We start from the raw sequence: 54,548 nt of genomic DNA on the forward strand, positions 1-54,548 counted from the left end.
CAGGCGTTGGCCTTCCAGTTCGTCAATCCGAAGGCCTGGCTGATCTCGGTGACGGTGGTGTCCACCTTCCTGCCGCCGGGCGAAGGCTACGCACTGCGCCTGCTGGTGGTCAGCCTGGTGTTCGCCGCCATCGGACTGCCCTGCATGCTGGTCTGGGCCGCCTTCGGCGCCGGCCTGCGGCCCTGGCTGCGCGACCGCGCCGTCGCTCGCGTGGTCAATCGTGCGATGGCGACCCTGGCCGCCCTGACCGTTCTTCTCTTCTGGATGTGATGCCATGACGACACTCTCTCATGATCAACTCCGGGCCCATGCGCTGGCCTGGATCGACGACTGGAACCGGCGCGACGTGCCGGCGGTGCTGGCCGCCTACGCCGACGATGCACTGTTCGTGAGCGCGCTGGCCCAGCCCTATACCGGTGGCACGCGGGTACAAGGCAGGGACGCGCTGCGCCGCTACTGGCTGGCCGCGCTCGCCGACAGGCCGGACCTGCGGTTCGAACTCATCTCGGCCATCTGCGATGTCGAGGCGCAGACCGTCGTCGTCCATTACGTGGCGCAGGCCTGCGGCAAGCGCACGCGCATGTGCGAGATCATGCGCTTCGAGAACGGGCGGCAGGTCCATGGCGAGGCTCTGCACGGCGTCCCCGCCGAGGAGGACACGCCATGACAGCACTGCTGCGCGCCGTCCGGACCGACGACGGCAACCGCTATGACTGGGGTGGGGTCTGCCTGGGCTGGCGACTGCTGGAACTGCAACACATGCAGGTGCGGCAGGAATGGATGCCCGCAGGCGGCGCCGAAGCACCCCACTGGCACGCCAGGGCGCACCAGTTCTTCTACGTGCTCAGTGGCCACCTGCGCCTGAGCACGCCCGACCAGGACGTGCTGCTGGCAGCCCGTCAAGGCGTGCATGTCCCGGCCGGCACTCGCCACATCGCCGCCAATGGTGGCGACGAGGACGTGAATTTTCTGGTGTTCTCCAGCCCCAGCACGCAGGGCGACCGCATCGAATCGACCTCGGCCGCCGAACCGGATCGCCATCGCGACTCGGAGCCTGCGTCATGACCGTTTTCGCCATTGCCCAACTCACCATCCACGACCGGACCGCCTACGACCGCTACCAGGCGCGCTTCATGGAGGTGTTCCGCCACCACCGGGGACGTCTGCTGGCCGCGGACGAGCAGCCTCGCACCATCGAAGGCACCTGGCCGCACCAGAAGCTCGTGCTCATGTCCTTTCCCGACGAAGCCGCCTTCCATGACTGGGCGGAATCGGACGAGTACCAACGCATTGCCCAGGATCGCATGGCCGGCGCGCAGGCCGTGGTGCTGCTGGTCCAGGGTCTCGCTGTGAATGACTGAGCCCATCGACATTCGCGCCGCCGACGGCTATGCACTGGGTGGATTCGCCTGGCGCCGCCCCTGCGATCCACGACGCCCGCATCCGGTCGCGGTCATCAACGCTGCCACCTCGGTGCGCTGCCGGTACTACGGGCGCTTTGCCGACTGGCTCCACAGCCACGGATGGGACGTGGTGACCTACGACTACCGCGGCATCGGCGAATCGCGACACCGTGGGCTGCGTCGGCTGCAGGCCGACTGGATCGACTGGGGGCAGCACGATTTCGAGGGTGTGCTGCAGTACCTCGCCTGGCGATTCCCCGGCCAGCCGATCGACGTGGTCGGCCACTCCGCTGGGGGCTTCGTGATCGGGCTGGCCGCGTCCGCACACCGCGTGCGGCGCATCTTCACCATGGGGGCGCAGTACGCCTACTGGCGCGACTATGCGCCCGCCGCACGCCGCGCCATGTTCCTGCGCTGGCACGTGGCCATGCCGCTGCTGGCGCGGGTGCTTGGCTACGTGCCAGCCAAGCGCCTGGGATGGATGGAGGACACGCCCAAGGGCGTGGCACTGGACTGGGCACGCATGGGTCCCCGCTTCGAGGGCACGGTGCGCCGAGGTCGGGAGACACTGGAAGGCGAGCCCGAAGCCGAAATGCTGGCACGGCGCTTCGGCCAGGTGCGCGCACCGATCCTGGCGCTGGGCATCGAGGACGATCCGTTCGGCACGGTCCCGGCGCTGGACCGCCTGCTGGATTACTACACCGGCAGCGAGCGTCATCACCTGCGCTTGGCTCCCGCGGCCATCGAGCAGGCCGAAATCGGCCATTTCGCCTTCTTCCACGAGCGCTTCCGCGAGGCGCTGTGGCCCCTGGCGCTGGACTGGTTGCGTACCGGCGAGCCACCAACCCGCCCCCTCGGCGTACTGAAGCATCGACCTGCGGACGATCCGCAAGCAGCGGGAGCCACGACATGAACACGAACCTCGCCCCCTCGACAGCATCGGCAAACGAGCGCCGATCGCTCTGGATTCCGATCCTGGCCGGCGGACTGATCATGGGTTTGGCCCTCGGTGTGCGGCACGTGCAAGGCTTGTTTCTGCTGCCGGTGACGATGGATCGCGGTTGGTCGCGCGAAATGTTCGGTTTCGCGATGGCGGTGCAGAACCTGACCTGGGGTCTCGCCCAACCCTTCACCGGGATGATTGCCGACCGCTACGGTTCGGCCAAGGTCATCGCGGGCGGGCTCGTGTTCTATGCGCTGGGGCTTTTCTTCATGGTTCAGGCGCACAGCCACGTGGCCTTTGTTCTGGGCGCTGGCGTGTGCGTCGGCATCGCGCTGTCGGGCACGGCATTCGGTGCGATCTACGGCGCGCTCAGCCGCCTCGTGCAGGCTGAGCGCCGCAGTTGGGCACTGGGGCTGGCCGGCGCCATCGGTGGCCTCGGGCAGTTCGCCATGGTCCCGGTTGCGCAGGCCTTGATCGGCGGTTGGGCCTGGACGGGTGCGCTGCTGATTCTGTCAGTGGTCATGGCGTTGCTGCTGCCGCTGGCGTTCCCGATGCGCGACGCAAGCATCTCGAACGCGGTGGTCGGCACGGAGCTGTCGATGAAGGCGGCGATCGGTGAAGCCTTCCGCCACCGCGGCTTCTGGCTGCTGAACCTGGGCTTCCTGGCCTGTGGCTTCCAACTCGCCTTCATCGCCACGCACCTCCCAGCCTACCTGCTGGACCGGGGCCTGGCCGCTACCGATGCCGTCGCCGCGCTGGCGATCATTGCGCTGACCAATGTGGCCGGCACCTACCTGCTGGGGCTTTGGGGTGGCACGCTGCGCAGGAAGTACCTGCTTGCAGGCCTGTACCTGGCGCGCACGGTGGCGATGGCCCTGTTCGTCCTGCTGCCGCTCAGCACATGGGGCGTTTACCTGTTCGCTGCAGTGATGGGGTTCCTCTGGCTCGGGACGGTTCCGCTGACCAATGGCCTGGTGTCTCAGATCTTCGGCGTGCGCTACATCACCACATTGTTCGGTTTCGTCTTCTTCGGCCACCAGTTGGGATCATTCTTCGGTGTCTGGCTTGGTGGCCGCATGTTCGAGGCAACTGGGTCGTACCTGAGCATCTGGCTGCTGGCGATTGCGCTGGGCCTGCTGGCGACGGTTCTGCACTGGCCGATCGACGACAGGACCATCGTTCGCGCCGATCCACGGTTGGCGACTTCATGAGGCAAGACCGCGAATGGTTCAGGCGCTGGGCACCGCTGGCTGTGCTGCTGGCTGCGGGCGTGCTGGTGTTCCGCGCCTGGCTGTCGATGGAACTGCTGTGGGTGTGGTTGGAGCAGTGGTCCTTCTGCGGGTGAGCGGGACCTGACGAGAACTTCGCACGACCATGAGCGCTGATCGTGTCGCTGACTGGCCAAGGTCAAGTGGCTGGCCGTTGCCTCAACCATGCGACGACATCGTCGGCATTCCGGTCCGGCGGGAACACAGGATAGAACACATGCTCGATCACGCCATCGCGCGCAATCAGGGTCAGTCGCTTGAGCAGTGCCAGGCCTTGCACCTCGAAGACCGGCAGACCGAGCGCGGTTGCGAATGAAAGGCGGTTATCGGACAGCAACGGGAAAGGCAGGTGGAGGCGCGCCACCGCCTCGCATTGGTACGCGGTGTCCTGCGTCGACACGCCGAACAATTGGGCGACGCCCAAGGACTTCAGTTCGGCGAAATGATCCCTGAAGGCACAGGATTGCGGGGTGCAGCCCCGTGCTCCTGGAATCTCGTCCCAGCCTGGAGGCAGTGCGATATCCGGCCGGCCCGTCATCGGGAAGAGATAAAGCACCGTGCGTCCGCGCAGGCGCGAAGGGTCGACACGGCCACCATCCGACGATGCCAGTTCAAGCGTGGGCAGGCGCATGCCCGCGAGGTGGCGGGCGCCGCCATCATCCTCCGGCTGCGGAAGACGCGACCAATCGACCTGCTGCAGGTTATTCATGGCTTCACCACCGCTCGCTACCGGCCAGCCAAAGCACGTAGCTCTTCCAGCCGGCGGGTTCGGCGAAGCGCGCGTAGGCCCGGATGGCATCGGGGTTGTCCTCGGGGACCAGCCAGCGCAGATGGATCCAGGCGCGTGATCGACCGGTATCGGCGATGGCCGCGATGAGCCGCTGAGCGAGTCGTTTTCCGCGCGCGGCGGGCAGGACGTACAGGTCGTCGAGCTGGCCCGACCGCCCTCCGGAGATCGCCTCGGGCAGATCGAAGAACACTGCGAAGGCGACGAGTTCGTCGCCGAGAAAGCCACCCAGCACTTCCGCGATCGGATCGGCGATCAAGGCATTGGCATGAGCCAGTGCATTCGCCCCGGCGCCTTGCCCGTGGCGCATCTCGTCGCCATAGGCGGCCAGCAGGGAGGCAAGCGCAACGGCTTCATGGGCAACGAGCCGTCGAAGCGTCACATCGTCATCCGGCGGTGCTTTCTGGTCTTTCGGATATGCGGTATTCATACGTGTCTATGCTGTCCGCGCTTCTGGGTTCCGAGTTCCGCTTTCCGACTGACATTGCTCGCGCAGCCAGCCGCGCAGGTTGTCCAGCCGTCGATCCTCGGATAGCGCCTCGGGATAGACGAGCCAAAAGCCGACACCCGCGCTCACGGGGTGGTCGAAGACCGAGGCCAGGCGTCCGAGCCGGACGGCACTCTCGGCCAGTTCGCAGACGGCGATCGACACGCCAGCCCCATCGGCGGCCGCCTGCATCGTCAGGCCGCCCGAATCCACGCGGGTCACGACAGCCGGCTCGAACGGCCCGCCGGGCAGGCTGTCCATCCAGCGCTGCCAAGTGAGGCAATGCCGCGAAACGAACAGGTTGGCGCGCGCGACCTGCTTGAGGCGTTCCCGGCGCGAGCCGGTGGCAAAGCCCGGGCGCGCGTACAGATCGATGGTGGCCTCGAACAACAGGTCGGCCTGCAGGCCGGCCCACTGGCCGTCGCCATACCAGATGCCGGCATCGGCCACGCCGGCGGCCAGATCCACGTCGTCCTGCGTGGTGGAGATGTCCAGCGAGAAGCCGCGCCGCTCGAACGGATACAGGCTCAGGCGGGGCGACAGCCAGTTGGTCGCGAAGGTCGGCAGCATGTTCACGCGCAGGGGCCCGTCGCGCCGCTCCTCGCGCAAGCTGCTCACGCCCTCGGCGATCAGGGCGAAACCCTCGTTGAGGCTAGGTGCCAGCCGGCGGCCGGCGCTGGTCAATTCCAGCCGCGTACCGATGCGGCGCAGCAGTTCGACGCCGAGCATGTCCTCCAGCGTGCGCAACTGGTGGCTGACCGCCGAGGGGGTGACCGCCAGTTCCAGGGCCGCGTCCTTGATCGAGAGATGGCGCGCCGCAGCCTCGAAGGCGCGCAAGGCATTCAACGGGACAGGGATGCGCATGGGGGATTCACCCTCCTGGAAGTCATTGGTCGTTCATGGACTCATTAAACCGGAAATCGTCGTCTCCACGCTCGCCGACACGAGGACCAAAACTCAGCATCGTCTGAGATTTGCTCACTCGTGCCGACGGCGAACCGGCCGCACACTTACGCCATCGACAACCTGTACAGCGGTGCGCACCATGCTCAATTCCCTTGACGATCGCGATGGCCTGATCTGGCTCGATGGCGAGCTGCTGCCCTGGCGCGAGGCGCGCCTGCACGTGCTCACGCATGCGCTGCATATGGGCGGGGCCGTCTTCGAGGGCATGCGCGCCTATGGCGGTCATGTCTTCCTCAATGCGCCTCACCTGGAACGCTTCCAGCAGTCCGCCGCGCTGCTGGACTACCACCTGCCGTGGTCGCAAGGCGAACTGACACAGGCCATCGAGGCGGTGCTGTGGGCCAACCAGCTCGACGACGCCTACATCCGCCCGGTGGCCTGGCGCGGCGCGGAGAGTGTTTCCATCGCTTCGCCGCGCGCCCGCATCCACGTGGCGATCGCGGCCTGGGACTGGCCCACGGCGGCGTCCCAGGGCCGCGCCGAGGAAGGCATCCGGCTGCAGCTGGCGAGTTGGCGGCGTCCCCGTCCTGACACCGCACCCACCGCGGCCAAGTGCTCGGGGCTGTACATGATCGGTACCCTTGCGCGCCATGCCGCCGCAGCGGCGGGCTGCGACGACGCACTGCTGCTCGACAGCGAAGGCCGGGTCGCCGAGACCACGGCAACCAACCTGTTGATGGTCCATGACGGGGTGCTGGTGACCCCATTGCCGACCTGCTTCCTCGACGGCATCACCAAGCGGCACGTGATGGGACTGGCGCGCCAGCGCGGGCTGCGGGTCGAGGAGCGGACCGTGACGCTGGACGAACTGCGCGCCGCCTCCGAGGTATTCACCGCCGGCACCTCGGTCGAACTGCAGCCGGTGGTGGCGCTGGTCGAGGATGCGGCGACCACCGAATGGCCCGTGGGGCCGGTGACGCGACAACTGATCCGGGACTTTCGCGCGTCCGTGACCGAGGCGAGCCAGGTCGGCCGGACGCTGCGGGAACGGGAGACCGGCTTGTTGGAACGGCGCCCGTGGCCCGCTCGCGTCGCCTCCGCCTTGCAGGCGCCGTAGCGCGCCATGGACCGGTACGCAGACGGACCCGCGAGAGGACAGGCACGATGCCATGCAGACTGGCTTCATACACGCCCCAGACAGTCGCGCAGTTGCGCGGCAAAGCGCGCCGCGTCCCCGGGTTCGAGCGTCGAGACCGTGACTCGCAGCGCGGGGGCCGCGGGCGCGATCGCGAAGGCATCGCCGGTTCGCACGGCCCAGCCGCAGCGTGCGAGGCTTTGCGCGGTGCGGTGAACGTCACGGTCTTCCGGCAACGGAATCCACACATTGAACCCGTCGCAGGGCTGCCTGGCGGCGATGCCCACGGCGCCGAGTGCATCGATCAGGGCCTTGCGACGCATGGCGTAGGCGGTCTTGGCCGCATGCAGGCGCGCCGTGGCCGCGTCGGATCCGAGCAGGCCGCGCACGGCCGCCTGCAGCAGGTGGCTGACCCAGGTCGTGCCGGGAGCCAGTCGCATGCCGAGCCTTGCGGCGGTCCCCGCATCGGTAGCGATGAAGGCCAGCCGCAGGTCCGGGCCGAAGCCCTTGGACACGGAGCGCACCAGCGCCCGCCGCGTGGTGGCCGCGGGCGCGATAGAGAAGTACGGCGTCTCGGCCAGCAAGGCGAAGTGGTCGTCCTCGATCACCAGCACGTGCGGATGGCGGGCGAGCACGCGGCGCAGTTCGCGGGCGCGCTGCTCGCTCAGGCCGCAGCCGGTGGGGTTTTGCGCCCTTGGTGTGCACAGCACCGCCTGGGCGCCATTGGCCAGCGCCGCTTCCAGCGCCTGCGGGCGCATGCCGTGCGCATCCATGGCCACGGGCACCGCTGCCAGGCCCGTGCTGTGCAGGATGTTGAGGCTGCCGAGGAAGCACGGGTCCTCCACCGCCACCTTGTCGCCGGCGACGAGGTAGGCAGCCAACAGACGCTCGATCGCATCGACCGCACCATGCGCCAGCACCAGACCGTCACCCTCCCGGAGATCCGCTCCGAACCACTGCCGCGCCAGCCGTTCGAGTGCTGGGTCGAGTACAGGCTGGCCATACAGCGCGGGCCGGTAGCCGCTGGCTGCCAGCGCCTGCAATGGATCGGGCAGCCAGGCCGGGTCCGGATTGCCGCTGGCCAGATCCGCCAGCGCCGAGCCGGGCTGCAGGCCCTCCTGCTCACCGAGACGCGCCGCTGGCCGGATCACCGTTCCGTTGCGCCCCAGCGTCTCGGCAATGCCTGCGGCCACCAGCTTCCGGTACGCGGCGGCGACCGTGTTGCGGTTGACGCCCAGTTGATCGGCCATCTCGCGCACGGACGGCAGTGTCTGGCCCGCGGCAAGCTGGCCCGCATGTGCCTCGCGGCGAATGCGCTCAAAGATGTCCGATGCGGTCTTTTCTGCCATTCCCGTTTGTCCCGTGACAATGTATATTTTGTCCTATGACAATGTTAGCAGCACGGAGAACCCCTTGTCCATGAACGCGCAGACGCATCCCTGGCCCACCGCACACAGCGTCGAGGACTTTCGGCGCAATCTGGCGGCGGTGCATCGGCGCATCGCCGATGCCTGCTCCCGCGCGGGACGCGATCCGTCCGATGTGCGCCTGCTGCCGGTCAGCAAGACCGTGCCGGAGGAGCGCATCCGTCTGGCTTACGCCGCCGGCTGCCGCGACCTGGGTGAGAACAAGGTGCAGGAGGCGCAGCGCAAGGCCGAAGCGATGGTGGATCTCGCCGACCTGCGCTGGTCGGTCATCGGCCACCTGCAGACCAACAAGGCCAAGGTCGTGGCACGCTTCGCCAGCGAGTTCCAGGCCCTGGACAGCCTGCGTGTGGCGGAGGCGCTGGACCGTCGCCTGCAAGCCGAAGGGCGCGCACTGGATGTGTTCGTGCAGGTCAACACCTCGGGCGAGGCCAGCAAGTTCGGCTTGCCGCCTTCCGAGGTGGCCGGCTTCGTCCGGGCGCTGCCGGGCTTCTCCACCCTGCGCGTGCGAGGCCTGATGACACTGGCGCTGCTGTCGGCCGATCCGGCGCGGGTCCGTCCCTGCTTCGTGCTGTTGCGCGAACTGCGTGATCGGCTGCGCCAGGAGGCGCCGGCGGGCATCGGCATGGACGAACTGTCGATGGGGATGTCCGGCGACTTCGAGCTGGCCATTGAGGAAGGCGCCACCGTCGTGCGCGTCGGCCAGGCCATCTTTGGCGCTCGCGCGACGCCGGACAGCCATTACTGGCCCGACGACGACCGGGCTGCGACATCGACCGCATCGGAGCAGACCGCATGAAGACCGCCCTGGCCCTGCGCCACATCCATTTCGAAGACCTCGGCACGCTCGAACCGCTGCTGCGCGAGCGTGGATTCGACGTGCGCTACCTCGACCCCGCGACGGACGACCTGGCCGGTGAGGAGGCCGCGGCAAGCGATCTTCTCATTGCACTGGGTGGGCCGATCGGCGCCTTCGACGAGCGGGCCTATCCCTTTCTTGCCGACGAACTGCGTCTGCTCGAACGGCGCTTGGCCAGCGGCCGGCCGCTGCTCGGCATTTGTTTGGGCGCGCAATTGATCGCGCGCCTGCTCGGCGCCGCCGTCGCCCCCATGGGCTTCAAGGAGATCGGCTTCGGCGCGCTGACGCTGACGGATGCGGGCCGCCGCTCGGTGCTGGCACCGCTGGCCGGCGTGCCGGTGCTGCATTGGCACGGCGACCGCTTCGAGCTGCCTGAGGGCAGTGAACTGCTGGCGAGCACCGAAAGCTGCGTGCAGCAGGCCTACGCGGTCGGCAACCGGGTGCTGGGTCTGCAGTTCCACCTGGAAGCCGATGCCAGCCGAATCGAACGCTGGCTGGTCGGCCATTGCTGCGAGCTGGGCCAGGCCGGCGTCGATCCGCGCACGCTGCGCGCGGATGCCGAGCGGCATGGGGCAACGCTGAAGGCTGCGGCCCACCGCACGATCGGCGCGTGGCTGGACCGGCAGCAGGACACGGGGGGGGCGTCCTGAATGACGGTGACCCAACCTGTGCCCATCGATGTCATCAGCATCCAGTCCCAGGTGGTCTACGGGCGGGTCGGCAACAACGCGGCGATTCCCGCGTTGGAAGTCTGCGGGCTGCTTACGACCGCGGTGCCGACCGCGCTGCTCAGCAACACCCCGCACTATCCCTCGGTCCATGGCGGTGCGGTGCCCGACGCGTGGTTCGCTGGCTGGTTGGATGACCTGGAGGCGCGCGGCATCCCCGCGTGCGCTCGCGTTGTGCAGGTCGGCTTCCTCGGCGCGCCGTCGCAGGCACGGATCCTCGCATCCTGGTGGTCGACGATGCGCGAGCGCCACCCGCAACTGCGCCTGCACCTGGATCCGGTCATTGGCGACTACGACCAAGGCGTGTATGCGGCGGCTGGCATGGCCGAGGCCTGGCGCACGCTGCTGATTCCAGAAGCCCACGGCCTCGTCCCCAATCGGTTCGAGCTGGAACAGGTCACCGGCAGAACGCTGCAGGGTCTGGCGGATTGCCGCGAGGCTGCCCGTGCGCTGTTGCGCGGCCCCACCCAATGGGTGGTGGTGACCAGTGTCCAGGATGATCCTGAAAGCGCCGTCGTCCAGACGCTGCTGGAGACGCGAGAGGGGGTATCGCGCCTCTTCGAGCATCCCCACGTGCCCTGCGTGGTGAAAGGGGCCGGCGACTACTTCGCCGCGCGCCTGACCGGCCATTGCCTGCTTGGCATAGAGATGCCTCAGGCCGTCGAGCGCGCCTGCGGCGAAACCGCCGAGCAACTGACCCGCACCCGGCGCCTGGGCTGGGAGGAAATGGCCATCCACGCTATGGCCGGGAGCGTCCGGCCATGAATGCCTACCGCCTCGTGATTTCCCGGCATGGCCGGCTGCTGGGTCAGTTCGACAGCGAAACGCCCTGGGCGGGCGACGCGATCCGCGACCTGCTACAGCGACTTCCCGAATGCGATGGCTATCGCACCGAACTGTTCGTCGCGCGCGAAGAGCGCCGATTGCTCGAAAGCGGTCCTGGCAGCCTGAAGGTCCTCGGCCGCGAGCTCTTGTTCCAACCCTTGCCGATCACGGCGCTGCTGTCTGGCACGGCGCCCGAGGAGCCGCTCGCGTGAATCAAGCTCCCGGCCTCATGTACGCGTAGGTGGCGCGATGGAGCTGCGACACCTGCGCTGTTTCGTGGCAGTGGCCGAGGAACTGCACTTCACGCGTGCGGCGGTGCGGCTCCATATCGAGCAGTCTCCGCTGTCGCGCACCATCCGGGAGCTGGAGTCTGACCTCGGCGCCACGCTGTTCGAGCGCAATCGGCGCGGCACCCAGCTCACCTGGGCGGGCCAGGTCCTGCTGGAAGATGCCCGCCGCGTGTTCGCGGTGCTGGAACAGGCACGAACCAACGTCCGGGCCGCCGCCACGGGCTATCGCGGCATGCTGCGCCTCGCGCTGTCGGACGGTATCGCGCAGACACGCCTCGCGGCACTCCTGGCCCTGTGCCGGGAGGAGGAGCCCGATGTGGAAATCCGCCTGTTCGAGACGCCGCTCGCATCGCAAGTGCGCGGGTTGCGCGACGACACTTTCGATGCCGGGTTTGCGCAGTCTGACGAGGCTGGAGAGGGCATCCTGTGCGAGGCGGTCTGGTCCGATCCCATCCTGGTGGCCATTCCGACGCGCCATCCTTTGCTGGCCTTCAGGCAGGTCCCTCTGGATGAACTGCTGCGCTATCCCCTGATCAAGTGCCACCCGGAAACCTGCGAGGGTGCGTACCGGCAGATCAAACGGCTGCTCCGGACGGCCGCCATCCAGCCCCGGATCGCAGAGCGGGTCGCGACACTGGAATTGATGCTGACGCTGGTGGCCGCGGGCTACGGACTGGGTTTCGCCACGGCGGCGCAGATTTCGGTCTGCCGTCATCCCGAGGTCATTGCGCGGCCCCTGTCGGACCCGTCGGCATGCATGACCACCTACTTGTTGCGGCCGGACAGTGAGCCCTCGGAACCGCTGCAGCACTTCATCGAACGCGCCATGCTCTCGCGCGACGACAGTCCCGCCGTCGATCCGATCTAGCCCTGGGCAACCGCGTTCCTCGCAGCGCAGACCTTCGTCGGGGACGCCGCGCAGGTGCCATGGCAAGCCATGGGCGACCGAGCGGCTGAACGTGCCGCCGCGTCTACAGATGCAGGGTGCCGCTGGCGACGGTCACGGCCTGGCCACCGACGCGCACCGTCAATTCGTCGCCGTTTCGGGTCCATTCGACGTGGATCAGGCCATCGCGTCCCATCTCGATGCCTTGCTCCGCAAGGTAGCCACCCTGGAGAGCCGATGCGTGCCGGTGCCTTGCCAGGAATGCCGCGACACACCCGTTTCCAGACCCGCAGACGGGGTCCTCGGCCACGCCTTCGCCTGGCGCAAACGTGCGCAGGCGCAAGCGTACCGGCGCGTCGGCCTCGTGCTCGGCAAAGACGGTCACGCCGACGGCACCCGATGCGCGGCAGCGTTCGGCGATGCGAGGCAGGTTGGGACGCAGCGACGCCAGGGCGGCGACGCTGCGCAGCTCGGCGATCAGCCACGGGATGCCGGTGGAGACGACTTCTACCGGCATCGCGGCCAGCATGTTCGCATCGCAGCCCAGCAGGGCCGACATTTCCCCAGGACCGATGGCCGTGTTGCGGAACTGCGGGCTGGCCTGGGTCATCCAGTAGATCGGCGAGCCCTCGGTCGGAACGACTTCGACAGGCACGATGCCGATGCCGCAGGCCTGCCGCAGCAGACTTGCATCGACCAGATCGCCACGGTGCGCACGCACCGCGCTCGCAGTGGCGATGGTGGGGTGCCCCGCGAACGGCAGCTCGCTGGAGGGCGTGAAGATGCGCACCCGATAGTCGGTGTCGGGCGATTCCGGGGACAGCACGAAGACCGTCTCGGACAGGTTCATCTCGCGCGCGATCCGCTGCATGGTCCGCGCATCGAGGTCGTCGGCATCGAACACGACGGCAGCCGGGTTGCCCCTGAGCGGCTGGCTCGTGAACACATCGACTTGCAGGAAGGATTTGTTCATCGCTTCTCCAGGTTCGGTCGCACCGCCTGTGCTCGGTTGCGTGCGCGTGGCCGGGAATGAATCACGCGGCCAGGGCCTTGGCGCCGCTCGACGGTCTCCACAAAAGAATCCATGCGGCGAATCCGAGGAAGCCGATGCCCGCCAAGCGCGTGCAGCGCCGGCGCCAGACGGAAGTGCTCAATGCTCCCCGCACCCGGCTTGCAATGGCGGCATAGCCGGTCAAGGTGGCGCCGCTGAGGATCACGAAGATCGCGGTCAGGCCCATGAACTGAGGGATGAGCGCCTGGTCGGCCCGGATGAACTGGGGGAAGAAGGCGGTGAAGAAGAGGATCGACTTCGGATTGGATGTCGCCACCAGGAATCCTTCCTTCGCCAGCGCGAAGGCCTGCACCGGCCCTGCGTCATGGGCACCAGCGTCCGGCGGCCGTGTGTGTCTGCCCTGCACAAGCAGGCGAAGACCGAGGTACGCCAGGTAGGCGGCGCCGGCCAGCCGCAGTGCGGTCATCGCGTGGGCGGATGCAAGCAGGAACAGGCCGACGCCCCACGCGGCCGCCGCGGAAACCACGAGCAACCCCAACATGTTGCCCAGCGTCGACCACAGGCTCGCGACCACGCCCTGGCGAGCGCCATTGCGCATCGCCAGCAGGATGGCCGGGCCGGGCGTAAGGATGGACAGCCAGGCCGCCAGGACGTAGGAAATCAGGAGCGGGATATCGGACATGGCGAACTCGGGGGGCTTCTTCGTCGGTTGTGAAGGAAGTGCACTTCGACGATAGCCAAGGCCATTCGAGCTGACCATTGAGCTTTTCTCGACGCTTGCTGAGACCTTCTCACTCGGCAATTCGACGCATCGGTCTTAAGGTTTCCAGCCAGACAACCTCACCCCGGATATCCGCGCACGCCACCATGAGCCACCTTCAGACCGTTCGCCTCTTGATGCTTCCCGGTATCGGCAATTCCGGGCCGGAGCACTGGCAGACGCGCTGGGCGTCGCGCCAGGAGCATGGCCGGCGATTCCAGCCTGCCGACTGGGACAGGCCGGACCTGGCCGACTGGCTGCAGGCACTCGATGCGGCTATCGACGAGTGCGGTGCGCCCGTCGTCTTGGTCGCACACAGCCTTTCGTGCCTGCTCGTCGCGCACTGGGCATCGCGGCCGGGAATCGGAGAAGACATCCAGCATCGGATCGCCCAGGTCCGGGGCGCCTTCCTGGTTGCCGTCCCTGACCCCGGCGCACCGGCGTTTCCAGGCGAGGCGAGCGAGTTCGGCCCGCCACCGACCGAACCCCTGCCGTTTCCCGCACTGGTGGTCGCCAGCAGCGACGACCCCTATGGCTCGCCGGAGCACGCCCGGCGCATGGCCATGGGTTGGGCAGCGGGATGCTTGGAAGTCGGCGCCCTCGGGCATATCAATGCCGCCAGCGGCGTGGGCGACTGGGACACCGGCTGGCATCTGCTGCAGGCATTCGGAGCGGGGCTGCGCGTCCAGATGCCGGCATCGAATCGACCGGGAGCATGAGCATGCGCGCGTACCGCTACCTGACCGGCATCGACGACGCGGCGTTCTGCCACCGCGTCACCGCGGCCCTGAACAGCGGCTGGGAGCTGTATGGCGCGCCGAGCCTGACCTACGACGCGGCGCGTGGCGCAGTGATCTGCGGCCAGGCCATCGTCAAGACCATCGAATCGACGACGTACAGCGAGTCACTGGACTTGTCTGTGCTCTGACGGAGATCCCCCAATGGATGCATCGACTGCGATCCTGGGCTTCACGCTGACGGCGCTGCTGCTCACCTTGACCCCCGGCCTGGACACGGCGCTGGTACTTCGCACGGCCGCTGTGGAAGGGGGGCGCAAGGCGATGAGGGCGGGCGGCGGCATCGTGACCGGCGTGCTGATCTGGGGGCTGATCGCGGCCCTCGGGCTCGGCGCGGTGCTCGCGGTCTCCCGACTCGCCTACACCCTGCTGCAGATCGCGGGCGCGGCCTATCTGCTCTGGCTCGGCTGGAAGCTGATCTCTGGCGCGCTCAAGAGCCGGCCGACGCTGCCCGCAGACGATCCGCCGCTCGTGCGTGGCGAGCGCTGGTTCCTGCGCGGTCTGCTGACGAATCTGCTCAATCCCAAGGTCGGGGTGTTCTACGTGAGCCTCCTGCCACAGTTCGTTCCCGCCGACCTGCCGGTGGTCGCGTTCAGCGTGCTGTTGGCCGGCATCCACGCCGCGATGGGACTGCTCTGGTTCGCCGCACTGGTGCTGGCCACGCGGCCCCTGGCACGCTGGCTGCGCCGGCCCACGGTGATGCGCTCGCTCGATGCGCTCACCGGCCTGGCACTGATGGGGTTTGGCCTGCGTCTGGCCCTGTCCAGGCCGACGAGCTGAGGTGCGAGCGGCATGGACATCGGAACCTTCCTGCTGCTGGCCGGTGCCGGCATGATCGGCGGCATCTGCAATGCGGTGGCCGGCGGCGGCACATTCTTCACCTTTCCCGCGCTGCTGGCTGCCGGCGTACCACCCGTGGTGGCCAACGCCACCAGCGCGGTGTCGATCTGGCCGGGGCATGCGAGCAGTCTGCTCGGCTATCGCAGCGAACTCGGGCGCCACCGCGCCGCGTTGCGGCGCAGCCTGCCCGTGGTCGGTGCCGGTTCGCTGGTGGGCGCCGCACTGTTGGTGTTCACCGGAGATGCACAGTTCAGCCGTCTGGTGCCGTGGCTGATCCTCGTCGCGACCGTTCTGTTCGCCCTGGGGCCCTGGCTGCGCCAGGCCATCGAGCGGCATGCTCGCGGTCAGGTGCCGCACCTGGTGGCGGCGGGGGCGGAGTTCCTGACCGCACTCTATGGCGGCTACTTCGGCGCCGGCCTGGGCATCATGCTGATGGCGATCCTGACCTTGCTGGGTGTGCGCGATGTCCAGGAGGCCAACGCCGTCAAAAATGCGATGGCTACCGTCGTGACCAGTGCCGCGGTGATGCTCTTCGTCGCCACCGGGTCCATCGCCTGGACGCAAGGCAGTGCGGTCCTGCTGGGCGCGATCGTGGGGGGCTATACCGGCGCGCGGTTGGCGCGCTGGATTCCGCCGCTGGCGCTGCGTTGGACGATCGTGGCGACCGGCCTGGCGCTCTCTGCGTACTTCGGGCTGAAGGCGGGCGCATGATGGATCGCTTGCAGCGGGCGCGCGACGCCCACGCCTGTGCAAATACGGCGCTCCCCGGCATCGCCAATGGCGCGCGATGCTGCTTTCCGCGGTCCGCTGCGTTTGCGGACAACGCGGCGCCGACCCTGCCTCCCGCCTGGATCTGCCAACCCGACTCGGCCGACGGGGTAGCGTGTCGATTTAGTTGGCGAACTTTCTGTGAGGAGTCCATTCGATGAATCCACTCGATGCACTGACTGCGCTCTGGTCGCTGGGCGGGCTGCCGCCGCAGGCGCTGGCCGGGATCGCGCTGACGGGCAGCGACCCGGTGTTCCCCTCGTCCTTCGCCGTCGGCACCGCCGCGCAGACCAGCATTGCCGCGGCTGCGCTCGCCGCCTGCGAACTCGGCCATGAGCGGGGTGCTCCGCGCCAGCGTGTCGCCGTGGACATGGCTCACGCCGCCGCCGAATGCACCGGCTGGTTCACGCTCGACGGCCAGGAGCCCGAGCTGTGGGACCCGTTCGCCGGCCTGTACCGCTGCGCCGATGGCTACGTGCGTGTACACACCAACTTCCCGCACCACCGCGATGGCGCGCTGCGCCTGCTGGGCCTGGACCCCGCAACTGCCACACGCGCCGACGCAGAGCAGGCCCTGCGGGGTTGGAAGGCGCTGGACTTCGAGCAGGCCGCGGCCGACCACGCGCTGGTGGCCACGGCGTTGCGCAGCTTCGCCGAGTGGGATGCCACGCCCCAGGGTCAGGCGGTGGCCTCGCAACCCTTGATGACCATCACCCGAATCGCCGATGCGCCACCGCGCGCACTGCCGCCCCTGGCGGCCGATGAGCGGCCGCTCGCCGGCCTGCGCGTGCTCGACCTCACGCGCATCCTGGCCGGCCCCGTCGGTGGGCGGGCGATGGCGTCGTTCGGCGCGGACGTGATGCTGGTCAACTCACCGAACCTGCCCAACATCGCCGCTATTGCCGAAACCAGCCGCGGCAAGCGCTCGGCGCACATCGACCTGCGCAGCGAGGCCGGGCGCGAAGCGCTGTGGCAGCTCCTGGAAGACGCCCACGTGTTCTCGCAGGGGTACCGGCCCGGCGGCCTGGCCGCGCTCGGCTTCTCGCCCGAGGCCCTGGCCGCGCGCCGGCCCGGCATCGTCGCCGTGTCGCTGACCGCCTACGGCACGCAAGGGCCCTGGGCCGGTCGGCGCGGTTTCGATTCGTTGGTGCAGACGGCGATGGGTTTCAACCACGCCGAGGGCGAGGCGGCGGGCGACGGCAAGCCGCGCGCGCTGCCGATGCAGATCCTCGACCAGGCCAGCGGCTTCCTGATGGCTTTCGGCGCCGCCGCCGCGCTGTGGCGACAGTCGCGCGAAGGGGGAAGCTGGCACGTGCAGGTGTCGCTGGCGCAGACCGGGCACTGGCTGCGCGGGCTGGGGCGCATCGAAGAGGGCCTGCGGGCTGGCAGGCCGGACCTCAGCCCCTGGCTCGCCGACGAAGTCTCCGGCTTCGGCCTGCTGCGCGCCGTGCGCCCCAGCGCGCAACTGGCGCGAACACCGGCCGGCTACGCGCGACCATCGGTGCCGCCGGGAACGGATCGCTCGAACTGGTGAGCGCTTGTCCGCAAGCCGAGACTTGATGCGGCCGGCCCCCTTGAATGAGCGATATCCCAGGTCACCCGGGCGATGCATCGCGTGGCGCACCGATGCCTGCCACGTCAGCCTTGCCCTCCCATCTGCTGTGGACCATTGCCCTGGCGGCGGGCGCATCCGTGGCCAACAGCTACTACAACCAGCCGCTTCTCGGCGAACTGAGCCGGGAGTTCGCGCTCTCTGCGGGGACCGTGACCTGGCTGCCCGTGCTCACCCAGGCGGGCAATGCCCTGGGCGTGCTGTTCCTGGCACCACTGGGTGACCGCCTGGAGCGCAAGTCACTCATCCTGCGAACGCTGGCGGCGCTGGTGCTCTCCTTGGTGCTGGCAGCCGCGTCCTCCGGCTTCGTTCAATTGGCACTGGCGAGCCTCGCCGTGGGCTTGTGCGCCACCGTGGCGCAGCAACTGGTTCCCTTGGCCATCCACCTGGCGCCCTCCCACCGCAAGGGGCAGGTGCTCGGCGTGGTGACGGGCGGCATCCTGATCGGGATCCTGCTGGCCCGTGTGGTGAGCGGCTGGATGACCGAGCTTTGGGGCTGGCGGTCCGTCTTCGGTTTTTCTGCGGCACTGATGCTGGTACTGGGCTTTCGGCTGGCATGGACGCTGCCGGTGGTACCACCGTCCTCCGATCTCGGCTATGGACGATTGCTGCTGTCGATGTGGCATTTGGTGCGCAAGCACGCTTCCTTGCGCCAGGCTGTGGCCGTCCAGTTCCTGCTGTTTGCCAGCATGATCGGCTTCTGGGCAACGTTCGCGCTCTGGCTGGAGCGGCCGCCACTGCAGCTCGGCGCGGTATCCGCCGGCCTGTTCGCGCTGGTCGGCGTGTGCGGCGCGTTGGCTGCACCGGCGGCTGGCCGTTTTGCCGACCGACGCGGACACGGCGCAGTCGTTCGTGCAGGCGCGGTGGGAACCGCAACGGCATTTGCCGTGCTGTACCTGGGACGCTCATCGATCCCCGCACTCGTCCTCGGCATCTTCTTGCTCGACGTGGCCGTGCAGTCGGCTCAGGTGGCGAACCAGACCATGGTCTATGCATTGGATGCGGGTGCGCGCAGCCGGCTGAACACCGTGTTCATGGGCACGATGCTGCTTGGCGGGGCCTTCGGCGCTGCTGCATGCGGGTGGGCCTTCACTGCCCATGGATGGGCCGGGGTCTGCGCCTTTGGCATGCTCAGCACCACCATTGCGTGGGGTCTGTCTCTTCGGCTAAACCAATGATGACAAGTGAATTGACAAACCGTCTGCTGGTCGAAGCAAGCCCTGACATGACGCCGATGCCACCTCAGGTGGTCATATCGGGGTGCTCCGGCGGCGGCAAGTCGACCCTGCTCGGGGAACTGCGGCGGCGTGGTCATGCGACCGTCGCCGAACCCGGGCGGAGGATCATCGCCGAGCAGATTCGACAGGGCGGCAACGCCCTGCCATGGACCGACATGGCGGCCTTTCTGCGCGAGGCGCTGCGCGTCGCCGCCATTGATCTCGAAGGCGCGGCACGGGACGCTGGTCCGGTTTTCTTCGACCGTGGGCTAATCGACGCCGCCGCAGCGCTTCAGCGACTGTTCGGTGTACCTCTGTCGGAAAGCCTGGGCGAATCCCGCCCCTATGGGCGGCTCGTGTTCCTCGCTCCGCCCTGGCCGGACATCTATTGCGCCGACGAGGCGCGGCGGCACGGCTTTCCCGAGGCTGAGGCGGAATACGCCCACCTGGATGCAACCTACTGGGCACTCGGTTACGAAGTCAGGTTGCTTCCGCGCGCCAGTGTGGCCGAACGGGCCGACTTCGTTCTCCAAGCGATTCATCGCTGCTGAAGGCGAGACCGACTTGTGGCGGCCGTATTGGCTGTCGATCCGAACACGTCCTTGTCGCAGGCGCACTCGCAGGCACCGTTTGGGGTGATCACGCGATGACAGGGATGGCGAAAACGGGATGAGGCGGTCTCCGGATTGTTTGTCGTGTCGAAGCCGGATTTCGGTTCGACTGTCACCGGATTGGCTTCCCTCCGGTGTTGTCTCATGGACTCTTGCGCTGTTCCTCATGCCACTCGCACCCGCCCAGCATGGCTTGCTGCGGGCATTGCCATCCTGACGTTGGCCACCCGCGCCGCCGCAGCGGAAGTATGGGTCGTTACCGACTCGCATCATCCGGTCCTTGGCCAGGCTGACCGACACCTCATCTTGGACGCGGCCGCGGTGCTCGAAGCGGAGCTGGCCGACAACCTGCCCACCGATCCTGAGCGCGCCAGCGCCATCGTCCAGCAACGCCTGAAGCTGGGCGGTACAGACCTGCAGCGAAGGATCGGCACCGCCTACCAGGGCGTTGCCGATGCCTGGAGCCTTGGCGTCGCCAAGGTTCCGGCCATCGTGGTGGATCGCCGATACGTGGTCTATGGCGAGAAGGACGTGGCCCGTGCGGTTTCCCGCATCGACCAATACCGGAGGACGCAGCCATGACGAGGCGTCCGTTCGCACCATCCCGGCGCCAGCGGTTGGCCATCGCAGCGCTGTTGCTGAGGTGTTCCGCATCGTCCTTTGCACTGAACACCGCCACCATCGTGGCCTCCACCCTGTCGCCGGATTGCCTGGAGTACCGCGTCACCGGCATCTGCTACTGGCTCTATTGCACCTGGACGGGATGCACCGTGCGCACCTCGGTCAAGGTGCGCCACTACATCCCGGATGCCGTGGTGTCGAGCTACTCGAACACCGGCGAGAACCCTTGGGTCGAGGTGCGGGCGATGAGCCTGCCGAACCCGACCGCGAAGGCCGGCGGCGACGGCACCACCAACGAGGATCACGAGAACAACCTGGCGAAGTTCAAGAACGCCGACGTCATCGGCCATCCCGGTGGCCATGTGTTCAGCCAGTTCGCCAGCGCGTCCGGCTACACCTGCGAGGGCGCAGGCACCGCCTTCATGCCCTATCTACTGAGCACGCTCGACACGCTGGCATGGCGCTACAACATCCCCGAGGCGCTGTATCCGGAAGCACTGATTCCCGGCCGGCGCGAGATCGGCACGCGCACGGCCATGAATCTCTGGGGCAACGTCTATCCGCGTGGCGGCTTCCTGCACCAGGTGGATGACCACAAGGCCGCAGCCGTGGTCGCCCAGCGCGCGGGTGACATCGTGACGCGCCGCAACCAGATCCACGTCTACCAACCGCTGCTCGCCAGTTCGCGCGATGGCTACTGGCCGGCCGGCGCCCTGATGGAAACCGATGCCGCCACGGGCAAGTGGCAGGAGCTGACCCCCACGCTGTCCAGCAGTTGCGCGGTATTCCCCCACGGCAATGCCAAGGTGCAGGCCCGGCAAGGCGACTACGCCTGGGCATTGTGGCGTCCTTATAGCTGCTGCCAGCGCCGCGGCCAGGTGTTCCTCGGCAGCGTCGATTTCCTGTGAGACCCGATGCCATGACGACTTCATTTCCGAGCGCCCGTCGATTTCTGTACGTCGCATTGGCCGTTGTCGCAGCGTTGTGCTACTCCAGCGCCGGGGCGCAGACCAGCGTCAACGAGTACGGCGTCCAGCATCAAGGCAGCGTGATAGGCGACGACGTGCTCTACAGCATTGGGGGCGGCCGCGCGGTGTCCATGAGCGGTGCGGCCAACATGCACTCCATCGGCGTTGGCGTCGGCTGGAACAGCAACCTGATCTGTGGCGACATGAGCATCACCACCACGCTGCAGAACCAGTTGAACGGCATCACCAATGGCTTCCAGGCCATCATGTCCTCGGTGATCCAGAACGCCACCGCTGCCGTGGCGTCGCTGCCCGCCTTGATCATCCAGCGCGCCGATCCAGGGCTGTACAACCTGTTGACCAATGGGGTGCTGCAAGCCAGGCTGGATTTCGATCGCAGCAAGCTGACCTGCCGTGCCATCGCCAATCGCATGGCCGACATGGCGGGTGGGCAGCTCGGCTGGGACCAGCTCGCCGAAGGCATGGCGCTGAAGCAGGCCGTCGCGAGCACCGATGCGGTCTCAGCGATCGACGACGCCGAGGCGAACCGTGGCAACAATGGCGTGCCGTGGGTCGGCGGAGACAACGCTGGCGGCGCGGGCCAACGTCCGGTGCGTGTGGTCGGCGACGTGACCCGCGCCGGCTACAACCTGCTCAATGGCCGTGGCGTCGGCGATGCCAGTTCGATTCCGCAAGCCAGTTGCAGCGGCAACCTGGCATGCCAGACCTGGAGTTCGCCCGATGCCGCCGCAGCCTGGGCCATTCGCGTGCTGGGCGAGCAGGAGCAGCGCACCTGCGATGCATGCACCAAGACCGTCACCACGCCGGGCGTTGGCCTGACCCCGCTGATTCAGGAGGAATACGAGGACAAGCTGCAGGCCCTGCAGGAGCTGGTCGCCGGCAGCCGTCCGACCACGGCGCAGAACCTGCAGGCTGCGAGTAGCGCGTCGCTGCCCATCACCCGTGGCGTGATCGAGGCGCTGCGCGACGAGACGGACCAGGACATCCTGGCTCGGCGCCTGGCCTCGGAGGTTGCGCTGGCCAGCGTGCTGGAGAAGGCGCTGCTGCTGCAACGCACGCTGCTGACCGGGCGCAAGGAGCCCAACGTGGCCGCCAACGAACTGGCCCAGAAGGCCGTCACCCACGAAAGCGACATCCTCGATCGCGAGATTCACAACCTGAAAGCAGAGCTGGAGCTGCGCCGCGAACTGGCCAGCAATTCGCCGATGGCGATCATCCAGCGCCACAGCACCCGCGCCGCCGGTGCGCGTGGCATCTACGAGGGTGACCCGGTGCGCAATCGGGTCGATGAACTGCAGCGGCCGCCGTCTGGCGGAAGCCATCCATGAATACCGTGGGGCGGTGCCTGCGCTGGCTGTCCAGCCGGCGTGCCATTCTGGTGCTGGTGTGGGCGGTGTCGCTGCTGATCGCCGCGACCGCCGTCAATGTGGTCGGCATCCGCATCGCGGGCGGCATCGAGGGCTGGCAGCGCTGGATGGCGGCGCAATCCGGGGCCTTCCTGGCCTGGCGGTTGTTGCTCTACGCCGCCACCGCCTGGGGTTGGCTCTGGATGCGACGTCGCCTGCGCGCGCGGGAACCGGAGCGCGCTGCCGGGCAACGGCTGCTGCGCGCGGAGGTTGCGGCCATCGTCGCCGTGATCGTGCTGGAAGCCAGCCTGCTGATGCAGGCACGGTAGCGCGAGGTTCGCCATGACGCTGTACACCACCGACTACCTGGAGTACTACCTGACGCTGGTGTCCTGGGTGGTCCACAACGGCATCTGGTCGGTGCTGGTCGCCAGCGGCGTGTTCGCCGTCCCGTTCCTGGCGATCGTCATCCAGGAATGGTTGAAGGCCCGCGCGGAAGGCGCGGACGAAGGCAACAAGGGCGTGCTGTCCTCGGCTCGCATCGAGAACCGCGTCTTCGTCGCCATCGTGGTGATCATGTTCGCGGGCATTCCCTTCATCGACGTCGATTTCAACACCATCAAGTACGACCGTTCGCGTTCGACCCAATGCCAAGTAAATGTCCCAGAGCCGACCGATACGGGCTGGTCGCAATCGTTTAGCACGATCAACAACCAGTCGGCCAAGGTGCCGGTGTGGTGGTTCGCCATGCACGCGATCTCGCGCGCGATCACCGGCGCTTCGGTCGCGGCCATTCCTTGCGGCACCGACCTGCGGCAGATCCGCATGGACATCGACGCGACCCGCATCGACGACCCGGTGCTGGCCCAGGAGATCAGCGACTTCACCCGCGACTGCTACGGCCCCGCCCGCGCCAAGCTGTTCATGACCCGGCCCAGCCTGAGCGAGGAGCAGATGCACGACGTCACCTGGATCGGCTCCAGCTACTTCGTCGGCACCGCCGGCTTCTACGACAGCTACCGCTCCAGGACTCCGCGCGATGCCTGGCCGTTCGACGCCACGCGCGACGCCGGCCTGGCCCAGGTGCCCGGCGGGGGCGGCTACCCGACCTGCCGGCAGTGGTGGTCCGACGGCGACCACGGCCTGCGGGCACGACTGCTGGCCCAGGTCGATCCCAGCCTGCTGACGCGACTGGTCGGCTGGGCGGGCTTCCTGAGCCAGTCCGAGGTCAACGACTCGGTGATCCGCGCCGTCGCAAGCCCTCGCCAGCAGAAGCTCAACCAGGGGGCGGTCTACACGGACTACGGTGGCCAGATCGACATGACGCTGCCCAATATCGTCACCCGCGCCGCCAGCGACGTGGGGCTGACCGTCGGATCACTGGGCTATCTCCCGGCGATGGACGTGGTGCGGCAGGCGCTGCCGATGGTGCTGTCCCTGCTCAAGATGGCGCTGGTCATCTGCATCCCGCTGGTGATGCTGACCGGCACCTATGACCTCAAGACCGTGGTCACGGTGAGCGTGGTGCAGTTCGCGCTGTTCTTCACCGAATTCTGGTTTCAGCTCGCCCGCTGGATCGACTCGACGATCCTCGATGCACTCTACGGCTGGGGGTGGGGCTGGAACCGGCCGCACACGAACTTCGATCCGCTGGTGGGCCTCAACAACACCTTCGGAGACATGCTGCTGAACTTCGTGATGGCCACGATGTTTTTGATCTTGCCCACGTTCTGGGTGGCGGCATTGGCCTGGGCTGGTATCCGTGCAGGCAACGTGCTTCAAGGATTGAGTACTGGCACGCGGGATGCCGGACAAGCCGGTGGCAGGGGCGGCGGCTTGATGATCGGTGCGGCCAAGCAGAAATAGCTCCAACCGCCGGTTCAATCGTCTTCGAATCGTGGATCTGGGTCATCGCTGTAGTTGATGGGGTCGTAGGCAAGGCTTTCGCGATGATCCAGCTCTTCGGCCTTGCGTCCGAGGAAATCATCGTCACCTTGCGGCGCTTGCTCCGCCATCCTGGCTGCCACAAAGAGAGCGACCAGCAGCAGCGCCGCCCAGACCGTGACGTACAGCAACACCCCAAGGGTCGCCAGCTTGACCACCCAGATCAGCACCCTTGCACCGCCTGCCGGCAGTCCCTGTGCCATCAGCCACCGATGCGCCCGACGCTCCGCGCGGAGGCAAACGCCCCATACACCGCCCAGCCAGCGGCCGAGTCGCGCTGCGGTGGTCATGCGTGCGGTGTGCTTCATGGTTGGCTACCTCATGGTCGTTCCACGGTCGTTGGGCAAGGCCGTGCCTGTTTCCTTCATGCCTGCCGCGCCGCGAATGCTTCGGCGGTCATGATCAAGCTGGGAAAGTCCTCTCGCATGGCGAGAATATCCGCATCCCCCGTGATCAACGCATCCGCCTTGCCGACATGCGCGAGCACCAGGAACACCTGGTCCTTCTTGTCGCGGCAGACCGGCAGGTCTGGCCATGGCGCAGGCAGTTCCACCACATCGGCGTAGGGCAGAAAGTCCGCCAGCAACTCCTGCTGTTCCGAGGTCGACAGCTTGAACTTGGGATAGGCCAGGACGCGCAGGAGTTCACTGGCCGTCTCCCGGCAGACCAGCGGCTGCAACTGCTGGTGCTGCCAGGCGTGGCGTATCCAGGCCAGGCGTCCGGCACTGAAGATCAGCGCCGACAGCACGATGTTGGTGTCGAGGACGACCCTGCGCATCACTGCCGTGCCCAGGCCACGGCATCCTCAACGTCCTGCTCGGTAATCCCGAGTTGCTCCAGCTTCTCGCGCACAGCCTGTGCCTTCTGGACGCGCACGGGGGTCAGGACGATCCGACCGCCCTCGACGGTGACGTCGAAGTACTCCGCCGCATCCACGCCGGACACGGCCGCCTTGGGCAGCGTGATCTGATTTTTCGATGTGAGCTTGGCAAGCATGGGAGGCCTCCATAAGTTTCAAAGGAAATCTTACTTCCTTACTTCATTCTCGACAAGCATGCCTTCGGGCGCAGGGGTTTCAGGGCCTGCTGCGCTTTCAGCGCCGGTTGAAACGGACTGATCTGGTGAAAACACAGTGCCTGTTCCGCTCGATCCTGGAGCGCACCGGCTCCGCATTGATTGCGGCACACGAAGCCGACTGCCCCTATATCAAAGGGCTTGTCGAAGGCCAAAGGGCTGGGGATGGAGCAAGGGAATGGCCTCAAGGGGAAAGGCCTTACCCGAAAAGGCCAAAAGGCTCCTCCGGCCAGCCCATCACCAGGATGTCGCCATGCTTTCGCTGTTCCAGCGCAAACGGGTGCCGCTGGCCACCGCCGCCGCGCCACCTCCTGCCGAGCCTGCCAAAGGGCTGACGCCACCGCAGTCGGCCGCAGCGCTGCTGGCGGAGCCGCGCCGGCAGCGGCTGCTGGAACACATCTGGCAGCGCACCTCGCTGTCGCGTCGGCAGTTCCGCTCGCTGTACCTCGCGCCGCTGGAGCGCTACGCCGAGCTGGTCCAGCAGTTCCCGGCCTCGGAGGCGTATCACCATGCATGGCCGGGCGGCATGCTGGACCACGGCCTGGAGATCGTGGCCTACGCGCTCAAACTGAGGCAGTCCCACTTGCTTCCGGCCGGCGCCTCGCCCGAGGCCCAGGCCGCGCAAGCCGAGGCCTGGACCGCCGGGACCGCCTACGCCGCGTTGCTGCACGACATTGGCAAGATCGCGGTCGACCTGCACGTCGAGCAGGCCGATGGCCTGGTCTGGCACCCCTGGCACGGGCCGCTGCGGCAGCCGTACCGCTTTCGTTACCGGACGGATCGCGAGTACCGGCTGCATGGCGCCGCCACGGGACTGCTCTACACCCGTGTGCTCGATGCCGGCATCCTCGACTGGCTGAGCGACTACCAGGACCTGTGGTCGGCGCTGCTGTACGTGCTGGCGGGCCAGTACGAGCATGCCGGCACGCTTGGAGAGCTGGTCGTCAAGGCTGACCAGGCATCGGTGGCCCTGGCGCTCGGCGGTGATCCGGCCAGGGCGATGGCGGCGCCGAAGCATGCGTTGCAGCGCAAGCTGCTGGATGGCCTGCGCTACCTGCTGCGCGAGGAATTCAAGCTGAACCAGCCTGGCGGCCCGTCGGATGGATGGCTGACCCCGGAGGCACTCTGGCTCGTCAGCAAGACGGTCAGCGACAAGCTGCGCGCGCACCTCCTATCGCAGGGCATCGAAGGCATTCCATCGAACAACACCGCCGTCTTCACGGTGCTCCAGGACCATGGGATCGTGCAGCCCGCCCCGGATGGGAAGGCGATCTGGCGGGCCACCGTTACGAGCGGCACCGGCTGGTCGCACAGCTTTACCTTCCTGCGCCTGTCGCCGGCCTTGATCTGGGAGTCCGGCGAGCGTCCCCCACCGTTCGCCGGCACGGTCACGACGGAAGAGGCCCTCCCTGGCGATGAGGCAGCGCCGGCCTCCGCCGGCATCCCGGCCACCTCACCGTCCCCTGGGGTGGCGGATTCCCCGGCCGGGATCGCGGACCCGGTCTCCGATCTGCTGTCGATGCTTGATGCGTCCGACGCAGCCACCACCAGTGCATCGTCCGCCAGCGCGGAACCGCCATCATCATCCGCCGCCGCAACTGCGGCAGTGACTCATTTGTCGCCGACCAGTCCTGCCACCATGCCGGCTCCCACCAAGGCCACGCCGTCCGGGGAAGACTTCATTGCCTGGCTCAAGCAAGGCATCGAATCGCGCAAGCTCATCATCAACGATGCGAACGCACTGGTGCATACCGTCGATGGCACGGCGTACCTGGTCAGCCCCGGCGTTTTCCAGCGCTACGTGCAGGAACATCCGGAGATCCAGGTGCTGGCCCGGCAGGACAATCTGCACGACTGGCAATGGGTGCAGAAGCGCTTCGAGAAGCTGGGACTGCACCGCAAACAGGACAGCGGCCTGAACATCTGGACCTGCGAAGTCACCGGGCCGCGCAAGTCGCGGCGGTTGCACGGCTATCTGTTGGCGACGCCTTCGACATTGTTCGCGGAAGTCCCGCCGGACAACCCCTACCTGTCCCTGACGCGGAGCTAGCAGCACGAAAGGCGCCAGCGCGCCTCATGGTGATCGGCGACACAGCGCACGCAGCACGCTTGCCAGCTTATTGACAGCGATCTCCAGTTCATGGGGTGCATGGGCAGCAAATCCCATGAGGAAACCGGCCCCATCCCTGCCCGATGCATGGCGGCGCGATGCATGCAGCGCGGTCAGCCCCAGCAGGTCGATGCCGACCCGCCGTGCCGATTCCACCGCCTCGCGCTCGGGAATGTCGCGGATGAACACGCAAGGCATCTGCATCCCGCCAGCGGGCACCCTGGGCTCCACGAAGTCGGCCAGGTGCTGGCGCACCAGCTGCGCCAGCACATCGCGGCGTTCCGCATAGACGGCCCGCATGGTTCGCACATGGGCTCCGAAATGCCCACCCTCGATGAAGCGAGCCAGGGTGAGCTGCGGGATCGGTGCGCTGTGCCCATCCAGCAGGGTGCGGGCCACGGTCATGGGCGACACCAGAGCCTCCGGCAGCACCATGTAGCCGATGCGCAGGCCGGGGAACAGCGACTTGGTGAAGGTGCCGATGTAGATCGTGCGGCCGTGGGGGTCGAGCCCCTGTACGCATGCGGTGGGCTTGCCTTCGTAGTGGAATTCGCTGTCGTAGTCGTCCTCGATGATCCAAGCCTGGTGCTGGCGGGCCCATTCGATGACGGCCAGGCGCCGGTCCAACGCCAGCGTAGCCCCGGTTGGGAACTGGTGCGAGGGCGTCAGGAACACCGCCCGGGCGGCATTGCAAGGGGTCTGCGCCTTTGCCAGCAGGTGCGCTATCTGCATGCCTTGGTCATCCATCGGCACGGGCACGCAATCCAACCCGGCGGCGTCAAATGCCTTGCGCGCCCCGTGGTACACGGGGTCTTCGATGAAGATGCGCTCGCCAGCATCGAGCAGCACGGTGGCGCACAGGGTCATGGCCTGTTGGGAACTGGTCAGCACCAGCACGCGCTCGGGTGTGGCCTGCGCGCCTCGTTCGAGGTTGACGTAGGCGGCAATGGCGCGTCGCAACGGCTCCATGCCCTGCGGTGGGCTGTGCAGCAGCGCCAGGGTGCCGTACTCCTTCAACACCTGCCGCTGCAAGCGCTCCCAGGTTGGCAGCGGAAAGCTGCGCGTCTCCGGCACGCCGGGCGCGAAGGGGCGCGACATCAGGAAGTCGCGCACGCCGCCGCCCTGGAGCATGGCATCGCCGCGCCGGCTCAGGCGCAGGGGTGCCTTGCGATCCACGCTCGTGCGCCGTGGTCTGCCGCGCCCGGGCAGCCACCGGGCCTGCTCGGACACGAAGCTGCCACTGCCGACCCGCCGCTCAATGAAACCTTCGGCGTGCAACTGGCCATAGGCCGACTCCACCGTGTCGCGGGACACCCCCAGCGACTTCGCCAACGCGCGCGACGCGGGCAGGGGGCGGCCTACATCGAGCGCGCCATCCAGGATCAACTGGCGAATGGCCCGCTGTACCCGTGCATGCAGGGGCAAGGCGCCGTGCGCGGGGTCGCCGAGCCAGGCTTTGACGGATTCAAGTTGGGCATGCTTGAACAATTGGTAGGTACTTCATCTGGAAATTGGTAGGGAACATCATGCCATTACAAGTCTATCGTCTCATGGTCATTTCATCCCCATGCCAGGAGCCCAATTCAGATCATGCCGTCGGATCCTTCAGCTTCGCCCGTTCGTTGGAACGATCTCACCCATCCCGTCGTGGCCGGACTGATTTCGGTCATCGTCAACTATGGCGGCACTTTCATCCTGGTGTTCCAGGCAGCCAAGGTCGCGGGCCTGAGCCCGGAGCTGACGGCCTCGTGGGTGTGGTCGATTTCCATTGGCGTGGGCGTGACAGGCATCATTTTGAGCTGGGTATCCCGCGAACCGATCATCACCGCCTGGTCCACGCCGGCAGCGGCGTTTCTGGTCACAGCACTGGCAACCACACCTTATGCCGAGGCCGTCGGGGCATACCTGATCTCGGCTGCCGCCTTTGTGCTGCTGGGCCTGTCGGGTTGGTTCGAGCGCGTTATCCGTTTGATACCGCCAGGCGTGGCTGCCGGGCTGCTGGCCGGCATCCTGCTGCAATTCGGCACTGGCGCCTTCGGCGGCTTGAGCGTCGATCCGCTGCTGGCGGGACTGCTGATCGCCGCCTATCTGGTGTTCAAGCGCTTTTCCGCGCGCTATGCGGTGGTGGGCATCCTGGTGCTGGGATTGGTATTCCTGCTGGCGCAGGGCCGCGTCGATCTGTCGGGACTGAGCCTGAAACTGGCCGCGCCGGTGTTCACCATGCCCGCGTTCTCGCTCAACGCCTTGTTGAGCGTGGCGTTGCCGCTGTTCCTCATTACCCTGACCGGGCAGTACATGCCGGGCATGCTGGTATTGCGCAATGACGGCTTCAAGACCAGCGCCAACCCCATCGTGACCATCACGGGCCTGGGTTCGCTGCTGATGGCGCCGTTCGGTTCGCACGCCTTCAACATCGCGGCGATCACCGCCGCCATCTGCACGGGCCGGGAGGCACACGAAGACCCGTCCAGGCGTTGGATCGCGGGGATGGCCGCTGGGGTGTTCTACGTTCTGATCGGCGTGTTCGGGGTGACGTTGGCCGCGGTCTTCATGGCCTTCCCGGCGACCTTCATCACCACGCTGGCGGGCCTGGCCCTGCTGGGGACGATCGGCGGCAGCCTAGCCACCGCCATGTCCGATGCCAGGACCCGGGAAGCCTCACTGATCACGTTTCTGGCGGCCGCCGCCAACATCACCCTGCTGGGCATTGGCGGGGCGTTCTGGGGGTTGGTGCTAGGGCTGGCGGCGCATGCTGTGCTCAACGGGCGGGTGCTGCTGCGGGTACGTACATCGGTCATTACGCCTACGCCTGCAAACGAGAGGGTGAAGTGATGACCGAGGCTTTCAACACACGGACTGACGGTTACGTCAACCGTGCCGAATTCGAGGAATCTCCCATGCAGACGACCGCCCCTCACCTGATGCGCGCCTACGCCCGCCAACCTGTCTCTTTCGTGCGCGGTAACGGCGCGCGGCTCTGGGACGATCAGGGTGTGGAGTACCTAGATGCCATTGCCGGTGTCGCGGTTACCAGCCTGGGTCATGCCCACCCGGAAATCGCGGCCGTCATCGCCGAACAGGCCGGGGCGCTGCTGCACACTTCCAACGTGTTCCGCATCGACTGGCAGGAGCAGTTGGGGGAACGCCTGTGTGCGCTGACCGGGATGGAAAGCGCCTTCTTCTGCAACTCGGGTGCGGAAGCCAACGAAACCGCCCTCAAGTTGGCCAGGCTGCATGCCCATCGCAGGCAGGTGGCACGACCGCAGATCCTAGTCATGGGCAACGCCTTCCATGGCCGCACGCTGGCCACGCTCGCCGCCACAGACAACGCGGCCAACCAGCAGGGTTTCGGGCCGTTGCTGCCTGGCTTTCTCCGTGCTCCCTACGGTGATATCAGCGCGGTACGCCAGGCGGCAGAACAATCCCCGGACATCGTGGCGGTGTTGATCGAATCTGTACAGGGCGAGGGTGGCATTCGGGTGGCCAGTGCCGAATACTTGCGCGAACTGCGCGCTTTGTGCGACCAGAGGGACTGGTTGCTGATGCTCGACGAGATCCAGGCCGGCATGGGGCGCACCGGCGCGTGGTTCGGATACGCGCACGCGGGCATCTCACCGGATGTGGTGACCCTGGCGAAAGCGCTGGGCAATGGCTTTCCCATCGGCGCGTGCCTGGCGCGCGGTATTGCGGCAGACCTGTTCTCGCCGGGCCAGCACGGCTCGACCTTCGGCGGCAATCCGCTGGCTTGCCGGGTGGCCTGCACCGTCCTCGACATCATGGCCCGTGACAGGATGCCCGAGCGCGCCATGGTGCTGGGCGCTCGCTTGCTGGTGGGCCTGCGCAAGGCGCTGGCAGGTCACCCGCACGTCCTCGCCATTCGCGGCCTGGGACTGATGGTGGGTATCGAACTGGACCGGCCCTGCAAGGAACTAGTTGGGCGCGCGCTGGCTGAGCAGCGCCTGCTCATCACCGTGACCCGAGACACCGTGATCAGGCTATTGCCACCATTCGTTTGCGACGAGCGTCAGATTGACGACATCGTGGTGCGTGTAGCGCGCCTGCTTTCATCGGACCTGGTTGATTGCGAGGTTTGGTCTGTTCCGGCTCAGCCGATGGACATCACCGTATGACGTCCAACCCCAACCGCTATCCGCCCGACCAGGACGCACACCATGTATGACACTTCTGTTGCCCTCGCCGATTTCGACCCGGAACTTGCCCTGGCAGTCCACCACGAAGCGCGCCGTCAGGAGGATCATGTCGAACTGATCGCCTCCGAGAACTACGCGAGCCCTTTGGTGATGGCCATCCAGAATTCGGTGTTCACCAACAAGTACGCCGAGGGTTACCCAGGCAAGCGCTACTACAGCGGCTGCGAGCATGTGGACGTGGCCGAACGCTTAGCCATCGAGCGGCTCAAGGTGCTATTCGACTGTGATTGGGCCAACGTCCAGCCCCATGCCGGCGCCCAGGCCAACGCAGCCGTGTTTCTGGCGCTGGCCAATCCCGGCGATACCGTGATGGGCATGAACTTGGCTCAGGGTGGCCACCTGACCCACGGTAACCCATCCAACTTCTCCGGCCGCCATTACAAGATCGTGCCTTATGGACTCGACCCCCTAACCGGGCTGATTGACTACGACGAGATGGAGCGCATCGCGATGCAGGCACGGCCGAAACTGCTGATCGGCGGCTTCTCCGCCTATTCGCGGCACAAGGACTGGGCACGCATGCGCGCCATCGCCGACAGGGCGGGTGCCATCTTCTGGGTGGACATGGCCCATGTCGCCGGCCTGGTGGCGGCAGGCGAGTATCCTGACCCGTTGCCCCACGCTCACGTGGTCACCAGCACCACCCATAAGACCCTGCGCGGCCCGCGTGGCGGTATCATTCTCTCGAAAGGGCAGGACGAGGGCCTTTACAGAAAGCTCGACTCCGCCGTATTCCCCGGCGTCCAGGGCGGGCCGCTGATGCATGTTATCGCCGCCAAGGCGGTGGCGTTCAAGGAGGCGCTGCAACCTGCATTCAAGGCCTACCAGCGCCAGGTGGTGGCGAACGCTCGCGCCATGGCCGCCGTGATCCAGCAGCGCGGCCACAAAATCGTTTCGGGCGGTACCGACAATCACCTGATGCTGATCGACCTGTCCGCCAGGCCCTACACCGGTAAGGATGCGGACGCGGCGCTGGCCGATGCCTGGATCACCACCAACAAGAACAGCGTGCCGGGCGACCCGCGTTCGCCGTTTGTGACCTCTGGCGTGCGCATCGGCACGCCCGCCGTGACCACGCGCGGCTTCGGCGTGGCCGAGTGCGAGGAACTGGCCGGCTGGTTGTGCGACGTGCTGGATGCATTGGAAACCGGTGGTGTTGGATTAATTGCCGTGCGGGATCGAGTAAGACAGCAGGTGGCGGATCTGTGCCGTCGCCATCCCGTCTATCGATAGGTAATCACTGACGGCAATGCGGCGCCTGCGTACTACCTCGTTGTAGGTGAGAGACGCAACGCCGACCTAGACAGCGTCTTCCTGTTTTTCGGACAGTTGCGCCTCGGTCGCAGCCATCAGTGCCGCGGCCGAGCAACCCAGCCCCTTCGCGATCCGCAGGATCAACACTAGCGTGGGCATGTGCTCGCCGCGCTCGATCTTGCCCATGTGCGATCGCGCGATACCCGCCTGTTCCGCCAGCACCTCCTGCGCCAGCGCCTTCGCGGACCGTGCCTCGCGCACGGCAACGCCGAAAGCGCGCGCTGGCTCGCTTTCATAGGTTCTTGTTCCCGCAGGTCTCCCGCGTTGCACTGATCGCTTCTGCATCAACAGAAGCGTCACGTTTCACGCGAATTTAAACCACGTTAAACTTATCTCATTGACCGATGGCACGCGGTTTTTTCCAGTGTCGGCGTTGTGCGGGTGACACGATGATCGCTTCCGATCCTTTGAACATTGCCCTGTCGGACTGCCTGGCCTATCCCAGGTTGTCGGTACCGATGGCGGTACACCGTCGGCGCTATCCGGACAACCCGATTCGTCTTCACGAAGAGCGCTTGGAGGATCAGCATCGAGGACTGCTCGCGGGGGCTTTCGAGGCAGGCCTCTGCCAATCGCCCGCAGCCCCTGAAGGCATCGATGTCCGACCCGTCTGGCGCGATGCGCTGGCATTGGCCGTGTCGGCCCATCACCCCTTGCTGGCCTTTGCGTCAGTGTCCCTGGAGCAGGCGGCCGACCACCATTGGATCGCCCTGGATGGGCGCGACTGTGTCGGCTACTGTGGGCAAATCGACTCACTGCTGACGGCAGCCGGCGTCGTCCCCTCGGCCGTCACGACGGCCACATCGTTCGGGTTGATGATGACCTTGGTGGCCGCCGGCTACGGTGTCTGCTTGGCACCCGCCACCCGCATTGAGGGCCATCGTTCCCTTGGCGTTGTCCAGCGTCCCTTGCAAGAGGGCGCGCTGACGCTCACCACGTACTTCCTGAGCCGTCGAGATACGGGCAGCGCCCGCCTGGAGCCGTTCTTCCACGCGCTCCAGGCAAGCGCCTGACCGAACTTCGGCGCGCCCCTGGCTTGATCAGTCTCCGGGCGCCACTTCGGCGGCATCGGCAGCGACGGCTTCGCGCACCAGCCGCTGCACGCTTTGCCGGACCTGCTCAGGGAACTCTGTCGTCACGACTGGCTCGCTCGCCTGCATGCACTGTGCGGCCACCAGCCGCGCGGCAAGGTGCAGGTTCGTTGGGTTGACGGCTTCGATGGCCGGCCGTGTCCCGAGAGCCTCGTACGAGCGCAGGAGTGCGTGGTAGATGTCCCAGGTGTCGACGCCCCGTGGCAGTTGCTTCAGGACAGACTGGACCAGCCTGCGCTTGAGCGGATCGAGCTGCCAGTCTGGCACGCGCTGCCCGCGGTGCCCCATGTGGATCGACAGCAGGTTGCCGGCCTGGATCTCGTAGGTGATCCAGCGGCGCGACTTGCCCGCGAGCTTGGCGTAGTCCGCCACCGAGAGGTTGTGCGGCGCCTCGAAGGTCTCCAGCACCTGCAGGCGTCCGCGCTGCACCTCCGACAGGCGCGGCCGCGCGTACTCGGGCATGCGCACGGCCGACAGCCGCTGTACCGATGCCGGCGCTTCGGGTTGGTTGGACGTCGGCGCGGTCACGATCAGCTGCGGCGCGGTGAGGTCGACCACCGGCGGCTGCACGGCCGCCTGGCCGGCGATGGTCGGCAGGCCCTGGAGCGTGATGGTCAGATGCCGGCTGGCAACCTCGACCTGGTTTTGCTCGAACAGGTCCAGGCGATCAGCCCAGTCCTGCATCATGACGCGGCGTTGCTCGACGTATTCGGCATGGTTGTAGGTCGCGCTGATCTTGTCTGGATCGGCATGCGATAGCTGGGCATCCACCCATTTCTTCGGGTAGCCGAGTTCGTTCAGCGCCGTCGAGATCGTCGCCCGGATGCCATGCCCCGTGAGCTGGTCCTCGTAGCCCATGCGCTTGAGCGCGGCGTTGAGCGTGTTCTCGCTGATCGGGTTCTTCAGGCACCAGTCGCCTGGGATGAGATGGACCTGGGCAGGCTTGCATTGGTCCAACAGGTGGCGAACGATCTCCTGCGCCTGCACCGACAGCGGCACGATGTAGGGCGGGATGTCGATGAGACGCTTGCGCTTCTTCTTGGTCAGCAGCGCGCGCTGCTTGAGCCTGGCCACCGGGATGACCCACAGGCCCCGGTCGAGGTCGAACTGATCGGGCGTGGCGAAGCGAAGCTCGCCGGTGCGCACACCAGTGAGCATCAGCAGCCGGATGCCCAACTGCGTGTTCAGGCGCCCGCGGTACTTGCGCAGTGTCTGCAGCATAACCGGCAGCTCGTGCATGCGCAGGAACGGGTTGTGTTCGACAGGCGGCAACGGCAGCGCGACCACTTCCAGGTCCCTGGACGGGTTATCGCCCATGTTGGGAATCGCCACCGTGGCGTAGGTGAACAACTGGGTGAACCAGGTCCTCAGCTTCTCGGCCACGGACAGCGAGCCGCGCTTCTCCACCTTGCCGATGATGTCCAGCAGGTGCGCGCGGGTGATTTCGTAGATGGTCAGGTGCCGTAGCGAGGGGAACACATCTTTCTTGAAGACGCGCCCGATCTGTTCCAGGCTGGTCTGCCGTCCTTCCTCCAGCGAGAGCCGGCGATGGGCCAGCCATTGCTCGTAGACGGCCATGAAGGTGTGCTCGCCGGCCAGGACGATCGCGTGCCGCTTGCGCTTGCGTTCGCTGTGGGGATTGACGCCCTTGGCGAGCAGCGATCGGGCTTCATCGCGAAGTGCACGGGCGTCCTTCAGGGAAAGCGCCGGATAGTTGCCTAGGGTGATGCGCTCACGCTTGCCAAACCACGAATAGCGGAAGTGCCAAGCCTTGGTGCCGATGGCGGAAACGTAGAGATAGAGGCCGTCGAAGTCGGCCAGTGCGTATGGCTTGCCGGTGGACTTGGCCTGCCGGGCCATGAGGTCTGAAAGCATGATCCCAACTCCATGAAAGCGAGTTGAGTGCCATGTTTCCCATCGGACCTCGGCTCCTCCAGCAACAATGCGGCAGGGGAAGTTCGCGCATTGTTTGGGCCACTTTTTGTACCAGTTTGGGCCGGCCGTCAGTGGATTTCGCTGGACGTCACTGGAACGGCTTTTCTGGAAAAGCCGAACCGTGACAATGACTTGCAACACTCCATGGACGTCCTTGGAACACCATGGAAAGCTGAAGTGGAGCGGGTGAAGGGAATCGAACCCTCGTCATGAGCTTGGGAAGCTCAGGTAATGCCATTATACGACGCCCGCTTGGGGGTGCCTTTTTACCAGAAGGGCGGGGCTTAGTGAAGCCTTGGTCGGCGAGCTGCGCCGGTGGCGGCGCTGGTCTGACGAAATTTGCGCAATAAAAAGCCGGGGCGGAAGGTCTGGGGCCGGCCCCCGGCTGTGTGCGCTGGTTGCATCAGCCCACCATGGCGGCGATGGGCACGCCCTGGCTGCTGGGCAGGTAGGGGTTGGCCAGGACCGGCTGGCGCTGCGGTTGGAGGAAGGTCAGGAGGGCGTCCTGGGTTTCCTGCCAGGCCTTCTTGTGTTCCACGTCGATGAAGTGGCCGGCGTTGCGGATGGTGCGGAATTCGCAATCGCGGATCAGCTGCTGGAACAGCTTCGCTTCGGCCGGGGTGGTGTAGATGTCCAGCTCGCCGTTGAGGAACAGCAGCGGGATGTCGATGGCGGCGAACTTCTCCATGTAGCTCTCGGCGCTGAGCTTGAGTACCTGGCAGACGTGGAAGTGCATCTGCCGGTACTCGTGCTCGTCGAGCCCGCTGACGTGGCGGAAGTTGTAGCGCTTGAACAATTGCGGCAGGTAGCGGCCGATGGTGTCGTTGACCAGGTTGCCGATGTTTGTGCGGTCGCACGCCGAGAGGTAGTCCAGGCCGCGGTGCAGGTAGTCGAGCATCGAGGCGTTGAGCAGCGGTGAGAAGGAGTTGATCACCGCCTTCTGGATTCGCGCCGGGCGTTCGGCCAGGGCGAGCAGGGTGGCGACCCCGCCCCAGGAGAACGACATCACCACGTCGGCCTGGTAGTGCTCGATCAGGCCGAGCAGCAGCTGTGCCTCGTATTCCTTGGTGATGAGCTCGCGGCAGTCGTTGTGGACCCTGGAGCGGCCCGCGTACGGCTGGTCGTAGCAGACCACGTTGAAGTGCGGTTGCAGGTATTTCACTGTTTGCGCGAAGGAGGCGGTGGTTGCCAGCGAGCCGTTGACCAGGATGATGGTCTGCCGCGCTTCCCTGTTGGCGTGAAACTCCGTGTGTACCCGGTGTTGCTGAATCTCGACGACGGCGGTTTCCGGCCTCATGTCGTATTCCTCCAGACGCAGGTCATGGTGCGCATCCACCAGCGGATGCGAAGAAAGTACCCAGGCAGAGGAAAGCGTCTTGACGTGACAGCTTCATGTCACTCGACGAAAGTTAATAATCTCTTGATTTTCAATTGCTTATGGAATCAAAAGACGACGATCCGAAGCCCGTTGGGGCGCGGAGGCTGGCTTCTGATCAGGCGGAGGAAGGTGCGGCATGGGGAACGGCTGCCGCGAAAATCATTGTTGGTTGCGCTGCGTGACTCGGCGGTCACGCTTGAGCCAGAGTTAAGCAGGCTGGTACGGCAGCCGCAACAGCCAGCGAGCGCTTGAGTCACATCGTTTGGCCGAATTCCGACGAAATGACATTTGTCTTGGCGATTGTCCGGCGCTTTGGTGAAGCCGGATTACACTCATGTGATGGCTGTAACTTCCCTTTGCCGAAGACGAGCGATTTCGCCGTGCTCCCCCCTGAGGCCGATACCGCGTGCGGAGCGGTTCAATGGCACTTCATCCACGGTTACGCATATCGCTGGTCCTGGCCCCGGCCGCATGGCTGTGTGCGGAAGCCTTGGCCGAGGATCGCTATGGCTGTGAGCAACCGATCAGCGTCGCCTACACCCGCAACGTGGTGTTCTTCCACGACGACGTGGGTATCGACCCGGACCTGATCGCCGAACTGGGCAAGCGTACTGGCTGCCGGTTCGAGACGTCCGTCCGGCCGCGTGACGAAGTCTGGCGCCGGCTCGAGAGTGGCGAGTTGCAGATGGGGACCAGTGGCGTCGCTACGCCGCAACGCCGCGCCTACACCTATCTGCTGCCCTACCTCTACATGCGCAACAAGCTCATCGTGCGCAATGACCTGGGTGACATGAACGGCCTGGACGCCTTCCATGACATGCCCGGCGCACGCCTGGGGGTGATTGCCGGCTACCGCCACGGCGCCTATATCGACGGCATGCTGCGCATTCTCAAGGCCGAGGGGCGGGTGGTGGAATACCAAGACGATACGACCCGTTTCAGTGCCTTGCTCAACGGAGACGTGGAGGGGGTGATCGGCCACGAGATGAATCTCGAGGGTGCGGTGAGCGATCGTCGTCAACGCGAACGCTTTCGTGTGGTAGATGTGATGCCCGGCCCGGCGACGCCCCACAACCTGATGCTCTCGCGCAAGCGCTTCACCCCGGCGCAAAGCGCTGAGTGGATGCGCCTGATGGAAGTGTTATGGCTGGACGGAAGCCTGGCCCGGATCATGCGTAACAACGCCCCGCCGCCAGTGGCGGAAGGATTGCTCGACAGCGGCTATCGCTACAGCTCCACGGACAGAGGCTGGTAAAGGATGAAGGCATTCGAACGGGGTATTCCGCTGCAATTGCTGGTGGCCGGGGCCATCATCGCCAGCATGCTGGTGTTGGCGGGGGCATTGCTGATCCAGGGCTACCGTGGCGTGGAGGGCGCGCTGGTGACGGCGGCCGGGGAGTCGGCCAGCCAGTTGGGCGCGACGATCAACGAGCGCATCCGCCGGCTGATCGACCCGGCGGAAAGCGCGCTGCGCCTGTTGACCCATGATCCCATCTCGCAGACCGACAACCTGCCGGCGCGCCTCGATCGCCTGCCGATGCTGGTGGAAAACCTGCGTGCCAATCGCACCCTGAGTGCGGTGTACATCGGCTATCCGAACGGTGAGTTCCTGCTGATCCGTGCGCTGCGCGTGCCCGAGGTGCGCCAGACCCTGCAGGCGCCGGACGCGGCCAAATACCTGGTGCAGAGCCAGACGCTCAACGGCCAGGGCGGGCTGCTCGGCGAGTGGCGCTTCTACGACAGCGAACTGCGCCTGTTGCGTGTGCAGGAGCGCCCGGACTATCAGTACGACCCGCGCCAACGCCCCTGGTATGCAGAGGCGCGCGGCACCAGCAAGACGGTGCTGACCCAGCCCTACGTGTTTTTCACCACGCGCGAGATCGGCCTGACCCTGGCACATCGCAGTGTGGATGGTGCCGCGGTGATCGGCATGGACGCCTCGGTCAACGATCTGGGCGGCGAAATGGGTGATCTTCGCCAGACCGCCAACACCGAACTGGCGGTGGTGGACGGCAAGGGCACGGTGATCGCCTACCCGGACCTCGCCAGATTGATGGTGCACGAGGGCAAGGAGCTGCGCCTGGCTACCCTGGCCGAGTTGAAGGTGCCCGCACTGAGCGAGCTCAACGCTGAATCAGTACCCTCCGGCACGCCGCAGGCCTACCGGGTGAATGGCGAGAACTGGTACGGGATCTGGGTGCCGCTATCGAACTTCACCAGCAACGAAGTGAAGGTGCTGATCGCCATTCCCGCCGTGGAGCTACTGGCCGGTGCGCGCCAGCTGCTGTTCAACCAGGCGCTGTGGAGCGGCACGCTGCTGCTTGTCCTGTTGCTGATCGGCTGGTACATCGGCCGGCGCATTGCCCGCCCGTTGACTGCACTGGCTGATCAGGTCAGCGCACTGGCGGCCTTCGACTTTGCCCGGCCGGTTGGCGTCGAGTCGAAGATCGCCGAGGTTCGCGACCTGAGCAGCGTGATGGGCAGCATGTCGCGCACCATTCACAACTTCCAGGCGATCACCCTGACCCTCAGCCGCGAGACGCGTCTGGAGAGCATGCTCGAAGGCGTGCTTTCGCGCCTGGTGGAGGCCACCGGAGTGATGGGCGGTGCGGTCTACCTGCTGGACGACGAGGAGTGCCGTCTGCGCCTGGCCTGCTCGGTGCATGGCGAGCAGTACCCGCAATCCATGCTGATCGAAGGTTTCACCGAGGCGGAGCTGGCCGAGCGGGTTGACCTGGCACTGGCCAATCGCGGGCAGTACCTGGAGGTCTCCCTGCGCAACCGTGCCGACGAGTTGCTCGGCATCCTGGTGCTGCAACTCGCCGAGGAAGGCGAGCTCAGCCGCCAGCCGCGCAAGCCGTTCAAGCGCTTCGTCGAGGAGCTTTCCGGCGCTGCCGCCGTGGCCATCGAGACGCGCCAGCTGATCGAAGCCCAGCAGCGCCTGCTGGATGCAATCATCAAGCTGCTGGCCGACGCCATCGACGCCAAGAGCCCCTACACCGGCGGCCACTGTGAACGGGTACCACAGCTGGCTGACCTGCTGCTGCAGAAGGTCATCGACTCGCGCGATGGCGAGTATGCTGGCTTCACCATGAGCGATGCCGAGCGCTACGAATTCCAGATCGCCGCCTGGCTGCATGATTGCGGCAAGATCACCAGCCCCGAGTATGTGGTGGACAAGGCGACCAAGCTGGAGACCCTGTACAACCGCCTGCATGAGGTGCGCACGCGCTTCGAGGTGATCTGGCGGGATATCGAACTGGACTACTGGCGTGGCATCGCCGAGGGCAGCGATATCGGCCTGCTCGCCGCCCGGCGCGATGCCCTGCACGAGGCGTTGCGCGAAGACTACGCCTTCGTCGCCCAGGCCAACGTCGGCGGCGAGTTCATGAAGGATGAGGATATAGAGCGCCTCAGGCAGATCGGCGAGCGCCGCTGGTTGCGCTATTTCGACGACCGCCTGGGCATCTCCCACGACGAGGCCGAGCGCCTGCAGGGCCGGCCCGAGCGGCCGCTACCGGCCGAGGAGTTCCTCCTTGCCGACAAACCCGAGCACCGCGTGCCGTGGGGTGAGCGCAAGCCACCGGTGGTGAAGGACGATCCACGCAACGTCTGGGGCTTCGACATGCGCCTGCCGCCCTACGCGAGCAACTATGGCGAGCTGTACAACCTGGGCATCCGCCGCGGCACGCTGAACGACGAGGAGCGCTTCAAGATCAACGAGCACATCGTCCAGACCCTGATGATGCTCACCACGCTGCCTCTGCCGCGCAATCTGCGCCGCGTGCCGACCATCGCCGCCAACCATCACGAGAAGATGGATGGCACCGGCTATCCGCGCAAACTCTGTCGCGAGCAGATGAGCATTCCGGAAAGAGTCATGGCGATCGCCGATATCTTTGAAGCGCTGACTGCCGCCGATCGCCCGTACAAGGCGCCGAAGACGCTGTCCGAGTCGCTGAAGATCCTGGCCTTCATGGCACGAGACCAGCACATCGACGCCGACCTGTTCCGCCTGTTCATCAGCCAGGGCGTCTACAAGGAATACGGCGAGCGCTTCCTCAACCCCGAGCAGATGGATGCGGTGGATGTGCGGGCGTTGCTGCAGATTCTGGATGGGGTCAAGGCCTAGCTCCACCCCGGAACACCCTGAAACGCAAACCGCCGGCTGATGCCGGCGGTTTGCGTTACATCAGGGGTATCGATCAGCGCTTGGCGAGGTTGGTGGCGTAGCGGTTGATCTGCGGGTTCTTCGCCACGGTGCAACTTGGCCCGGCGAGGAACTGGGAGGTCCGCAGGTACTGCTGTTGCGGGTAGTAGGCAAAGACGTAGCTGCCGTTCTTCAGCGTGTCGATCAGCTGCTGCGCCACCTGCGGACGCACTGCCGGGCAGCCGAGGCTGCGGCCCAGGCGGCCAAGGCCGGGGACGACCTTGGGATCGGCGTAGGCGGCGGCGTGCATGACGATGGCGCGCTCTTCGCTGTTGTCGTTGAAGCCCGGCTCCAGGCCCAGCAGGCGCAGGGAACGGCCGTGCTTGCCGCTGTAGGTCTGGCCGGTCTGGTAGAGACCGATGGAGGACTGGTTGCTCTCCGGGCGATTGGAGAAGGAGGTGGCCATGTCATCGCCACTCTTCTTGCCATGGGCGACCCACTCTTCGAAGAGCAGCTTGCGCTGCTTCAGGTCGAAGACCCAGAGGCGCTTGTCGCGGGACGGTTTGGAGTAGTCGATCACCGTCAGCAGTCGGTTCTGGCCGCCCAGCTGGGTGCTGGCGCACTGCAGCGCGCTGAGCGCCAGGCGCAGGGTTTCGGTGTTGGTCGCCGGCGCGAGGCGGTGCAATTCCTCGGCCGTGGGCAGGCGGGCGGCGGACGCGGTCTGCCAGCTGCCGATCGCGAAGAGCGCGGCACTGGCGAGCGAAATCCGGAAGAACCCCCGTAACTTCAAGAAAGTCAGCATGAATACAACATTCCCGTTGAATAGATATGGTTTTTTCTGGGAAACGCCGCATTGTGCGTGATTTTTGACCAGTGGTGTGGCTGTTTTTTAATCAAGTATGGTTCCACCCGTCGGTAATTACGAACTTTTCAGCACAATAAATCGCCACGAAGCACCGATATTCCGGGCAAGAGGGCGAGTGGAACTCACCGCGGACAGGCGCCTGGACTCTTTGTGTTTCGAGATTCTTCGGCTGCTTGCACGGCCGGCTTGAGGCCGTCTGTCCGCAGGTGAGGACTGGCAGTGTGGCTGGAGTGGATGGTGGCGGGGGGAGGGAAACGATGAAGACCATGTAGGGATAATCCGGAGCAACGCGAAGCCGCTCCGGTTCTACCCGTTACTCGACACTCTGGTTCTTGACCGGTTTCTGTTCCGCCTTGCGGTCGTTGGTGGTGATCACGGTGAAGTCCGGGTTGCTGCGCATGTCGCGGGTGGACGGCAGATCGGTGATCACCAGGGTGCTGCCGACATCCATGCTGGTCAGCAGGCTGCGCAGGAACTCACGGTCGAGGCTGAACTTGCCCAACTGCTCGGCGGGCGTCAGGCCGCGTTGCGGATCGCTGACCTGCACGCTGGTCCAGCGCAGGTTCGGGTTTTCGCTGTCGATCTCGCTTTGCGAGGGTTTCTCCATGAGGGAGAAGGCGGCGACGCCGGTCTTTTCCTCCGCGTGCTCGAAAGCTACCGGCGCAGTGCCGATCTGCAGGCCGCCACGGTAGACGTAGAGGCGGCGGTCGGCGCGGCTGACCAGTACCGAGACAGGGCCCTTTTCCGCACCGGGGTCGCTCCAGAACGGCACCACCATGCCGCTGTCGTCGTGCGGGCCGGCGGCGCGGCCGCCGCTGACGATGGGGGCGAGCAGGCCGGGGTGGTAGACCTCCACGGGTGAGCTCTTGGCGTCGGAGATGATCACGGTGGTGGAGGTGAAGCCGGTGACTTCGTAGAGCTTCTTGGCGAACGCCATGGGCAGACGGATGCATCCGTGGGAGGCCGGGTAGCCGGGCAGGTTGCCGGCGTGCAGGGCGATGCCGTCCCAGGTCAGGCGCTGCATGTAGGGCATCGGCGCGCTGTTGTAGAGGTCGGAATGGTACTCGACCTTCTTCTGCAGGATGGAAAACACGCCGGTGGGAGTTTCCTTGCCCTTCTTGCCGGTGCTCACGGTGGCCACGCCGATGGCGATGCCGTTGCGGTACACGTAGGCGCGCTGCTCGGTGAGGCTGACCACCAGGGTCACCGGGCCCGCCGGGGAGATTTCCGGATACCAGAGGAACTGGCCGGGCTTGAGGGTCTTCAGCGCGGCCTGCAGGTCCGAGAGCGGCGAGGGCTTGCCCGGATTGGCAAAGGCGACGCTGGCGCTCAAGGCGATCAGCAGGGCAACCGACAGTTTCTTCATCACCTTTCCTTGGAACGCGGGCATGGCAGGCAGCTTAGCCAAGCGGCGTGGGCACCTGCAAACCGCCGGGCTGAATGGTTTGCGTAGGAGTTTTCGGAATGTCGCGCGGGGCACGAGATGTAGGAGCGGACTTTGTCCGCGATTGATTTTCGCTCGCTCCGAGCAGACCGGTGGGCCATCGCGGACGGAGTCCGCTCCTACGAGATACCTCTGCGCTTGGGCCATCCCTCACCCCAGCCCTCTCCCAAGGGGAGAGGGGGCCGTTCGGTGCAGGATGAAACCTCAGTGTCAGCCGGCTCGGGCTGCCCCCTCTCTCTGAGGAGCGGGGCGCGCAGCCAGGGCTGGGGTGAGGGAGATGCATTGGTACGGCCCCCCAGGAAAAGACAGCTGCTCCTACGCGTCCAGCTCGGCGATTTCCTGCGCAGTCAGCGCGCGGTATTCGCCGGGCTGCAGTGCCGGGTCGAGCAGGAGACTGCCCATGCTCTCGCGGTGCAGGCGGGTCACCTTGTTCTGGAAGTGACCGAACATGCGCTTGACCTGGTGGTAGCGGCCTTCGCGCAGGGTCAGGCGCGCGGCGCGAGTGTCGAGGATTTCCAGCTGGGCGGGCAGGGTGGTGAGGTCTTCGAAGGCAAAGTACAGGCCCTGCTCGAAGGTCTCGATGTAGCACGTCTCGATCGGGTCTTCGGTCTCGACGTAGTAGACCTTGGGCAGTTTGCGCCCGGGCAGGGTCATGCGCCGTGACCACTGGCCATCATTGGTGATCAGCAGCAGACCGGTGGTGTTGTAGTCCAGGCGGCCGCCGATGTGCAGCTCGTGCTTGTCCGGCTCGTCCAGCAGGTCGAGCACGGTGCGGTGCTCGGCGTCGCGGGTGGCGCTGACGCAGCCGGCGGGCTTGTGCAGCATGAAATAGCGCGCCGGCTTGCCGGCCTGCAGCAACTCGGCGTCCAGCTCCACGCGGGAGAACTCGCGTACTTCGTGGCGTCCATCGCGCACCAATTCGCCGTCCACGCGCAGGCGCCCTTCGGCGAGCAACTGGCGGGCCTGCTGGCGGTTCAGGTGGGGCAGGTTGGCGATGAAACGATCCAGACGCATCAGGCGCGCTCGTCGTCCTTCAGCCCGGCGGCGCAGCGCGGGCACAGGCAGGCGCGGTCGACCAGCTCAGGTGGAATGCGCTCCAGCGCGTTGCGCTCGATGATTGTGCTGAAGCACCAGCAGGGTTGGCCTTCCAGTGCCGGATCGGACTGGGTGCAACGGTTGGACTGGCCGCAGAGCGGGCAAAGGCTGGGATCGGGAAGGGCGTCGTTCATGAGCGGTCAGGCGGGAATTGGCGGTGATGCGGGCGTTCAGGGTGCAGCGCCGACCCGCATCGCGCAAGCGGATTCGGATCGGCGCGGCCGTTGGCTCAGGGCATGTCGACGCGCTGGATCCAGGGTTCCAGGCGCTGGCCGAAGGCGACTTCGGCGACGAAGGGCTGGGCTCGACCATCTGCGGCCCGGTGAGGCTGCGCGGTGATCTGGTCCAGGCGTTCGCGCCACTGCCGCGGCACATTGAGGTTGTCGGTACCGACGGCGCTGGCCGTGCCGCCAAGTGTCCAGATGTGCTGGTAGTAGTTGGAGACGGGGCGCACCTGGCCGTGGACGATGAGATAGCGCTGGCGGTCGGGGTAGCGCGCCCGCAGCGTCGGCAGGTCCAGGCCGACGTCCTTGAGCAGCAGGCGCGTGTCGGTTTTCTCCTCGCTGTCCAGTTCGCGCCGAATGAAGTCGCGTTCATCCGCCAGGCGTGCATTCTGTGGCGCGGCATCGGCGGCCAGGCGAGCCTCGTCGAGGCGTTTGCGGGTCAGCTGCACTTCGCGCTCGTACAGCGGGCCGTTGAGCTCCAGTACCAGCAGCGCCTCGCGTGATTGCTGGCGGCCGAAGCGCCGGGCGCTGTCGTCGTCCACCTGCTCGGGGATGGCGAAGCCGAGTTCGGCCATCTTCTGGCCATCGATGGCCGGCTGCCAGCCGCGATTATGCTGCCGCGCGGCTTCGTCCCGGCTGGGCGTACGCCAGCGCAGGCGCAGGCTCAGGCCGCTGTTTTCCTTGTACCAGTCGCTGTTGCGCAGCAGTTCGCGCTGGCTGAGCGACAGCACGCTGTCCGGCTCGCCGGAGCGGTTCCAGGCAACGCCACCCAGGGCGACGGCGTTGACCAGCAGGATCAGCCCGACGCCGCTGGCCAGTGCGTGAGTACGGGTCCAGTTCATGGGCGGGCTCCCAGCAGGCCGTGGGCGCGGCGCAGGCGCCGCAGCACCAGCAGGATCAGCACCGCGCACAGGCCCAGCACGAGGAAGAACAGGTACTTGGGCATGACCTCCCACCACCAGTCGAAGAACTTGGTGTAGAGGAAGATCACGAAGAAGGTCAGCCCGGTGTTCACCACTTCCGGCCATTCACGGCGCGCGCCCAGCCAGATCACTAGCGCCGACACAGCGAAGCCCAGGACCTGGTAGGCGCCCTCCACCGCGCGTGGGTGGAAGGGCAGGTAGCTGCCGCTGCCCCAGTTGGCCAGCACCAGCATCGGCAGGAACACCCCGAGCAGGCCGAATACCCGGTAGATCGTGGCGAAACCGTCGAAGCGATGCTGGGAGATGAACGACGGCACGAGGAAGATCAGCAGCGCCGCGGGGAAGAAGTTTTCCGGACGTTCGCCGACGTCCAGCCAGTACACGCCGCTCCAGGTACCGACTCGCGCGGCGACATAGCCCATCACGCAGATCAGCGCGGCGGCCAGCAGCAGCCGGGTGTTGCAGGTGTAGGCCAGCAGCAGGGCGTACGCGGCCCAGGGCAGCAGGGCCTTGTCGGACGGCGTGATATTGAAGATCTGCCCGACCATCACGACGTTCAGCACGAAGCAGGCGAAGGCCAGCATGGCGCCGAGCCTGGCGAAGTAGCCGGAGGCGTCGCGGCGTTGCAGCACAAGGGTCAGCAGCAGGCTGATCAGCGAGGCGCCGATGAGGATGGCGACCTGCACGCCTTCGCTGAACAGCCCCCAGAACTGGTAGAAGAGGAAAAACAGGCTGGCGGCCAGGGCCAGCGCGCCGAGGAAGGAGGCGATGCGCATGCCCAGGGACAGTCGGTGGTCCTGGCTGTCGCGGTCGATGTCGAAACGCGCGCGGTAATCGGCGAGCAGGCGTTGCTGGTGTTCGTGCAGGCGCTGCTGCTGGGCGTTGTCGAGAACCAGGGCGCCTTCGTCGCGCAGGCGCTGGAGTTCGCGGTCGAAGGCGAGGATGTCGTTGACGCGGTGCTGCGCCTGCTGGTGGCTGAGGTCGGACATGACCGGTCCTTGCGGCGGATGATGCTGGGACTCTAGCTGGTGGCGCGGTGGGGTTCCATGCTCCAACGCCGGTAACGCAAAGCGCGTGGCGTTCGCGACCCGCTATCCGCCCACACGCCGATGATGCAGCAGCATTGCAGGATGGGTGGAGCGTAGCGATACCCATGCTGGCGGTGCGTGGATTTGATGGGTATCGCTGCGCTCCACGCCATCCTACGAAAGCTTTCTGTGATCAGCTGCGGCTGGCCAGCCGCACACGTCAACCACTGAGCAGTTTCGTGTGAGCGGGTCATCGCGGACGGAGTCCGCCCCTGCGCCGGGATCGGTTTTCGCAGCATTGTAGGATGGGTGGAGCGCAGCGATACCCATGCTGGTGGTGCGTGGATTTGATGGGTATCGCTGCGCTCCACGCCATCCTACGAAAGCTTTCTGTGATCAGCTGCGGCTGGCCAGCCACGCGCGCCAGCCGCCGAAGCGGCTGATGTCCTCGGCGCCGTCCAGGCCCCAGGCGTCGCAGATGAAGCCGGTCTCCCAACTGCCATCCTCCAGTTGCACCTTGCCCAGTCCCAATGGCGCGGGAATGCCAGTGAGGAAGGAGCCCAGTTCGGCGCTGGGCAGCTCCCAGACTTCCACTTCGATGGCCGCGCCGCCCTCGGCCACGCGCAGCATGCCCGGGCGCAGCGGCGGGCCGCCGGCCAGGGCGTAGAGTTTGTAGGCGGGTGCGCTTTGGGTTGCGCGCAGCAGGCGCGCGCCGCGCTGGCGCAGTTGCCAGTTCAGCGCCAGGCCGTCCAGATGGGCGCCACAGACCACCAGGCGCGCTCGGTCGTTGCGCGCGGCGCTGGCGGAGGACGCCGGCGCCATGGCGTTGCCGCCGGTGAGCGGCAGGTTGTGCCGGCGCTGCAGCGCATCCGCCACGCCGAGCAGGTACTGATCAGTGAAGGCGCGGCCGAACAGGGTCACGCCCCAGGGCAGGCCGTTGTCCATGATCGCGCTGGGCACGGCGACGGCGGCGTAGTCCAGCAGGTTCATGAAGTTGGTGTAGTAGCCCAGGTCGGAATTGCGCTTCACCGGTTCGGCGTGCAGCTCGTCCAGCGTCACCGGGCGGCCGATGGTGGGGGTGAGCACGCAGTCGAGGTCGGCGAGGATCGCGTCGCACCGGACCTTGAGTTCCTGCAGGCGGTATTGCGCGCGGAACGCTTGCACGGCGGTTGCGCCGGGAGCCTTGGCCAGCACATCGCGAATCACCGGCAGCACGGCGAACGGATCGCGCTCGATCAGTTCGCCGGCCACGCTGTAGCGCTCGGCCACCCAGGGGCCTTCGTAGAGCAGGCGCGCGGCTTCGAGGAAGGGTGCGAAGTCGATTTCCTGCGCCTCGCCACCGAGGGCCTTGAGCTGGTCGAGGGCATCGGTGAACAGCACCGGGCCTTCATGGCAGCCGAAGAATTCCAGTTGATCGGCGCGGGGAACACCGAAGCGGAAAGGTTTGGGCGCACCGAAGGCGCTGGCGTCGTTCCACGCCGGGTTGGCGCGGCTGTAGCCGTCCCGTGGATCGAGCTTTGCAGTGAGAGCGAGCAGCTCGCTGGCCTCGGCGGCGCTGGCGGTGAAGTAGGTAATGCAATCCAGCGTGCGGCAGGCCGGCACCAGGCCGTGGTTGGACAGCAGCCCCTTGCTCGGCTTCAGCCCGAGCAGGCCGTTGAGCGCTGCCGGCACGCGACCGGAGCCGGCGGTGTCGGTGCCCATGGCGAAGCTCGCCACGCCCAGCGCCACGGCCAGCGAGGAGCCGGCGCTGGAACCGCCCGACGGGTACTCGGGCAGCACACTGTTGCGGCATTCGCCATAGGGCGAGCGGGTGCCGTTGAGGCCGGTGGCGAACTGGTCGAGGTTGGTCTTGCCCAGCGGGATGGCGCCCAGGTCGATCAGTTGTTGTACCAGCGTCGCGGATGTTTCCGGCGTGTAGGCGAAGGCCGGGCAGGCGGCGGTGGTGGGGATGTCGGCGAGGTCGATATTGTCCTTGATGGCGAAGGGGATGCCGTAGAGCGGCAGGCTCTCCGGTGACTGGTCGTCCAGCGCGGCAAGGTAGGGCTCCAGTTCTTCCAGGCTGAGCAGGTGGATGAACAGGTGGTAATCCGGGTTCAGCGCGGCGGCCTTGTTGCGCAGCTGGGCGATGAGCTGGCGCGGCGTGGTGCGGCCTTCGCGGTAAGCGCTGCGCAGGGTGGTGAGGCGGAGATCGAAGGTGGTGGGCATGGTCGTGTTTCCTTGGGCCGATCAGTTCTCTGGCTGGGCTGCCCTCACCCCGGCCCTCTCCCGGAGGGAGAGGGGGAAGAGCAGCCCGGCGCGGTGTGGGTTGCGAACCATGGCTGGCCGGGTGGCGCGGACTGTGGTTCAGGTTGAATCCAGCGCTGAGGCCCACTCCGAACAGTTCCCGCTCCCGCTGGCAGAGGGTTAGGGTGAGGGGCTCCTGGCCAGATCGATAACGTCAGCTCAAGCCTCCTCCATCACCACCACCCGTTGCCCGGCGCGCACCGGCGAACCGGGCTGCACGCGGACCTCGCGCACTACGCCGTCGCGTGGGGCGGTGAGGGGGATTTCCATTTTCATGGATTCGAGGATCACCAGGATGTCGCCGGCTTTCACGCTGGCGCCGGCTTCCACCTGCACCTGCCAGAGGTTGCCGGCGATGTGGCTTTCGACGGCATGTTGGCCAGCGCCGAGCGGGGCGTCTTCGCCGGTGTCGACGGCGGCTTCCTCGCTTTCGAAGTGCGCCTGGCCGGAGGCGATCCAGCGCTGGCGCTCGGCGTCGAAGGCGGCGCGCTGGTGGCGGCGGAAGGCAGCGATGCTGTCGGCTTCCTCGGTGAGGAATTGCTGATAGTCGGCCAGGCGCAGTTCGCTCTCCTCGATGCGCAGCGGATAGCGGCCCAGCGGGAAGTCGCGGCGGATGCGCAGCAGTTCGTCCGCCGAGACCGGGTAGAAGCGGATCTGGTCGAAGAAGCGCAGCAGCCAGGGCTTGCCGTCGAATGCGGCGACTTCGCGGTAGCGGTTCCACATCTGCAGGGTGCGGCCGACGAACTGGTAGCCGCCGGGGCCTTCCATGCCGTAGACGCACATGTAGGCGCCGCCGATGCCCACGGAGTTTTCCGCGGTCCAGGTGCGTGCCGGGTTGTACTTGGTGGTCACCAGGCGGTGGCGCGGGTCCAGCGGCGTGGCCACCGGCGCGCCGAGGTAGACGTCACCCAGGCCCATCACCAGGTAACTGGCTTCGAAGACGGTGCGGTACACCGCCTCCAGGTCCGGCAGTTCATTGATGCGGCGGATGAACTCCAGGTTGCTCGGGCACCAGGGCGCGTCCTTGCGCACGGTGGTCATGTATTTCTCGATGGCCAGCTGGCAGGCCGGATCGTCCCAGGACAGTGGCAGGTGGACGATGCGCGACGGCACCTTGAGGTCCTGCGCGGCGCACACGGCGTCCCAGAGTCCGGCGACGGTTGCCAGCAAGGTTTCCAGCGAGAGGGTTTCCGGCTGGTAGTGCACCTGCAGCGAGCGGATGCCGGGGGTGAGGTCGATCACGCCGTCGAGCTGCCTGGCTTCCAGCGCCTGCATCAGGGCGTGGCCGCGAAAGCGCAGGACCAGGTCCAGCTCCGGCTGGCCGATTTCCAGCAGCAGGTGGGTGTCGCCGGAAAGGCGCGCAACCAGGCGGGTGTCGTCCTGGCCGAGGTCGAGGACGATGGGGGAGGTGAGCACGGTGCTCGGGCTGCCCTCACCCCCCGCTTTCTCCCGGAGGGAGAGGGAGCCCTCCGTGCCATCGGAGAACAGCGTGCCCGCCGGCAACGCCGAACGGCCCCCTCTCCCCACGGGAGAGGGCTGGGGTGAGGGGAAATCGGCTGCGCCTATGCTGGGCGTTGCCTGTGTAGGAGCGAGCTTGCTCGCGAACCCGCCCAACTCCAGAACTTCCGGCATAAAGCGTTCGCGAGCAAGCTCGCTCCTACAGAACTGCGCCAATCTGCGGGCGGTGGCGATATCCACCGGCAGGAAGCGAACCTTGTCCCCCGCCTTGAGCTGGCCGAGCTGCCAGAGGTCGGCCTCGATCACCGTCACCGGGCAGACGAAGCCGCCCAGGCTCGGGCCGTCCGGGCCGAGGATCACCGGCATGTCGCCGGTGAAGTCCACCGCGCCGATGGCGTAGGGATTGTCGTGGATGTTGGATGGGTGCAGGCCGGCCTCGCCGCCGCTCTCGCGCACCCATTCCGGTTTCGGCCCGATCAGGCGTACGCCGGTGCGGCTGGAGTTGAAGTGCACTTCCCAGTCGGTGGCGAAGAAGGTCTCGATGTAGGCCGGGGTGAAGTATTCCGGTGCGCCGTGGGGGCCGTAGATCACGCGGATGCTGCGTACGGCGGGGAGGTCGGTGCGCAGCTCCACTGGCAGGCTCTCACCGTGACTTCCGTCTTCCAGCTCGGCGATGTGCAGCACGTCGCCGGCGCGCAGGGCGCGACCGCCGTGGCCGCCGAACTGGCCGAGGGTGAAGGTGCTCTTGCTGCCCAGGTAGTCCGGCACGTTCACGCCGCCACGCAGGCACAGGTAGCTGCGCGCGCCAGCGCCGCCGACAGTGCCGAGGCTGAGCGTGGACCCGGCGGCTACGAACAGCGACGTGTCCATCGGCTGCTCGACGCCACCCAGGTGGATCGGCAGCGGGGCGCCGGTGACGCTTACCACCGCGTCGGTGTTGAAGCGCAGGGTCGGGCCGCTCATGGTGATTTCCAGCGCGGCGGCGCCTTCGGGGTTACCCAGCAGGGTATTGCCCAGGCGCAGCGCGCGATCATCCATCGGCCCCGATGGCGGTACGCCCACGGCCCAGTAGCCGAGGCGGCCGGGGTAATCCTGCACGCTGGTCTGGGTGCCGGCGCTGAGCACTTCGAGTGTCTGGGCGCGGTACTGCAGGCCTTCCAGGCAGCGCGTCCAGGGCGAGCCGCTGGCGAAGGGCGCGTCTTTGATGATCTGCCGCAGGTAGTCGCGGTTGCATTCCACGCCGTACAGCAGGCTGTCGGCCAGCGCGCGGTCAAGGCCGGCGCTGGCCTGTTCGCGGGTCGGCGCCCAGGCGATGAGCTTGGCGATCATCGGGTCGAACCAGGGCGGAATCTCGCAGCCGGCCTCGACCCAGGTGTCGATGCGCAGCGCCTTGCCGTCGGTCGGTGGGAACTGCACGGCAGTGAGCAGACCGGGACAGGGTTGGAAGTCGCGGCCCGGATCCTCCGCGTAAAGACGCGCCTGGATCGCGTGGCCGCTGGGTTTCAGCCCGGCGATGAGGTCGGCCAGCGGCGGCAGGTCGCCGGCGGCCAACTCGATCATCCAGCGCACCAGGTCAACGCCCCAGACCTGTTCGGTGACGCCGTGCTCGACCTGCAGGCGGGTGTTCACTTCGAGGAAGTAGAAGCGTTGCGCCTCGCTGTCGTAGACGAACTCCACGGTGCCGGCGCTGCGGTAGCTGACGGCCTTGGCCAGTTGGACCGCCGCCGCGCAGAGAGCGTCGGCCATGCCAGAGGGCAGGTTGGGTGCAGGGGTTTCCTCCAGCACCTTCTGGTTGCGCCGCTGCACCGAGCAGTCGCGCACGCCGAGGGCGATCACTTCGCCCTGGCCGTCGCCGAATACCTGCACTTCCAAGTGGCGGGCGCGCTGGATGTACTTCTCGATGAACACGCCCGAGTCGCTGAAGTTGTTCTGCCCCAGGCGCTTCACCGCATCGAAGGCATCGCGCAGTTCGTCCGCCGAGCGGCATACGCGCATGCCGATGCCGCCACCGCCGGCGGTGCTTTTCAGCATCACTGGGTAGCCGACTTCTTCACCGGCGAGCAACGCGGCTTCGAGGTCGGGCAGCAGGTCGGTGCCTTCGAGCATCGGTACGCCTTGTTCGCGGGCCAGCGCACGGGCGGTGTGCTTGAGGCCGAACACACGCAGTTGCTCCGGCGTCGGGCCGACGAAGGCGATGCCGGCGGCTTCGCAGGCTTCGGCGAAGGCGGCGTTTTCCGAGAGGAAGCCGTAGCCGGGATGGATCGCCTGGGCGCCGCTGTCGCGGGCCGCGGCGAGGATTTTCTCCACGACCAGATAAGTGCTGGAGGCCGGGCCTTCGCCGAGGCTGATGGCCTGGGCGGCCTGCTGGAGGTGCAGGCTGGCGGCATCGGCTTCGGAGTACACGGCGACGCCGCCCACGTTCAGTTCATTGAGCGTGCGCAGGATGCGGCAGGCAATGGCGCCGCGGTTGGCGATCAGGAGCTTGTCGAACATGAGGGCGTCCCCATGGGGTGGCGGGCCGTCCCGCCATGATTCGGTGTGCACCACGGTCGTCCGTGGCGCTGGAGGCTCTCGTAGGATGGGTGGAGCGGAGCGATACCCATGTGGTATCGGTGATGGGTATCGCAGGCTCCACCCATCCTACGGGGCAGGTTCGTTTCCGCCGGGTGACTCGCGCAGAGTGGAACTGCACTGGGCGCTGCGGCTCTGGGCGAGCAGGAACAACCAGCGGCGCAGGCGCGCGGTCAGTCCCATACCAGCAACTCCGCCGGTGTCGGGTTCCAGCCGTTGCAGGGATTGTTGAGCTGCGGGCAGTTGGAAATCAGGACGATCACGTCCATGTGCGCGAGCAGTTCGACGTACTTGCCGGCGCCGGAGATGCCGTCCTCGAAGGTCAGGCCGCCTTCGGCGGTGACCGGCACGTTCATGAAGAAGTTGATGTTGTGGCTGATGTCGGCCTTGCCCAGGCGGCCGTCGTGCAGGCTGGCGCGCAGGAAGTTGTCGCGGCAGCTGTGCATATAGCGCTTGTCCAGGGCGTAGCGCACGGTGTTGCTCTCCTGGGCGCAGGCGCCGCCGAGGGTGTCGTGGCGGCCGCAGGTGTCGGCGACGATGCTCAGCATCGGCTTGCCGAGGTTGGAATACAGCACGCTGCCGGCGCTGAGGTAGACCTGCCCCTGCTTGCGCAGGGTGCGCTGTACGTCGTAGCGCTCGCGCGGGTTGGCGGCGCTGAAGAACAGCGTGTCCACCGCCTGGTTGCCTTCCAGGTCGAGGATGCGCAGGGTCTGTCCGGCCTTGAGTTCGGTGAGGCTGGGTTCGCCGGCCGGGATCAGGGTGCGCGAGACACAGGCTTCGGGGTGTTTGTCGCTGGGGACGATGGGCATGCTCGCGCTCCTTACAGGTACTGGCGTTCGGTGTTGTGGAAGCCGCGGCCGTTCTCCGCGCGGGACGTGCGGCAAAGCACGCTGATGCCGTCGGCGGCGACCTGCTGCCAGGTCAGGCCGATGGGCT

At 66.5% G+C, this 54,548-nt stretch carries 54 protein-coding genes, 1 tRNA gene and 1 pseudogene (1 of these 56 running past the window's edge); 32 read left to right on the forward strand and 24 right to left on the reverse strand.

Features of this window, described 5'->3' with window-relative positions:
• The 7 genes and pseudogenes from N5C91_RS28665 to N5C91_RS28695 all read left to right on the forward strand — a co-directional run.
• Positions 1-270: pseudogene (locus N5C91_RS28665) on the forward strand (LysE family translocator); the annotation flags it as partial.
• Between the two features lie 4 nt (positions 271-274).
• Positions 275-667 carry a nuclear transport factor 2 family protein gene (locus N5C91_RS28670; RefSeq protein ID WP_279833709.1) on the forward strand — a complete coding sequence of 131 codons (393 nt, stop codon included), beginning with the start codon at positions 275-277 and terminating at the stop codon, positions 665-667.
• The gene (locus N5C91_RS28675; RefSeq protein ID WP_124086410.1) at positions 664-1,065 is read left to right on the forward strand and encodes a cupin domain-containing protein; all 402 of its coding nucleotides are present in this window, start codon (positions 664-666) and stop codon (positions 1,063-1,065) included. The genes N5C91_RS28670 and N5C91_RS28675 overlap by 4 nt, the downstream gene beginning before the upstream one ends.
• Complete coding sequence (locus tag N5C91_RS28680) at positions 1,062-1,361, forward strand: DUF1330 domain-containing protein (RefSeq protein WP_024889585.1); 300 nt, start codon at positions 1,062-1,064, stop codon at positions 1,359-1,361. Before N5C91_RS28675 ends, N5C91_RS28680 begins: the two co-directional genes overlap by 4 nt.
• Positions 1,354-2,316, forward strand: coding sequence for an alpha/beta fold hydrolase (locus tag N5C91_RS28685; protein WP_256161612.1), 963 nt, complete (start codon positions 1,354-1,356; stop codon positions 2,314-2,316). Before N5C91_RS28680 ends, N5C91_RS28685 begins: the two co-directional genes overlap by 8 nt.
• Positions 2,313-3,557: an MFS transporter gene (locus N5C91_RS28690; RefSeq protein WP_169518324.1), complete on the forward strand. Its 1,245-nt coding sequence runs from the start codon at positions 2,313-2,315 to the stop codon at positions 3,555-3,557. Before N5C91_RS28685 ends, N5C91_RS28690 begins: the two co-directional genes overlap by 4 nt.
• A complete protein-coding gene (locus N5C91_RS28695) occupies positions 3,554-3,691 on the forward strand; it encodes a hypothetical protein (protein ID WP_176392680.1) in 138 nt (45 codons plus the stop codon). Before N5C91_RS28690 ends, N5C91_RS28695 begins: the two co-directional genes overlap by 4 nt.
• A 62-nt stretch (positions 3,692-3,753) precedes the next feature.
• Here the strand turns inward: N5C91_RS28695 and N5C91_RS28700 are convergent, their stop codons facing one another.
• From N5C91_RS28700 to N5C91_RS28710, 3 genes are read right to left on the reverse strand one after another with little or no spacing between them, the layout of a single operon-like run.
• Entirely contained in the window at positions 3,754-4,323 is a 570-nt protein-coding gene (locus N5C91_RS28700) for a peroxiredoxin (protein ID WP_279833727.1), read from the reverse strand.
• 4 nt (positions 4,324-4,327) lie between these two features.
• Complete coding sequence (locus N5C91_RS28705) at positions 4,328-4,831, reverse strand: GNAT family N-acetyltransferase (protein WP_052151668.1); 504 nt, start codon at positions 4,829-4,831, stop codon at positions 4,328-4,330.
• Positions 4,832-4,837: 6 nt separating this feature from the next.
• On the reverse strand, positions 4,838-5,752 hold the full coding sequence (locus tag N5C91_RS28710) for a LysR substrate-binding domain-containing protein (protein ID WP_029578117.1): 915 nt from the start codon (positions 5,750-5,752) through the stop codon (positions 4,838-4,840).
• A 181-nt stretch (positions 5,753-5,933) separates the two neighbouring features.
• On the opposite strand from N5C91_RS28710, the gene ilvE reads away from it, so the two are divergent.
• Complete coding sequence (gene ilvE, locus N5C91_RS28715; protein WP_009463302.1) at positions 5,934-6,911, forward strand: branched-chain-amino-acid transaminase; 978 nt, start codon at positions 5,934-5,936, stop codon at positions 6,909-6,911.
• 65 nt (positions 6,912-6,976) lie between these two features.
• On the opposite strand, the gene ptsJ is transcribed toward ilvE, so the two are convergent.
• Positions 6,977-8,278 (reverse strand): transcriptional regulator PtsJ, encoded by a 1,302-nt coding sequence (gene ptsJ / locus N5C91_RS28720; protein WP_029578116.1) that lies wholly within the window; start codon positions 8,276-8,278, stop codon positions 6,977-6,979.
• A gap of 70 nt (positions 8,279-8,348) precedes the next feature.
• On the opposite strand from ptsJ, the gene N5C91_RS28725 reads away from it, so the two are divergent.
• The 5 genes from N5C91_RS28725 to N5C91_RS28745 are packed head-to-tail and all read left to right on the forward strand — an operon-like array spanning position 8,349 to position 11,923.
• Entirely contained in the window at positions 8,349-9,152 is an 804-nt protein-coding gene (locus N5C91_RS28725) for a YggS family pyridoxal phosphate-dependent enzyme (protein ID WP_021205431.1), read from the forward strand.
• Complete coding sequence (locus N5C91_RS28730; protein ID WP_124086416.1) at positions 9,149-9,862, forward strand: glutamine amidotransferase; 714 nt, start codon at positions 9,149-9,151, stop codon at positions 9,860-9,862. The genes N5C91_RS28725 and N5C91_RS28730 overlap by 4 nt, the downstream gene beginning before the upstream one ends.
• On the forward strand, positions 9,863-10,705 hold the full coding sequence (locus tag N5C91_RS28735) for a PfkB family carbohydrate kinase (protein WP_279833736.1): 843 nt from the start codon (positions 9,863-9,865) through the stop codon (positions 10,703-10,705).
• Positions 10,702-10,977: a cytoplasmic protein gene (locus N5C91_RS28740; RefSeq protein WP_279833740.1), complete on the forward strand. Its 276-nt coding sequence runs from the start codon at positions 10,702-10,704 to the stop codon at positions 10,975-10,977. The genes N5C91_RS28735 and N5C91_RS28740 overlap by 4 nt, the downstream gene beginning before the upstream one ends.
• A gap of 37 nt (positions 10,978-11,014) precedes the next feature.
• Entirely contained in the window at positions 11,015-11,923 is a 909-nt protein-coding gene (locus tag N5C91_RS28745) for a LysR substrate-binding domain-containing protein (RefSeq protein ID WP_029578113.1), read from the forward strand.
• A 103-nt stretch (positions 11,924-12,026) separates the two neighbouring features.
• Here N5C91_RS28745 and N5C91_RS28750 read toward each other — a convergent pair whose 3' ends face one another.
• Positions 12,027-12,914: a PhzF family phenazine biosynthesis protein gene (locus N5C91_RS28750; protein WP_279833741.1), complete on the reverse strand. Its 888-nt coding sequence runs from the start codon at positions 12,912-12,914 to the stop codon at positions 12,027-12,029.
• A 61-nt stretch (positions 12,915-12,975) separates the two neighbouring features.
• Positions 12,976-13,635, reverse strand: coding sequence for a LysE family translocator (locus tag N5C91_RS28755; protein WP_279833743.1), 660 nt, complete (start codon positions 13,633-13,635; stop codon positions 12,976-12,978).
• A gap of 185 nt (positions 13,636-13,820) precedes the next feature.
• On the opposite strand from N5C91_RS28755, the gene N5C91_RS28760 reads away from it, so the two are divergent.
• From N5C91_RS28760 to N5C91_RS28815, 12 genes are all read left to right on the forward strand, one after another.
• Positions 13,821-14,432: an alpha/beta hydrolase gene (locus tag N5C91_RS28760; protein ID WP_024889571.1), complete on the forward strand. Its 612-nt coding sequence runs from the start codon at positions 13,821-13,823 to the stop codon at positions 14,430-14,432.
• A 2-nt stretch (positions 14,433-14,434) separates the two neighbouring features.
• Entirely contained in the window at positions 14,435-14,641 is a 207-nt protein-coding gene (locus N5C91_RS28765; protein ID WP_024889570.1) for a DUF1737 domain-containing protein, read from the forward strand.
• Between the two features lie 13 nt (positions 14,642-14,654).
• Positions 14,655-15,290: a LysE family translocator gene (locus N5C91_RS28770; RefSeq protein ID WP_279833744.1), complete on the forward strand. Its 636-nt coding sequence runs from the start codon at positions 14,655-14,657 to the stop codon at positions 15,288-15,290.
• A gap of 12 nt (positions 15,291-15,302) precedes the next feature.
• Complete coding sequence (locus N5C91_RS28775) at positions 15,303-16,061, forward strand: sulfite exporter TauE/SafE family protein (protein ID WP_034365203.1); 759 nt, start codon at positions 15,303-15,305, stop codon at positions 16,059-16,061.
• A gap of 214 nt (positions 16,062-16,275) precedes the next feature.
• The gene (locus tag N5C91_RS28780; RefSeq protein ID WP_279833746.1) at positions 16,276-17,652 is read left to right on the forward strand and encodes a CoA transferase; all 1,377 of its coding nucleotides are present in this window, start codon (positions 16,276-16,278) and stop codon (positions 17,650-17,652) included.
• A gap of 44 nt (positions 17,653-17,696) precedes the next feature.
• Positions 17,697-18,908: an MFS transporter gene (locus N5C91_RS28785; RefSeq protein ID WP_279833749.1), complete on the forward strand. Its 1,212-nt coding sequence runs from the start codon at positions 17,697-17,699 to the stop codon at positions 18,906-18,908.
• A gap of 11 nt (positions 18,909-18,919) precedes the next feature.
• On the forward strand, positions 18,920-19,498 hold the full coding sequence (locus N5C91_RS28790) for an AAA family ATPase (RefSeq protein WP_279833751.1): 579 nt from the start codon (positions 18,920-18,922) through the stop codon (positions 19,496-19,498).
• A 204-nt stretch (positions 19,499-19,702) separates the two neighbouring features.
• A complete protein-coding gene (locus N5C91_RS28795; RefSeq protein WP_279833803.1) occupies positions 19,703-20,140 on the forward strand; it encodes a TIGR03757 family integrating conjugative element protein in 438 nt (145 codons plus the stop codon).
• On the forward strand, positions 20,137-21,087 hold the full coding sequence (locus tag N5C91_RS28800; RefSeq protein ID WP_279833752.1) for a TIGR03756 family integrating conjugative element protein: 951 nt from the start codon (positions 20,137-20,139) through the stop codon (positions 21,085-21,087). The genes N5C91_RS28795 and N5C91_RS28800 overlap by 4 nt, the downstream gene beginning before the upstream one ends.
• Before the next feature lie 11 nt (positions 21,088-21,098).
• Positions 21,099-22,496, forward strand: coding sequence for an integrating conjugative element protein (locus N5C91_RS28805; RefSeq protein WP_009618111.1), 1,398 nt, complete (start codon positions 21,099-21,101; stop codon positions 22,494-22,496).
• A complete protein-coding gene (locus N5C91_RS28810; RefSeq protein WP_009618109.1) occupies positions 22,493-22,843 on the forward strand; it encodes a hypothetical protein in 351 nt (116 codons plus the stop codon). Before N5C91_RS28805 ends, N5C91_RS28810 begins: the two co-directional genes overlap by 4 nt.
• A gap of 13 nt (positions 22,844-22,856) precedes the next feature.
• The gene (locus N5C91_RS28815) at positions 22,857-24,380 is read left to right on the forward strand and encodes a conjugal transfer protein TraG N-terminal domain-containing protein (RefSeq protein ID WP_279833754.1); all 1,524 of its coding nucleotides are present in this window, start codon (positions 22,857-22,859) and stop codon (positions 24,378-24,380) included.
• Positions 24,381-24,394: 14 nt separating this feature from the next.
• On the opposite strand, the gene N5C91_RS28820 is transcribed toward N5C91_RS28815, so the two are convergent.
• Genes N5C91_RS28820 through N5C91_RS28830 form a run of 3 tightly spaced genes read right to left on the reverse strand, consistent with a single transcriptional unit; the run spans position 24,395 to position 25,454 of the window.
• On the reverse strand, positions 24,395-24,766 hold the full coding sequence (locus N5C91_RS28820) for a DUF3742 family protein (protein ID WP_031635003.1): 372 nt from the start codon (positions 24,764-24,766) through the stop codon (positions 24,395-24,397).
• A gap of 56 nt (positions 24,767-24,822) precedes the next feature.
• Positions 24,823-25,236: a putative toxin-antitoxin system toxin component, PIN family gene (locus N5C91_RS28825; protein WP_279833756.1), complete on the reverse strand. Its 414-nt coding sequence runs from the start codon at positions 25,234-25,236 to the stop codon at positions 24,823-24,825.
• The gene (locus tag N5C91_RS28830) at positions 25,236-25,454 is read right to left on the reverse strand and encodes an AbrB/MazE/SpoVT family DNA-binding domain-containing protein (RefSeq protein ID WP_021205410.1); all 219 of its coding nucleotides are present in this window, start codon (positions 25,452-25,454) and stop codon (positions 25,236-25,238) included. Before N5C91_RS28830 ends, N5C91_RS28825 begins: the two co-directional genes overlap by 1 nt.
• A gap of 331 nt (positions 25,455-25,785) precedes the next feature.
• Here N5C91_RS28830 and mobH point away from each other — a divergent pair, with 331 nt between their 5' ends.
• Entirely contained in the window at positions 25,786-27,582 is a 1,797-nt protein-coding gene (gene mobH, locus N5C91_RS28835) for a MobH family relaxase (protein ID WP_279833759.1), read from the forward strand.
• Between the two features lie 24 nt (positions 27,583-27,606).
• Here mobH and N5C91_RS28840 read toward each other — a convergent pair whose 3' ends face one another.
• Positions 27,607-29,130 (reverse strand): PLP-dependent aminotransferase family protein, encoded by a 1,524-nt coding sequence (locus N5C91_RS28840; protein ID WP_279833762.1) that lies wholly within the window; start codon positions 29,128-29,130, stop codon positions 27,607-27,609.
• A gap of 102 nt (positions 29,131-29,232) precedes the next feature.
• Here N5C91_RS28840 and N5C91_RS28845 point away from each other — a divergent pair, with 102 nt between their 5' ends.
• The 3 genes from N5C91_RS28845 (at position 29,233) to glyA (ending at position 33,086) form a co-directional block, all read left to right on the forward strand.
• A complete protein-coding gene (locus N5C91_RS28845) occupies positions 29,233-30,474 on the forward strand; it encodes a benzoate/H(+) symporter BenE family transporter (RefSeq protein ID WP_024889558.1) in 1,242 nt (413 codons plus the stop codon).
• Positions 30,475-30,539: 65 nt separating this feature from the next.
• Entirely contained in the window at positions 30,540-31,772 is a 1,233-nt protein-coding gene (locus tag N5C91_RS28850) for an aspartate aminotransferase family protein (protein WP_029578096.1), read from the forward strand.
• 42 nt (positions 31,773-31,814) lie between these two features.
• Positions 31,815-33,086 carry a serine hydroxymethyltransferase gene (gene glyA / locus N5C91_RS28855; RefSeq protein ID WP_217980086.1) on the forward strand — a complete coding sequence of 424 codons (1,272 nt, stop codon included), beginning with the start codon at positions 31,815-31,817 and terminating at the stop codon, positions 33,084-33,086.
• A gap of 66 nt (positions 33,087-33,152) precedes the next feature.
• On the opposite strand, the gene N5C91_RS28860 is transcribed toward glyA, so the two are convergent.
• A complete protein-coding gene (locus N5C91_RS28860; RefSeq protein ID WP_024889555.1) occupies positions 33,153-33,452 on the reverse strand; it encodes a helix-turn-helix transcriptional regulator in 300 nt (99 codons plus the stop codon).
• Between the two features lie 104 nt (positions 33,453-33,556).
• Here N5C91_RS28860 and N5C91_RS28865 point away from each other — a divergent pair, with 104 nt between their 5' ends.
• Complete coding sequence (locus N5C91_RS28865; protein WP_020649360.1) at positions 33,557-34,180, forward strand: LysR family substrate-binding domain-containing protein; 624 nt, start codon at positions 33,557-33,559, stop codon at positions 34,178-34,180.
• A 27-nt stretch (positions 34,181-34,207) separates the two neighbouring features.
• On the opposite strand, the gene N5C91_RS28870 is transcribed toward N5C91_RS28865, so the two are convergent.
• From N5C91_RS28870 to N5C91_RS28880, 3 genes are all read right to left on the reverse strand, one after another.
• On the reverse strand, positions 34,208-36,133 hold the full coding sequence (locus N5C91_RS28870) for an integrase arm-type DNA-binding domain-containing protein (RefSeq protein ID WP_024889553.1): 1,926 nt from the start codon (positions 36,131-36,133) through the stop codon (positions 34,208-34,210).
• A gap of 238 nt (positions 36,134-36,371) precedes the next feature.
• Positions 36,372-36,445: transfer RNA gene (locus tag N5C91_RS28875), tRNA-Gly, on the reverse strand.
• Positions 36,446-36,596: 151 nt separating this feature from the next.
• Positions 36,597-37,490 carry an alpha/beta hydrolase gene (locus tag N5C91_RS28880; protein WP_236200689.1) on the reverse strand — a complete coding sequence of 298 codons (894 nt, stop codon included), beginning with the start codon at positions 37,488-37,490 and terminating at the stop codon, positions 36,597-36,599.
• Positions 37,491-37,992: 502 nt separating this feature from the next.
• Between N5C91_RS28880 and N5C91_RS28885 the strand changes: the two genes are divergently transcribed.
• Both N5C91_RS28885 and N5C91_RS28890 read left to right on the forward strand, forming a co-directional pair.
• The gene (locus N5C91_RS28885) at positions 37,993-38,826 is read left to right on the forward strand and encodes a transporter substrate-binding domain-containing protein (protein WP_279833779.1); all 834 of its coding nucleotides are present in this window, start codon (positions 37,993-37,995) and stop codon (positions 38,824-38,826) included.
• A gap of 3 nt (positions 38,827-38,829) precedes the next feature.
• Positions 38,830-41,703, forward strand: coding sequence for an HD domain-containing phosphohydrolase (locus tag N5C91_RS28890; protein ID WP_279833782.1), 2,874 nt, complete (start codon positions 38,830-38,832; stop codon positions 41,701-41,703).
• 73 nt (positions 41,704-41,776) lie between these two features.
• Here the strand turns inward: N5C91_RS28890 and N5C91_RS28895 are convergent, their stop codons facing one another.
• From N5C91_RS28895 to N5C91_RS28940, 10 genes are all read right to left on the reverse strand, one after another.
• Entirely contained in the window at positions 41,777-42,523 is a 747-nt protein-coding gene (locus N5C91_RS28895; protein WP_236200687.1) for a murein L,D-transpeptidase catalytic domain family protein, read from the reverse strand.
• Between the two features lie 376 nt (positions 42,524-42,899).
• A complete protein-coding gene (locus tag N5C91_RS28900) occupies positions 42,900-43,952 on the reverse strand; it encodes a L,D-transpeptidase (protein ID WP_236174853.1) in 1,053 nt (350 codons plus the stop codon).
• A gap of 393 nt (positions 43,953-44,345) precedes the next feature.
• Positions 44,346-45,044 (reverse strand): pseudouridine synthase, encoded by a 699-nt coding sequence (locus N5C91_RS28905; RefSeq protein ID WP_279833786.1) that lies wholly within the window; start codon positions 45,042-45,044, stop codon positions 44,346-44,348.
• Complete coding sequence (locus N5C91_RS28910; protein ID WP_279833787.1) at positions 45,044-45,259, reverse strand: cysteine-rich CWC family protein; 216 nt, start codon at positions 45,257-45,259, stop codon at positions 45,044-45,046. Before N5C91_RS28910 ends, N5C91_RS28905 begins: the two co-directional genes overlap by 1 nt.
• Positions 45,260-45,354: 95 nt before the next feature.
• Positions 45,355-46,191 (reverse strand): DUF4824 family protein, encoded by an 837-nt coding sequence (locus tag N5C91_RS28915; protein ID WP_236200683.1) that lies wholly within the window; start codon positions 46,189-46,191, stop codon positions 45,355-45,357.
• Positions 46,188-47,261 (reverse strand): DUF2157 domain-containing protein, encoded by a 1,074-nt coding sequence (locus N5C91_RS28920; protein ID WP_279833788.1) that lies wholly within the window; start codon positions 47,259-47,261, stop codon positions 46,188-46,190. The genes N5C91_RS28915 and N5C91_RS28920 overlap by 4 nt, the downstream gene beginning before the upstream one ends.
• A gap of 435 nt (positions 47,262-47,696) precedes the next feature.
• A complete protein-coding gene (atzF, locus tag N5C91_RS28925) occupies positions 47,697-49,505 on the reverse strand; it encodes an allophanate hydrolase (protein WP_279833789.1) in 1,809 nt (602 codons plus the stop codon).
• Between the two features lie 237 nt (positions 49,506-49,742).
• Complete coding sequence (locus tag N5C91_RS28930; protein ID WP_279833790.1) at positions 49,743-53,534, reverse strand: 5-oxoprolinase/urea amidolyase family protein; 3,792 nt, start codon at positions 53,532-53,534, stop codon at positions 49,743-49,745.
• Positions 53,535-53,785: 251 nt separating this feature from the next.
• Positions 53,786-54,421, reverse strand: a complete 636-nt coding sequence (locus tag N5C91_RS28935) for an urea amidolyase associated protein UAAP2 (RefSeq protein ID WP_279833791.1) — start codon at positions 54,419-54,421, stop codon at positions 53,786-53,788.
• Between the two features lie 11 nt (positions 54,422-54,432).
• Positions 54,433-54,548, reverse strand: the 3' end of a protein-coding gene (locus N5C91_RS28940) for an urea amidolyase associated protein UAAP1 (RefSeq protein ID WP_279833792.1). Its footprint extends 604 nt past the window's final position; only the last 116 of its 720 coding nucleotides appear in the window; the start codon falls outside the window, past its right edge — the gene reads right to left on this strand; it ends in the stop codon at positions 54,433-54,435.

This window comes from Pseudomonas sp. GD03903, from assembly GCF_029840045.1.
Lineage (GTDB): Bacteria > Pseudomonadota > Gammaproteobacteria > Pseudomonadales > Pseudomonadaceae > Pseudomonas > Pseudomonas pseudonitroreducens.

Excerpts from the sequence above, each read along its gene's own strand:
- N5C91_RS28670 (WP_279833709.1), top strand. The coding sequence starts at position 275 with ATGACGACACTCTCTCATGATCAACTCCGGGCCCATGCGCTGGCCTGG.
- N5C91_RS28675 (WP_124086410.1), top strand. The coding sequence starts at position 664 with ATGACAGCACTGCTGCGCGCCGTCCGGACCGACGACGGCAACCGCTAT.
- N5C91_RS28680 (WP_024889585.1), top strand. The coding sequence starts at position 1,062 with ATGACCGTTTTCGCCATTGCCCAACTCACCATCCACGACCGGACCGCC.
- N5C91_RS28685 (WP_256161612.1), top strand. The coding sequence starts at position 1,354 with ATGACTGAGCCCATCGACATTCGCGCCGCCGACGGCTATGCACTGGGT.
- N5C91_RS28690 (WP_169518324.1), top strand. The coding sequence starts at position 2,313 with ATGAACACGAACCTCGCCCCCTCGACAGCATCGGCAAACGAGCGCCGA.
- N5C91_RS28695 (WP_176392680.1), top strand. The coding sequence starts at position 3,554 with ATGAGGCAAGACCGCGAATGGTTCAGGCGCTGGGCACCGCTGGCTGTG.
- N5C91_RS28700 (WP_279833727.1), bottom strand. The coding sequence starts at position 4,323 with ATGAATAACCTGCAGCAGGTCGATTGGTCGCGTCTTCCGCAGCCGGAG.
- N5C91_RS28705 (WP_052151668.1), bottom strand. The coding sequence starts at position 4,831 with ATGAATACCGCATATCCGAAAGACCAGAAAGCACCGCCGGATGACGAT.
- N5C91_RS28710 (WP_029578117.1), bottom strand. The coding sequence starts at position 5,752 with ATGCGCATCCCTGTCCCGTTGAATGCCTTGCGCGCCTTCGAGGCTGCG.
- ilvE (WP_009463302.1), top strand. The coding sequence starts at position 5,934 with ATGCTCAATTCCCTTGACGATCGCGATGGCCTGATCTGGCTCGATGGC.
- ptsJ (WP_029578116.1), bottom strand. The coding sequence starts at position 8,278 with ATGGCAGAAAAGACCGCATCGGACATCTTTGAGCGCATTCGCCGCGAG.
- N5C91_RS28725 (WP_021205431.1), top strand. The coding sequence starts at position 8,349 with ATGAACGCGCAGACGCATCCCTGGCCCACCGCACACAGCGTCGAGGAC.
- N5C91_RS28730 (WP_124086416.1), top strand. The coding sequence starts at position 9,149 with ATGAAGACCGCCCTGGCCCTGCGCCACATCCATTTCGAAGACCTCGGC.
- N5C91_RS28735 (WP_279833736.1), top strand. The coding sequence starts at position 9,863 with ATGACGGTGACCCAACCTGTGCCCATCGATGTCATCAGCATCCAGTCC.
- N5C91_RS28740 (WP_279833740.1), top strand. The coding sequence starts at position 10,702 with ATGAATGCCTACCGCCTCGTGATTTCCCGGCATGGCCGGCTGCTGGGT.
- N5C91_RS28745 (WP_029578113.1), top strand. The coding sequence starts at position 11,015 with ATGGAGCTGCGACACCTGCGCTGTTTCGTGGCAGTGGCCGAGGAACTG.
- N5C91_RS28750 (WP_279833741.1), bottom strand. The coding sequence starts at position 12,914 with ATGAACAAATCCTTCCTGCAAGTCGATGTGTTCACGAGCCAGCCGCTC.
- N5C91_RS28755 (WP_279833743.1), bottom strand. The coding sequence starts at position 13,635 with ATGTCCGATATCCCGCTCCTGATTTCCTACGTCCTGGCGGCCTGGCTG.
- N5C91_RS28760 (WP_024889571.1), top strand. The coding sequence starts at position 13,821 with ATGAGCCACCTTCAGACCGTTCGCCTCTTGATGCTTCCCGGTATCGGC.
- N5C91_RS28765 (WP_024889570.1), top strand. The coding sequence starts at position 14,435 with ATGCGCGCGTACCGCTACCTGACCGGCATCGACGACGCGGCGTTCTGC.
- N5C91_RS28770 (WP_279833744.1), top strand. The coding sequence starts at position 14,655 with ATGGATGCATCGACTGCGATCCTGGGCTTCACGCTGACGGCGCTGCTG.
- N5C91_RS28775 (WP_034365203.1), top strand. The coding sequence starts at position 15,303 with ATGGACATCGGAACCTTCCTGCTGCTGGCCGGTGCCGGCATGATCGGC.
- N5C91_RS28780 (WP_279833746.1), top strand. The coding sequence starts at position 16,276 with ATGAATCCACTCGATGCACTGACTGCGCTCTGGTCGCTGGGCGGGCTG.
- N5C91_RS28785 (WP_279833749.1), top strand. The coding sequence starts at position 17,697 with ATGAGCGATATCCCAGGTCACCCGGGCGATGCATCGCGTGGCGCACCG.
- N5C91_RS28795 (WP_279833803.1), top strand. The coding sequence starts at position 19,703 with ATGGACTCTTGCGCTGTTCCTCATGCCACTCGCACCCGCCCAGCATGG.
- N5C91_RS28800 (WP_279833752.1), top strand. The coding sequence starts at position 20,137 with ATGACGAGGCGTCCGTTCGCACCATCCCGGCGCCAGCGGTTGGCCATC.
- N5C91_RS28805 (WP_009618111.1), top strand. The coding sequence starts at position 21,099 with ATGACGACTTCATTTCCGAGCGCCCGTCGATTTCTGTACGTCGCATTG.
- N5C91_RS28810 (WP_009618109.1), top strand. The coding sequence starts at position 22,493 with ATGAATACCGTGGGGCGGTGCCTGCGCTGGCTGTCCAGCCGGCGTGCC.
- N5C91_RS28815 (WP_279833754.1), top strand. The coding sequence starts at position 22,857 with ATGACGCTGTACACCACCGACTACCTGGAGTACTACCTGACGCTGGTG.
- N5C91_RS28820 (WP_031635003.1), bottom strand. The coding sequence starts at position 24,766 with ATGAAGCACACCGCACGCATGACCACCGCAGCGCGACTCGGCCGCTGG.
- N5C91_RS28825 (WP_279833756.1), bottom strand. The coding sequence starts at position 25,236 with ATGCGCAGGGTCGTCCTCGACACCAACATCGTGCTGTCGGCGCTGATC.
- N5C91_RS28830 (WP_021205410.1), bottom strand. The coding sequence starts at position 25,454 with ATGCTTGCCAAGCTCACATCGAAAAATCAGATCACGCTGCCCAAGGCG.
- mobH (WP_279833759.1), top strand. The coding sequence starts at position 25,786 with ATGCTTTCGCTGTTCCAGCGCAAACGGGTGCCGCTGGCCACCGCCGCC.
- N5C91_RS28845 (WP_024889558.1), top strand. The coding sequence starts at position 29,233 with ATGCCGTCGGATCCTTCAGCTTCGCCCGTTCGTTGGAACGATCTCACC.
- N5C91_RS28850 (WP_029578096.1), top strand. The coding sequence starts at position 30,540 with ATGCAGACGACCGCCCCTCACCTGATGCGCGCCTACGCCCGCCAACCT.
- glyA (WP_217980086.1), top strand. The coding sequence starts at position 31,815 with ATGTATGACACTTCTGTTGCCCTCGCCGATTTCGACCCGGAACTTGCC.
- N5C91_RS28860 (WP_024889555.1), bottom strand. The coding sequence starts at position 33,452 with ATGCAGAAGCGATCAGTGCAACGCGGGAGACCTGCGGGAACAAGAACC.
- N5C91_RS28865 (WP_020649360.1), top strand. The coding sequence starts at position 33,557 with ATGATCGCTTCCGATCCTTTGAACATTGCCCTGTCGGACTGCCTGGCC.
- N5C91_RS28870 (WP_024889553.1), bottom strand. The coding sequence starts at position 36,133 with ATGCTTTCAGACCTCATGGCCCGGCAGGCCAAGTCCACCGGCAAGCCA.
- N5C91_RS28880 (WP_236200689.1), bottom strand. The coding sequence starts at position 37,490 with ATGAGGCCGGAAACCGCCGTCGTCGAGATTCAGCAACACCGGGTACAC.
- N5C91_RS28885 (WP_279833779.1), top strand. The coding sequence starts at position 37,993 with ATGGCACTTCATCCACGGTTACGCATATCGCTGGTCCTGGCCCCGGCC.
- N5C91_RS28890 (WP_279833782.1), top strand. The coding sequence starts at position 38,830 with ATGAAGGCATTCGAACGGGGTATTCCGCTGCAATTGCTGGTGGCCGGG.
- N5C91_RS28895 (WP_236200687.1), bottom strand. The coding sequence starts at position 42,523 with ATGCTGACTTTCTTGAAGTTACGGGGGTTCTTCCGGATTTCGCTCGCC.
- N5C91_RS28900 (WP_236174853.1), bottom strand. The coding sequence starts at position 43,952 with ATGAAGAAACTGTCGGTTGCCCTGCTGATCGCCTTGAGCGCCAGCGTC.
- N5C91_RS28905 (WP_279833786.1), bottom strand. The coding sequence starts at position 45,044 with ATGCGTCTGGATCGTTTCATCGCCAACCTGCCCCACCTGAACCGCCAG.
- N5C91_RS28910 (WP_279833787.1), bottom strand. The coding sequence starts at position 45,259 with ATGAACGACGCCCTTCCCGATCCCAGCCTTTGCCCGCTCTGCGGCCAG.
- N5C91_RS28915 (WP_236200683.1), bottom strand. The coding sequence starts at position 46,191 with ATGAACTGGACCCGTACTCACGCACTGGCCAGCGGCGTCGGGCTGATC.
- N5C91_RS28920 (WP_279833788.1), bottom strand. The coding sequence starts at position 47,261 with ATGTCCGACCTCAGCCACCAGCAGGCGCAGCACCGCGTCAACGACATC.
- atzF (WP_279833789.1), bottom strand. The coding sequence starts at position 49,505 with ATGCCCACCACCTTCGATCTCCGCCTCACCACCCTGCGCAGCGCTTAC.
- N5C91_RS28930 (WP_279833790.1), bottom strand. The coding sequence starts at position 53,534 with ATGTTCGACAAGCTCCTGATCGCCAACCGCGGCGCCATTGCCTGCCGC.
- N5C91_RS28935 (WP_279833791.1), bottom strand. The coding sequence starts at position 54,421 with ATGCCCATCGTCCCCAGCGACAAACACCCCGAAGCCTGTGTCTCGCGC.